Origin of the sequence: Ectobacillus panaciterrae DSM 19096, assembly GCF_000430785.1 — a bacterium.
Taxonomy (GTDB): Bacteria; Bacillota; Bacilli; order Bacillales; family Bacillaceae_G; genus Ectobacillus; species Ectobacillus panaciterrae.
Window position 1 is genome coordinate 1 of sequence record NZ_AUMR01000032.1, and the last position, 57,505, is coordinate 57,505.

Annotated in this window: 65 protein-coding genes (1 of these 65 cut by a window edge); 48 read left to right on the plus strand and 17 right to left on the minus strand. The window is 41.7% G+C overall.

The window, feature by feature from the left end:
* Both H540_RS29355 and H540_RS29360 read left to right on the plus strand, forming a co-directional pair.
* Positions 1-119: transposase (locus H540_RS29355; RefSeq protein ID WP_034670696.1), on the plus strand; the 119-nt coding region annotated here is incomplete at its 5' end.
* Positions 120-277: 158 nt separating this feature from the next.
* A complete protein-coding gene (locus H540_RS29360) occupies positions 278-556 on the plus strand; it encodes a hypothetical protein (RefSeq protein ID WP_051317049.1) in 279 nt (92 codons plus the stop codon).
* Between the two features lie 110 nt (positions 557-666).
* On the opposite strand, the gene H540_RS0109380 is transcribed toward H540_RS29360, so the two are convergent.
* Entirely contained in the window at positions 667-873 is a 207-nt protein-coding gene (locus H540_RS0109380) for a hypothetical protein (RefSeq protein WP_028400416.1), read from the minus strand.
* Positions 874-1,150: 277 nt separating this feature from the next.
* Between H540_RS0109380 and H540_RS0109385 the strand changes: the two genes are divergently transcribed.
* Complete coding sequence (locus H540_RS0109385) at positions 1,151-1,678, plus strand: hypothetical protein (protein ID WP_028400417.1); 528 nt, start codon at positions 1,151-1,153, stop codon at positions 1,676-1,678.
* A gap of 263 nt (positions 1,679-1,941) precedes the next feature.
* A complete protein-coding gene (gene hmpA / locus H540_RS0109390; protein ID WP_028400418.1) occupies positions 1,942-3,141 on the plus strand; it encodes an NO-inducible flavohemoprotein in 1,200 nt (399 codons plus the stop codon).
* 20 nt (positions 3,142-3,161) lie between these two features.
* Here the strand turns inward: hmpA and H540_RS0109395 are convergent, their stop codons facing one another.
* Entirely contained in the window at positions 3,162-3,674 is a 513-nt protein-coding gene (locus H540_RS0109395) for a Crp/Fnr family transcriptional regulator (protein WP_028400419.1), read from the minus strand.
* A gap of 220 nt (positions 3,675-3,894) precedes the next feature.
* On the opposite strand from H540_RS0109395, the gene H540_RS0109400 reads away from it, so the two are divergent.
* Positions 3,895-4,119 carry a hypothetical protein gene (locus H540_RS0109400; RefSeq protein ID WP_028400420.1) on the plus strand — a complete coding sequence of 75 codons (225 nt, stop codon included), beginning with the start codon at positions 3,895-3,897 and terminating at the stop codon, positions 4,117-4,119.
* 507 nt (positions 4,120-4,626) lie between these two features.
* On the opposite strand, the gene H540_RS0109405 is transcribed toward H540_RS0109400, so the two are convergent.
* The 6 genes from H540_RS0109405 to H540_RS0109430 all read right to left on the minus strand — a co-directional run bounded on the left by H540_RS0109405 (position 4,627) and on the right by H540_RS0109430 (position 9,838).
* On the minus strand, positions 4,627-5,442 hold the full coding sequence (locus tag H540_RS0109405) for a sulfite exporter TauE/SafE family protein (protein ID WP_028400421.1): 816 nt from the start codon (positions 5,440-5,442) through the stop codon (positions 4,627-4,629).
* A gap of 109 nt (positions 5,443-5,551) precedes the next feature.
* Positions 5,552-6,550 (minus strand): inorganic phosphate transporter, encoded by a 999-nt coding sequence (locus tag H540_RS0109410; protein WP_028400422.1) that lies wholly within the window; start codon positions 6,548-6,550, stop codon positions 5,552-5,554.
* Positions 6,551-6,570: 20 nt separating this feature from the next.
* Positions 6,571-7,191 carry a DUF47 domain-containing protein gene (locus H540_RS0109415; RefSeq protein WP_028400423.1) on the minus strand — a complete coding sequence of 207 codons (621 nt, stop codon included), beginning with the start codon at positions 7,189-7,191 and terminating at the stop codon, positions 6,571-6,573.
* 442 nt (positions 7,192-7,633) lie between these two features.
* On the minus strand, positions 7,634-8,323 hold the full coding sequence (locus tag H540_RS0109420; RefSeq protein ID WP_028400424.1) for a hypothetical protein: 690 nt from the start codon (positions 8,321-8,323) through the stop codon (positions 7,634-7,636).
* 91 nt (positions 8,324-8,414) lie between these two features.
* Positions 8,415-9,239 (minus strand): hypothetical protein, encoded by an 825-nt coding sequence (locus H540_RS31360; protein ID WP_155890992.1) that lies wholly within the window; start codon positions 9,237-9,239, stop codon positions 8,415-8,417.
* A 140-nt stretch (positions 9,240-9,379) separates the two neighbouring features.
* The gene (locus H540_RS0109430) at positions 9,380-9,838 is read right to left on the minus strand and encodes a hypothetical protein (protein WP_028400426.1); all 459 of its coding nucleotides are present in this window, start codon (positions 9,836-9,838) and stop codon (positions 9,380-9,382) included.
* 279 nt (positions 9,839-10,117) lie between these two features.
* On the opposite strand from H540_RS0109430, the gene H540_RS0109435 reads away from it, so the two are divergent.
* Positions 10,118-10,963, plus strand: a complete 846-nt coding sequence (locus tag H540_RS0109435) for a DUF72 domain-containing protein (protein ID WP_028400427.1) — start codon at positions 10,118-10,120, stop codon at positions 10,961-10,963.
* Positions 10,964-11,140: 177 nt separating this feature from the next.
* Positions 11,141-11,359, plus strand: a complete 219-nt coding sequence (locus H540_RS0109440; protein WP_028400428.1) for a hypothetical protein — start codon at positions 11,141-11,143, stop codon at positions 11,357-11,359.
* Here H540_RS0109440 and H540_RS0109445 read toward each other — a convergent pair.
* From H540_RS0109445 to deoD, 4 genes are all read right to left on the minus strand, one after another.
* The gene (locus H540_RS0109445; RefSeq protein ID WP_245592205.1) at positions 11,356-11,556 is read right to left on the minus strand and encodes a DUF3924 family protein; all 201 of its coding nucleotides are present in this window, start codon (positions 11,554-11,556) and stop codon (positions 11,356-11,358) included. The two genes, H540_RS0109440 and H540_RS0109445, sit on opposite strands and share 4 nt — an antisense overlap.
* A gap of 86 nt (positions 11,557-11,642) precedes the next feature.
* Positions 11,643-12,173, minus strand: coding sequence for a tyrosine-type recombinase/integrase (locus H540_RS0109450; RefSeq protein WP_028400430.1), 531 nt, complete (start codon positions 12,171-12,173; stop codon positions 11,643-11,645).
* A gap of 107 nt (positions 12,174-12,280) precedes the next feature.
* Positions 12,281-14,092: a sensor histidine kinase gene (locus tag H540_RS0109455; protein ID WP_028400431.1), complete on the minus strand. Its 1,812-nt coding sequence runs from the start codon at positions 14,090-14,092 to the stop codon at positions 12,281-12,283.
* Positions 14,093-14,269: 177 nt separating this feature from the next.
* Positions 14,270-14,974 (minus strand): purine-nucleoside phosphorylase, encoded by a 705-nt coding sequence (gene deoD, locus H540_RS0109460; protein ID WP_028400432.1) that lies wholly within the window; start codon positions 14,972-14,974, stop codon positions 14,270-14,272.
* A gap of 955 nt (positions 14,975-15,929) precedes the next feature.
* Between deoD and H540_RS0109475 the strand changes: the two genes are divergently transcribed.
* From H540_RS0109475 to H540_RS0109510, 8 genes are all read left to right on the plus strand, one after another.
* Positions 15,930-16,178: a hypothetical protein gene (locus H540_RS0109475; protein ID WP_028400434.1), complete on the plus strand. Its 249-nt coding sequence runs from the start codon at positions 15,930-15,932 to the stop codon at positions 16,176-16,178.
* Between the two features lie 19 nt (positions 16,179-16,197).
* Positions 16,198-16,335, plus strand: a complete 138-nt coding sequence (locus H540_RS33780; protein ID WP_162144529.1) for a hypothetical protein — start codon at positions 16,198-16,200, stop codon at positions 16,333-16,335.
* Positions 16,336-16,531: 196 nt separating this feature from the next.
* Positions 16,532-17,203: a response regulator transcription factor gene (locus H540_RS0109485; RefSeq protein ID WP_028400435.1), complete on the plus strand. Its 672-nt coding sequence runs from the start codon at positions 16,532-16,534 to the stop codon at positions 17,201-17,203.
* 2 nt (positions 17,204-17,205) lie between these two features.
* Positions 17,206-18,585 carry a sensor histidine kinase gene (locus tag H540_RS0109490; RefSeq protein ID WP_028400436.1) on the plus strand — a complete coding sequence of 460 codons (1,380 nt, stop codon included), beginning with the start codon at positions 17,206-17,208 and terminating at the stop codon, positions 18,583-18,585.
* A 118-nt stretch (positions 18,586-18,703) separates the two neighbouring features.
* Positions 18,704-19,804 carry an ABC transporter permease gene (locus H540_RS0109495; RefSeq protein WP_028400437.1) on the plus strand — a complete coding sequence of 367 codons (1,101 nt, stop codon included), beginning with the start codon at positions 18,704-18,706 and terminating at the stop codon, positions 19,802-19,804.
* Complete coding sequence (locus H540_RS0109500; RefSeq protein WP_028400438.1) at positions 19,801-20,505, plus strand: ABC transporter ATP-binding protein; 705 nt, start codon at positions 19,801-19,803, stop codon at positions 20,503-20,505. Before H540_RS0109495 ends, H540_RS0109500 begins: the two co-directional genes overlap by 4 nt.
* Before the next feature lie 159 nt (positions 20,506-20,664).
* Positions 20,665-21,402: an IucA/IucC family C-terminal-domain containing protein gene (locus H540_RS0109505; RefSeq protein ID WP_028400439.1), complete on the plus strand. Its 738-nt coding sequence runs from the start codon at positions 20,665-20,667 to the stop codon at positions 21,400-21,402.
* Positions 21,403-21,541: 139 nt separating this feature from the next.
* Positions 21,542-22,330, plus strand: coding sequence for a hypothetical protein (locus H540_RS0109510; RefSeq protein WP_028400440.1), 789 nt, complete (start codon positions 21,542-21,544; stop codon positions 22,328-22,330).
* A gap of 11 nt (positions 22,331-22,341) precedes the next feature.
* Here H540_RS0109510 and mprF read toward each other — a convergent pair whose 3' ends face one another.
* A complete protein-coding gene (mprF, locus tag H540_RS0109515; protein WP_028400441.1) occupies positions 22,342-24,909 on the minus strand; it encodes a bifunctional lysylphosphatidylglycerol flippase/synthetase MprF in 2,568 nt (855 codons plus the stop codon).
* A 193-nt stretch (positions 24,910-25,102) separates the two neighbouring features.
* Here mprF and H540_RS0109520 point away from each other — a divergent pair, with 193 nt between their 5' ends.
* From H540_RS0109520 to H540_RS0109585, 14 genes are all read left to right on the plus strand, one after another.
* Entirely contained in the window at positions 25,103-25,495 is a 393-nt protein-coding gene (locus tag H540_RS0109520) for a hypothetical protein (RefSeq protein WP_028400442.1), read from the plus strand.
* A gap of 36 nt (positions 25,496-25,531) precedes the next feature.
* Entirely contained in the window at positions 25,532-26,023 is a 492-nt protein-coding gene (locus H540_RS0109525) for a DUF3907 family protein (protein WP_028400443.1), read from the plus strand.
* A 198-nt stretch (positions 26,024-26,221) separates the two neighbouring features.
* On the plus strand, positions 26,222-27,139 hold the full coding sequence (locus tag H540_RS0109530; protein ID WP_028400444.1) for a superoxide dismutase: 918 nt from the start codon (positions 26,222-26,224) through the stop codon (positions 27,137-27,139).
* A 279-nt stretch (positions 27,140-27,418) separates the two neighbouring features.
* Positions 27,419-28,546: a D-alanyl-D-alanine carboxypeptidase family protein gene (locus tag H540_RS0109535; protein ID WP_425388095.1), complete on the plus strand. Its 1,128-nt coding sequence runs from the start codon at positions 27,419-27,421 to the stop codon at positions 28,544-28,546.
* Complete coding sequence (locus tag H540_RS0109540; RefSeq protein ID WP_028400446.1) at positions 28,539-29,138, plus strand: nucleoside recognition domain-containing protein; 600 nt, start codon at positions 28,539-28,541, stop codon at positions 29,136-29,138. The genes H540_RS0109535 and H540_RS0109540 overlap by 8 nt, the downstream gene beginning before the upstream one ends.
* Positions 29,135-29,665, plus strand: a complete 531-nt coding sequence (locus H540_RS0109545) for a spore maturation protein (protein WP_028400447.1) — start codon at positions 29,135-29,137, stop codon at positions 29,663-29,665. Before H540_RS0109540 ends, H540_RS0109545 begins: the two co-directional genes overlap by 4 nt.
* 203 nt (positions 29,666-29,868) lie before the next feature.
* A complete protein-coding gene (rluB, locus tag H540_RS0109550; protein ID WP_028400448.1) occupies positions 29,869-30,597 on the plus strand; it encodes a 23S rRNA pseudouridine(2605) synthase RluB in 729 nt (242 codons plus the stop codon).
* Between the two features lie 45 nt (positions 30,598-30,642).
* Positions 30,643-31,164, plus strand: coding sequence for a thiol-disulfide oxidoreductase ResA (gene resA, locus H540_RS0109555; protein ID WP_028400449.1), 522 nt, complete (start codon positions 30,643-30,645; stop codon positions 31,162-31,164).
* Between the two features lie 26 nt (positions 31,165-31,190).
* Positions 31,191-32,801, plus strand: a complete 1,611-nt coding sequence (resB, locus tag H540_RS0109560) for a cytochrome c biogenesis ResB family protein (protein WP_028400450.1) — start codon at positions 31,191-31,193, stop codon at positions 32,799-32,801.
* A 17-nt stretch (positions 32,802-32,818) separates the two neighbouring features.
* Positions 32,819-33,976 carry a c-type cytochrome biogenesis protein CcsB gene (ccsB, locus tag H540_RS0109565; RefSeq protein WP_028400451.1) on the plus strand — a complete coding sequence of 386 codons (1,158 nt, stop codon included), beginning with the start codon at positions 32,819-32,821 and terminating at the stop codon, positions 33,974-33,976.
* Positions 33,977-34,242: 266 nt separating this feature from the next.
* A complete protein-coding gene (locus H540_RS0109570; RefSeq protein ID WP_028400452.1) occupies positions 34,243-34,959 on the plus strand; it encodes a response regulator transcription factor in 717 nt (238 codons plus the stop codon).
* Complete coding sequence (locus H540_RS0109575; RefSeq protein WP_028400453.1) at positions 34,959-36,716, plus strand: ATP-binding protein; 1,758 nt, start codon at positions 34,959-34,961, stop codon at positions 36,714-36,716. The genes H540_RS0109570 and H540_RS0109575 overlap by 1 nt, the downstream gene beginning before the upstream one ends.
* 255 nt (positions 36,717-36,971) lie before the next feature.
* Positions 36,972-37,550 carry a cob(I)yrinic acid a,c-diamide adenosyltransferase gene (locus H540_RS0109580; protein WP_028400454.1) on the plus strand — a complete coding sequence of 193 codons (579 nt, stop codon included), beginning with the start codon at positions 36,972-36,974 and terminating at the stop codon, positions 37,548-37,550.
* A 339-nt stretch (positions 37,551-37,889) separates the two neighbouring features.
* The gene (locus H540_RS0109585; RefSeq protein ID WP_028400455.1) at positions 37,890-38,507 is read left to right on the plus strand and encodes a peptidoglycan DD-metalloendopeptidase family protein; all 618 of its coding nucleotides are present in this window, start codon (positions 37,890-37,892) and stop codon (positions 38,505-38,507) included.
* 79 nt (positions 38,508-38,586) lie between these two features.
* Here the strand turns inward: H540_RS0109585 and H540_RS0109590 are convergent, their stop codons facing one another.
* Together H540_RS0109590 and H540_RS0109595 are read right to left on the minus strand one after the other, a co-directional pair.
* Positions 38,587-39,270 carry a hypothetical protein gene (locus H540_RS0109590; RefSeq protein WP_028400456.1) on the minus strand — a complete coding sequence of 228 codons (684 nt, stop codon included), beginning with the start codon at positions 39,268-39,270 and terminating at the stop codon, positions 38,587-38,589.
* A 262-nt stretch (positions 39,271-39,532) separates the two neighbouring features.
* Entirely contained in the window at positions 39,533-39,781 is a 249-nt protein-coding gene (locus H540_RS0109595) for a ferredoxin (RefSeq protein ID WP_028400457.1), read from the minus strand.
* Positions 39,782-40,019: 238 nt separating this feature from the next.
* Between H540_RS0109595 and H540_RS0109600 the strand changes: the two genes are divergently transcribed.
* The 11 genes from H540_RS0109600 (at position 40,020) to H540_RS0109650 (ending at position 50,017) form a co-directional block, all read left to right on the plus strand.
* Positions 40,020-41,063 carry a YpbB family protein gene (locus tag H540_RS0109600; protein WP_028400458.1) on the plus strand — a complete coding sequence of 348 codons (1,044 nt, stop codon included), beginning with the start codon at positions 40,020-40,022 and terminating at the stop codon, positions 41,061-41,063.
* Positions 41,053-42,585: a RecQ family ATP-dependent DNA helicase gene (locus H540_RS0109605; protein WP_028400459.1), complete on the plus strand. Its 1,533-nt coding sequence runs from the start codon at positions 41,053-41,055 to the stop codon at positions 42,583-42,585. Before H540_RS0109600 ends, H540_RS0109605 begins: the two co-directional genes overlap by 11 nt.
* Positions 42,578-43,162 (plus strand): CPBP family intramembrane glutamic endopeptidase, encoded by a 585-nt coding sequence (locus H540_RS0109610; RefSeq protein WP_028400460.1) that lies wholly within the window; start codon positions 42,578-42,580, stop codon positions 43,160-43,162. The genes H540_RS0109605 and H540_RS0109610 overlap by 8 nt, the downstream gene beginning before the upstream one ends.
* Positions 43,149-43,625 carry a LysM peptidoglycan-binding domain-containing protein gene (locus H540_RS0109615; RefSeq protein ID WP_028400461.1) on the plus strand — a complete coding sequence of 159 codons (477 nt, stop codon included), beginning with the start codon at positions 43,149-43,151 and terminating at the stop codon, positions 43,623-43,625. Before H540_RS0109610 ends, H540_RS0109615 begins: the two co-directional genes overlap by 14 nt.
* Positions 43,626-44,081: 456 nt before the next feature.
* Positions 44,082-44,858 carry a metallophosphoesterase gene (locus H540_RS0109620; protein ID WP_028400462.1) on the plus strand — a complete coding sequence of 259 codons (777 nt, stop codon included), beginning with the start codon at positions 44,082-44,084 and terminating at the stop codon, positions 44,856-44,858.
* A 26-nt stretch (positions 44,859-44,884) separates the two neighbouring features.
* On the plus strand, positions 44,885-45,778 hold the full coding sequence (locus H540_RS0109625) for a MerR family transcriptional regulator (RefSeq protein ID WP_028400463.1): 894 nt from the start codon (positions 44,885-44,887) through the stop codon (positions 45,776-45,778).
* 70 nt (positions 45,779-45,848) lie between these two features.
* Positions 45,849-46,454: a genetic competence negative regulator gene (locus H540_RS0109630; protein ID WP_028400464.1), complete on the plus strand. Its 606-nt coding sequence runs from the start codon at positions 45,849-45,851 to the stop codon at positions 46,452-46,454.
* Between the two features lie 207 nt (positions 46,455-46,661).
* Positions 46,662-47,939 (plus strand): NAD-specific glutamate dehydrogenase, encoded by a 1,278-nt coding sequence (gudB, locus tag H540_RS0109635; RefSeq protein ID WP_028400465.1) that lies wholly within the window; start codon positions 46,662-46,664, stop codon positions 47,937-47,939.
* A 143-nt stretch (positions 47,940-48,082) separates the two neighbouring features.
* Positions 48,083-48,304: a DUF3961 domain-containing protein gene (locus H540_RS29370; protein ID WP_034670701.1), complete on the plus strand. Its 222-nt coding sequence runs from the start codon at positions 48,083-48,085 to the stop codon at positions 48,302-48,304.
* Between the two features lie 70 nt (positions 48,305-48,374).
* Positions 48,375-48,905, plus strand: coding sequence for a peptidoglycan recognition protein family protein (locus H540_RS0109645; protein ID WP_028400466.1), 531 nt, complete (start codon positions 48,375-48,377; stop codon positions 48,903-48,905).
* 128 nt (positions 48,906-49,033) lie between these two features.
* Entirely contained in the window at positions 49,034-50,017 is a 984-nt protein-coding gene (locus H540_RS0109650; RefSeq protein ID WP_028400467.1) for a YpdA family putative bacillithiol disulfide reductase, read from the plus strand.
* 23 nt (positions 50,018-50,040) lie between these two features.
* On the opposite strand, the gene H540_RS0109655 is transcribed toward H540_RS0109650, so the two are convergent.
* Positions 50,041-51,009 (minus strand): asparaginase, encoded by a 969-nt coding sequence (locus tag H540_RS0109655; protein ID WP_155890993.1) that lies wholly within the window; start codon positions 51,007-51,009, stop codon positions 50,041-50,043.
* Positions 51,010-51,142: 133 nt separating this feature from the next.
* Between H540_RS0109655 and H540_RS33785 the strand changes: the two genes are divergently transcribed.
* The 4 genes from H540_RS33785 to fni all read left to right on the plus strand — a co-directional run bounded on the left by H540_RS33785 (position 51,143) and on the right by fni (position 54,587).
* Positions 51,143-51,316, plus strand: coding sequence for a DUF5359 family protein (locus H540_RS33785; protein ID WP_162144530.1), 174 nt, complete (start codon positions 51,143-51,145; stop codon positions 51,314-51,316).
* Positions 51,317-51,447: 131 nt separating this feature from the next.
* Positions 51,448-52,119 (plus strand): (d)CMP kinase, encoded by a 672-nt coding sequence (gene cmk, locus H540_RS0109665; RefSeq protein ID WP_034670706.1) that lies wholly within the window; start codon positions 51,448-51,450, stop codon positions 52,117-52,119.
* Between the two features lie 254 nt (positions 52,120-52,373).
* A complete protein-coding gene (rpsA, locus tag H540_RS0109670; protein WP_028400470.1) occupies positions 52,374-53,516 on the plus strand; it encodes a 30S ribosomal protein S1 in 1,143 nt (380 codons plus the stop codon).
* A gap of 12 nt (positions 53,517-53,528) precedes the next feature.
* A complete protein-coding gene (fni, locus tag H540_RS0109675; RefSeq protein WP_028400471.1) occupies positions 53,529-54,587 on the plus strand; it encodes a type 2 isopentenyl-diphosphate Delta-isomerase in 1,059 nt (352 codons plus the stop codon).
* A 203-nt stretch (positions 54,588-54,790) separates the two neighbouring features.
* Here the strand turns inward: fni and H540_RS31990 are convergent, their stop codons facing one another.
* Positions 54,791-54,925, minus strand: coding sequence for a YpzI family protein (locus H540_RS31990; RefSeq protein ID WP_081415082.1), 135 nt, complete (start codon positions 54,923-54,925; stop codon positions 54,791-54,793).
* A gap of 114 nt (positions 54,926-55,039) precedes the next feature.
* Between H540_RS31990 and H540_RS0109685 the strand changes: the two genes are divergently transcribed.
* From H540_RS0109685 to der, 4 genes are all read left to right on the plus strand, one after another.
* Positions 55,040-55,633 (plus strand): YphA family membrane protein, encoded by a 594-nt coding sequence (locus tag H540_RS0109685; protein ID WP_081415083.1) that lies wholly within the window; start codon positions 55,040-55,042, stop codon positions 55,631-55,633.
* 6 nt (positions 55,634-55,639) lie between these two features.
* Positions 55,640-56,530, plus strand: a complete 891-nt coding sequence (locus tag H540_RS0109690) for a YIEGIA family protein (protein WP_028400473.1) — start codon at positions 55,640-55,642, stop codon at positions 56,528-56,530.
* Positions 56,527-56,715, plus strand: coding sequence for a capping complex subunit for YIEGIA (locus H540_RS0109695; RefSeq protein WP_028400474.1), 189 nt, complete (start codon positions 56,527-56,529; stop codon positions 56,713-56,715). Before H540_RS0109690 ends, H540_RS0109695 begins: the two co-directional genes overlap by 4 nt.
* Before the next feature lie 117 nt (positions 56,716-56,832).
* A protein-coding gene (der, locus tag H540_RS0109700) for a ribosome biogenesis GTPase Der (protein ID WP_028400475.1) crosses the window boundary here: on the plus strand, positions 56,833-57,505 show its 5' portion. It continues 635 nt past the right edge of the window; the window shows 673 of its 1,308 coding nt (coding positions 1-673); the start codon lies at positions 56,833-56,835; its stop codon lies beyond the right edge, outside the window.

Sequence of the window (57,505 nt, forward strand, 5' to 3'; positions counted from 1 at the left end):
CGTATCTTTCCAAACATTTTTGGAAGGAACGAACCTTTTGGAGTGACGGATGTTTCGCTTGTTCCATTGGAAATGTCAGCAAAGAAACGATTCAAACATACATGCAAGAACAAGGATGAAAACCGTAGGATTACATCCACGAACCTAAAGGTATCGTAGTTTTACGCCCACAAATATAAAGAGTGTTACAGACATATTTGAAAAAGCGAAGCCGTATGAAGCGGATCTGCAATTAAAAGAGGCCGAATATACGGTAACCATAAAGAAAGCGGAAAATATGAAGCTTTCCTTCCCGCCAAAAATCCAAAATGCCCTAGGTATGAAGGAGAGTGTCGCCGTAAAGGGAGAATCTGTCAAGAACGATTATAAAGAATATGAAATTCACTTTAAAGTACCTATGAATCATCTGTCTACCTCTGAGCTACAGGCTATTGAAATGTACTATGAAGGATATGATTTATTGATTTTGGGTGATGCGCAGCATCCGGCCGGAACTTTCCATAATATTATTCAAATAGTAAAAGAGCACGGCGCCAAAATGGATTTGGAAAGATAAAGTCAAACTTCCATTGGGTTTTTATGGCTTTCCCCGCTTAAACTTCTTTGAATACGCTGAGTTTTGAAGTAGGGTCTTACGCGGGATAAACAGAAATCAAGACTTGGTATCTAACCAAGTCTTGATTTGTATTTCCGGACAATTAACGATCCAATGACAAAAGCCAATCCAAGAGAAAGCCAAAAGCCGGCAGAAGAAAGCGAGCGCTCTGTATCATATTGCAGCCACTCAATTGATAATACATGACCGATGGAATACAAAATAATAATAGCGGCACAAAAAGAAAGTAGTCCTATAATAAAAGAATGTATTTTCATGATATCACCTCCAGACTTATTCTTTATTATTGGTTAATGCTGGATAAAAAATAGGCGGATTAGAAAATTTTTTTCATAATATCTTATCTGTATGTTCTACTTTCATGCAGTTCATAAGAAATATGCCGAAATATGAAGAAAAAAGCTGTCGAAATTACAAGGGCGATTGTTAAAGGGAATCCCTCCTGATTATAGAATGTTACATGTATGAAACGTGGTGGAAATAAATGTAACAATCATCATGTGCAAAATCGCATATAAGAGAGGGAGATTTACGGTGAAAAAGGCAGGGATTGTTCTAGCGGTTTTAGCAGCAATGGCAGCATCTTTTTTTCTAATGACAAAATTATTTCTCTACTATGCAAATCGGCCATTAGGCGGGGCAGCTGTGTTCAAAACGGAAAAGGTAAAGGAAACAAAAGAAGTACTACAATTCATACATAAGTCGCATGAAAGCTTTAACAGCTTTTTAAACTATGGAAAAGCGGAAAAGTATACAGAAGGGGATTGGAAGCAATTAAGGAAATGGTTTGGGGAACAGGAACAAGGTTTAAAGACAATTGATCAAAAAGCAGTGAATGCAAAAATCAAGAAGGATTTAAAGAGAAGCTACGAAATCACAAAGCTTGGCATAGATACAGGGAATATCCAGTATGTGATACTCGGTCATCGCGTGTACCATGACCTGGATATACTTACGAACGGATATAGCGAAGAAACGAATATATGGGGCTGCACTGAATTCGGAAACGGACAGCATGTAAAGGAGCTGGAGGAAGAAATAAAAAAGAATAAGAAGGGATAGGGCATACAAAAATGTATGTCTTTTTTTACTGGATAGGAAAAGTCCGCAACAGTACTTCCCGTTACTTTCCTTCTTTTGAAAGCCATAATGCTCGCAGTATATGACAAATAAAAGAGCAGATCTGTTTATATAAGTCTAATGAGATTTTTCACAAATCCATCATGTTTATAGTGATTACAATCACAATAAAGAAATTTCGTATCTTTTATAATAAAGCATGTAAAGAACAAACAGGGGTGGAGATAGAAATGACACAAAGTACAGTGTTAAGTAAAAAAACAATTGAAATCGTAAAAGCGACTATTCCCTTGCTTCAAGAACGCGGTACGGATATTACAAAACGTTTTTATCAAATTATGTTTACAGAGCATCCGGAGCTATTAAATATTTTCAACCATGCCAATCAAAAGCAAGGCAGACAGCAGCAGGCATTGGCGAGCGCTGTTTATGCAGCTGCCGTTCATATTGAGAATTTGGAAGCGATTGTGCCCGTTGTAAAGCAGATTGGACATAAGCATCGCAGCTTAGGTATTAAAGGAGAGCATTATCCAATCGTAGGGAAATGCTTGCTGCAAGCTATCAAAGAAGTTGCAAATGCACCGCAGGAAGTGCTGGATGCATGGGCGGAAGCATACGGCATAATTGCGGATGTATTTATCCAAGTAGAGGCTGACATGTATAAAGAGGCGGAAGAAAAAGACTGGAAGGATTTCCGCAGATTTACTGTTGTGAAGAAAGTGATAGAAAGCAGCGTCATTACTTCGTTCTACTTAAAGCCGGAAGACGGCAAGGAGCTTTCCACTTTCGAACCTGGTCAATATGTAACTGTTAAAGTGAATATTGAGGGAGAGCAGTATACTCACAATCGTCAGTACAGCTTATCAGATGCACCAGGAAAGGATTATTACCGCATCAGCGTAAAACGCGAGAGCGGTATGAATGAAACGCCGGCAGGCATCGTTTCTAATTATCTTCATAATTACGTAGAAGAAGGAAGTGTTCTGGAGCTTAGCGCGCCTGCAGGAGATTTCGTGCTGAACCAGGAGTCGAAATTGCCGGTTGTATTAATAAGCGGCGGTGTAGGCATCACGCCGATGATGAGTATGCTCCGTACATTAGAGTATAATTCGAACCGAGAAGTGTATTTCATTCACGGAGCGCTTAATAGCGAAGTGCATGCCTTAAAAGCAGAAGCACAAGAGATTGCAGAGAAAGCAGAACACGTACAAGTGTATACATGTTATTCACAGCCGACAGAGGAAGACCGCCAAAATAAAAATTATGATAAGGAAGGCTTTATTGATTTAGCGTGGCTACAGTCTATTACTTCCAATGAAGCGGAGTTTTACTTCTGCGGACCTATTCCGTTCATGAAACATATGAATGGTATGCTGAAAGAATGGGGCGTTGCGCCAGAACGCATTCACTTTGAATTCTTTGGTCCTGCAGCGTCGATAGAATAAATAAAAAAGCAGGAAAGAGGCTAAATCTTTCCTGCTTTTTTTTGTTCGCGGAGAATGCGATTTACTGTTTCGCGCCGTAATCCAATTAGCTGGGCGATCTCGGTTTGCGTTAATATATCGTATATAGGCATATCGCCTGCATAAGCAGTAAACCATTGCTGCAGACGTTCGACTCGTTCTTTTGGCGAAACGGCGGTAAGCTGATCGATTCTTTGCTGCATCATGCGCAGCTTTGTCTGCAGCTGCAAGGCCACTTCCGCATACGCTTCAGGATTGACGCGAAGACGCTCGTACCAAACGGAAGACGGGATTGTCTCCGCTTCTGTTTTTATAAGCGCAATTGCTGTTCCGTGATATTCTTTCGGAGAAATTAATGAATGATGCGGAATGGTTTCCCCTGGAACGATGATATTAAACAAAAAAGGAGTGCCGTCCTCCTGAAGGCGTACGACCTTTAATAAACCGCTCTTAATGAAATATAGAGGACCTTCCTCGCCTTGCCGAAATAAAATTTCCCCTTTATGTAAAATCAATATAAGCACCTCAGATGAAGTTTCACTTTACCGCGCTTAACCGTCCGTAGCATAGAAGTATGTACAGGAAGAGGAACGGACGGTAAGAGCCCGATTGGTTCAACTAACTTCTGTCGGGAAAAGCATCCGCCAGAAGAAGTTTCACTTTATTTTTTTTGTCCTCTTTGCTAGTATACTGTTTAGTGTGCATTACTGCAATTGCAGAATTAGGGGGATCGCTATGTTTGAGAGAAGTTTGGTAGAAGCGAAAATTCCGGCTGGTGCTGTCATTCGTGTAGAGGAGATGAAGGGCGGCGTTGTCTTGTCTGTGGAGATAGAAGGACAAGTTATTTACACGATGGCATATGATGAGGAAACCGACAGCTACGGTGAGCTGTATGATCGAAACGATAAGCGGGCGCAGCAGGTTCACGATGATTTAATGGGCTGGAAGTTGCTGCATTAGAAGGTGCCGGATAGCGGCATCTTTTTTTTGCATGAGAAACTTTAAGCGCGGCAATGCTTCCAATTCTTTTCCTTCTTTTGAAATCCATGATGCTCGCAATACACGATACACAAAAGACAACCTGCATGCTTAGTCAAAAGACATAGTCGAGGGCGGCTTAAAGGCTTTGACGTTACGATACTTGTGCGCTCTATGCCCGCCTGACGCAGCGCGGGTTTTATCGTGCTAAGCTTTTCATATTTGACTCTGCACCAATTGCCAATTGCGCGTTTCTTAAATGTATTTTTATTGTAAGAACGTTGTAATCTTTCTTTAACCTATTTTCTGCTTCTTTCGTATATCATATAGGAAGAGCTACAAGAATGGGGGAAAATGATGATACGCAGATGGTGTGCTTCTAATGTGGTGTTAATGTGTATTTTTCTCATGGTTCTGACGATGTTTGGGTCATTTTTATATAGATGTGTACACTAAAAAGCGCATTCTCGCATAGAACGCGCTTTTTTGTTAAAAGGATTTGATAATCATCCGAAAGCCTGCGATGATTAATGTAAGACGAAGAATTGTAACGACCGCACTGCCGCTCAGCTTTGTATTAATGAAAGCACCTAATCTTCCCCCGAACCATGCGCCTGGGATTAATATGAGAGCATACAGCCAATCCACATTCCCGAGAGAAATATGGGTAACGGAGCTTACTGCAGCTGATAAAAATACGAGAAACATGGAGGTAGCCACTGCGATATGCGGTGGAAAGGCAAACAGCAAAATCATGGCGGGAACGAGCAAAGAACCGCCGCCAATGCCGAACAGACCTGAAATAAAGCCGACTGCGAATGATATAAGAATAGCAGGAAGAGGCTGAAAGCCGTACGTGAATGATTCGCCTTCCGGGGTAATGAATGTATTTCTTATCCTCGCTTTTTCTGAAAGAGGGAGAGGTTTCAGTTTGTTTTTTACCATAAGCAATATGGCAACTGAAATCATAAATAATCCGAAATACAGAGAAAAGGAATCCGGATTTAAAAATTTATTGGCCCATGATCCGATGATGCTGCCAGGACCGCTGCCTGCAAATAGAATAAGACCGACTTTGTAATCCACTCGCTTATGCTTCACATACGTCAGAGTAGAAGACAGACCGGTGAATACGACGGTTACCATAGAGGTTCCTACCGCCAGTTGCGGAGAAATGCTTTGCAATGTTGAAACCGCGCCCAGTCCTATTAAGAGAGGGACGATAATAATTCCTCCTCCGAGGCCGACAAGGCTGCCGATTGTGCCGGCCAACAATCCGACAAACAGTAATAATAGGTATTCCAAGTGTAAACATCTCCTCGCATAGCTCATACACGTATTATACACCTTTTTAGTTAAGGGGGATATAAATTCAGAAAAATGAAAAAACCACCCTCTGCACGGGTGGTTTTTATTAGAAGATTAAGTTCAATACAAAGTATATCAAACTTGCTAAGGTTGCTGAAATCGGCAAAGTAATAAACCACGTTATTATCATGCGTTTAGCTGTTCCCCATTTTACTCCCTTTACTCGGTGGGCTGAGCCTACACCAAGAATAGCGGAGGAAATGACGTGTGTTGTACTTACCGGCAAATGAATGTAGGAAGCACCGAAAATGATGGCTGCGCCTGTTAAGTCTGCCGCTACCCCGTTAACGGGACGAATTTTCATGATTTGGCCGCCCACGGTTTTAATGATTTTCCAGCCTCCCACAGAAGTACCGATCCCCATTGAGATTGCACAGGATACCTGTACCCAGAACGGGATGTCGGTAGTTGTGAGATAGTTATTGGCAATGAGCGCCATAGTAATGATCCCCATAGCTTTTTGAGCGTCATTTGTACCGTGCGTATAAGATTGTAAAGCTGCAGTTGCAATTTGTAAATAACGAAATCGTTTATTTGTTTTTGTTAGATTTAAATCTTTCAAAAAGACTTTAAAAATGCTGTATATAATGTATCCTACTACAAATGCAAGGACAGGAGAGATAATGAGAGCTTCAAAAATCTTAATAAAACCTTTATAATTTAATGCTCCAAACCCAGCAGCCGCAATGCCTGCTCCAGCAATTGCGCCGATAATAGCGTGAGAGGAGCTGCTTGGAATACCGTAATACCAAGTAACTAAGTTCCATACAATTGCGGCAATTAATGCTGCTAAAATAACGAGAGCACCGTTTTCAAGTTTAAACGGATCTATGATATCTTTTGTAATAGTTTTGGCAACACCAGTGAACGTCATCGCACCGACAAAGTTCATAATAGCTGCCAAAATAATAGCTTGACGAGGCTTTAAAGCCTTTGTAGAAACGGATGTTGCGATAGCATTTGCCGTGTCATGAAAGCCGTTGATAAAGTCGAAGGCTAAAGCGCCGATAACAACTAAAACTGTTAAAAGTAGCATTGTGTCCATCGTTCTGTAATTGCTCCTTATTATGCATTTTTCATGATAATTGTTTCTAGAACGTTTGCCACACCTTGACAGCTATCGGCAATTTCTTCTAAGTTTTCATAAATTTCTTTGTACTGAATAATTTTAATCGGATCTTTCTCCGTGGAGAATAGATGTTTAATAGAATGTCTTCGAATCTCGTCACAAGTGGATTCATGATCCTTAATTTTAATTGCGTTTGTTCGAATATCGAGAAGCTTTTTATTAGACATAAGCTCTATAGATTCCGCGATTTCAATTGCGCAAGCATGGAGTTCATCCACAAACTTAATCATGTACTCATCTGCCTTTGTAACAGAGTACATTTCAAATAAAGCAGCACAGTGCTCAAGGCCGTCCAATACATCATCCATGCTCATTGCAAGCTGGAGAATGTCTTCACGCTCAATCGGCGTGATGAATGCTTTGTTAAGCTCCATGATAATTTCATGGATGTACGTGTCGCCTTTTGTTTCGTATTCCTTCATGCGCATGGAAAACTCTTTTAAATCACTTGCATTTTTGATCTTATAATCCGCGAAAAATTGAGCACTTTCTTTTAAGTTCACTGATACATGAGAAAGCATTTCAGAAAACTTATCTTTTTTACTTTTGAAAACCATATTTTTTTTACCTCCACCAAAAAGTAATTATGTAAAGTACGTTGGCTTATTAATATTATCAAAAACTTGTCGAAAATTAAAATATTTTATCGTAATCTTTACAAAAACTTAACATTTTAAATGTTGTTAAATTATAAAGTTAACCAATAATTTACACTTAATTTTCTTTTTATATAAATGCAACTAAAAAAATCGACATAAAAACTTTTCTTTTAGGGGAGAGAGCGCATCTGACTAAGCGTAGAAGCGGTCAAACCCTTTTCGTGGCCCATGCAGGGAGAGAGAGGGAGCGAGCGCAGTTTCCCTTTTGTTCTACGTGGCAAACGATAGATCTGTCGGAATAACAAAGTGGACTTATATAGTATATACATGCTTAAGATGATTATGAACTGCTGGAAGGCAAACGAGAAAAAAAAGAGCTATCCCTAGAGGTAGCTCAACTTCATGGGCAGTGCACTGTTTTAATGTGAGAAAGGTGAACGTGTATTGTTTCGTTGCGTGCTACGACCAGCTCTACAAAATTGTTTTGAATGCTGACCAGTTTTCCGATTTTCATGTGCTGGTGTCCTAAATCAAACACGACAATTTTATCTATAAACTTTTTCAGCTGCTCTTCAAAGGTACGGGCGAGAGGTACGTTTGAAGGCTGAAGAGGCAGCTCTTGCTTCGTTAAATGGTATGGTGTTTGCTGCTCCGGATAAGGAATAATCCATTTTACGTGCTGAAAAGGAATATATATTGTTTTATAAACCGGAGAGTAAAACACAAAATAATTGTTCATGATATGAATCACATAGCCGTGCATGGTTTGATTGCTTACTGCAAAAATCTCAGTAAATAGCCCTTTAGAATTTTGTAAAATTTTTCTAAAAGAGAGAGAAGACGAGTCTGAGGCGATCGGGTGATCCTCTGAAGTGATCGGGTGATCCTCTGAAGTGATCTTTATAAGATTTACTACATCCTCCGGAATTGTCGGGGCAATGCGCTGAATATGGAGAAGAGGAAGGTACACATAGTCTTTTCCATTATATAAAACCAGTAGATCGGACCCTATCTCCAGCAATATGCCGTAAATAGCAATCTCGCCTGATAAAGTGACAGTGATTGGGTTTCTAAGATATGATTTATTCATAACATCTCCCTTCTTTTACGAAAGACGTTTGCAGTTGCAAGGTTTTAACAGCCATACGCTATTTAGATCATTAGATGAGGATAGAGGCAGATTAGTAGCCTTTGTAGTAGTTACGGCGCTTTTCGCTTGTTCTACGGCCGTAATCTTTTTCACATTTGTCACGCTTGTAGTAATAGTCTTTTTCATGGCTGTAGTCCTTTTCATATTTGTCATGCTCATAGCCGTTGTATCCATGCCCATTGTCTTTTCCTTGTTTATTGCCAGAATCTTTGCTGTTGTCTTTTTCGTTTGTATTTTTATTTTCGTTTTGAGAATTGGATGCATCATTTCCGTTTTCATTATTATTATTATCATTTTGGTTGCTATAATCCCAGGAAAAGCATTTAACATGGAATAGAGGGATATAGGTTTCTTTGTCATCTACTATAAGAATGATATGGTCCTTAATGCGTCCGCCTACAATACCCTTGACTTTGTGAGGCCCCTTACGGTTGATTTGAATTTCTTTTCCTTTTAAACGGTCAATCAGAGCTGTAAACCGTTGTCCGGGAACAAGAATTACTTTCTCCTCGTTCTTATTATTGTTGTTATTCTTGTTATTGTTATTATTCTTGTTATTGTTATTATTCTTATTATTGGCATTGTTATTGTTCTTATTACCGTTTCCTTGATTGCCCTCCTTATTTTCACCGTTTTCTTGATTACCTTCTTCTTCATCTTCATCTGCCTGCGCATAGCTTTTAATATGATGCATTTGGTAATAGAAGATGCCATCATCAGTCTGCAGGGCACAAAAATCTGTACCTACCTTTAACAGTGTTCCTTCTCCATCCTCTATCTCCATTTCTGAACCAACTAGTGACTTCATGTTTTTTATCAAGCCTTTTGCTTGATTGTTAGGATGATAATACAACACAAATTCCTCCTTAAGGTGATCTTTTAAATTAGTGTCCCTATATGGTATTCACCATCACAGGACAAGATATAGGATACTTGACTAAATTTTAAAAAATGGACGCAAAAAAAGCACTCTCACGTAAGGGAGTGCGGAGCATATCAGTTATTGAATTGGATGATGAAATCTTGTTTCTTAGGCATGTGCAATTCTTTCTGACCCAGAGACGTGTACGCTATCGAAATTGTTCCTTTGCTAATTGGTTCATATGGCATCGCTTCTTCTTCTTCATATAATCCGCTGTTTGGATTATGAACAGTCAGTTCTATGGAATCAATGTTTTTAAGAGCGTATTGTTTTTTAATATGATCAGCAATTTGAGAAAGCGCGTCATATGAGGAGGCTTCTGTGACAACCATTCCTTTTATAATGCGCTTTTCCTTAGTATTGGACGAAGAAAGCGGCACAAGCAAGGGTTCCGTGCCGATTAACTGATACGAAACAGAGGAAGGGAGCGTTTGAGCAGATGCTTTCGGCTTATTATAATCTCCTATAATTGCTATAAAGCTGGCGAAAAGTGCAAATGCAATGAATAGACGAACAGAGGATACTCGTTTCATTCTGCAAAATCCCTCTTTTCATGTATGATATTTATATGATGTATCATACATGAAAAGAGTTAACGCAAAATGAAGATAAGGTAAAGAATCGTAAAATGTACCTTATAGAGTAGACACTTAAAAAAGTCTACCTATAGGGCACTTTTTTGTATAATTAAGAAAAACACAGGGATTGGGGAAGATTATGAGTAAAAAGGAAACGTCTGTAAATGCAGCGGTTTCGACAAATATGAGTCTGTTTGGTAAAATAAAGAAAAAATGATAAAGGAATGTGCTGGTATGATTTTAATTGGTTTAACAGGCTGGGGAGACCACGATTCTCTTTACCCTGATAAGCAAGCAAGTAAGAATAAGCTGCAAACATACAGCCGCCACTTTCCCATTGTAGAAATTGATAGTTCTTTTTATGCAATGCAGCCTGCACGTAATTATGCAAAATGGATAGAGGAAACCCCTGAGGATTTTTCCTTTGTTGTCAAGGCTTATCAGGGGATGACAGGACATATGCGGGGAGAAATTCCGTTTGAAAGCCCGGATGAAATGTTTGCAGCATTTAAGCAGTCCATTGTGCTCTTGTTAGAAGCCGGAAAGCTTAAAACGGTTTTATTTCAATACCCTCCTTGGTTTAATTGTCAAAAAAAGAATGTGGATATGCTTTTATATACGAAGGAAAAGATGGGAGACATTCCGTGTGCGATAGAGTTTCGAAATCAAACATGGTTTGAACCGCATATGCAAGAAAAAACGCTATCGTTCATGAGGAGGGCGAACTGGATCCATACGATTTGCGATGAACCGCAAGCGGGAATCGGATCTGTGCCGGCTGTATTGCAGCCGACTCATCCTGAACTTACGCTCGTTCGATTGCATGGAAGAAATGTACACGGGTGGATAAATAACGGGCAATCCCATTGGCGGGCTGTCCGTTGTTTATACCGTTATAATGAAGCTGAATTAAAAGAATGGGCAAATCGCATACAAGAACTGCATAAGAGCACGAAAGAGGTTTGTGTGCTGTTCAACAACAACTCCGGCGGTGATGCGGCTGATAATGCAAAGCAGCTTATGGATATATTGCATATTGATTACGGAGAGGAAGGGCCGGAGCAAATGCAGTTATTTTAGTAAACAAAAGAAAAAGGCTGTACAAACAGGGGGAATGTACAGCCTTGTTTCTTGTATAAAGATAGAGGGGTAAAACTTTAGTTACTTGTTGTATTGTTGGCTTCATAATAAATGATAATGGTTATCATTATCATTGTCAATGGTTTTTCACAAAAAAATTGAAATCGGGGGAGAGGGATGAAAGAGAAGGTCATTCGGGATGTCATGACAGAGATGCTGAAAACAAAAAAGTGCACCTTTGTACAACTGTTTGGGCACCTCATTGATAAAGGATTGGCAGAAGATACGCGAGAGGATCGAAAGTTGGTCGTTTCAATTATGAGAGATATTGAAATAAACGGACAAAAAGGTGCGCTTTTTGTTTGTCCGTTACAACAAAACAAGGAACAGCATTAATGCTGTTCCTTGTTTGCATAGTAATCGTTTAAATCAAAAGGTGTAATTTCGCGAATGAATTCTCGGGAAATCAAAACTTGGATTAACGTACTTTCCGTAATAGAAACCCCTTGTTTCTTTTTATAGCTTTGTTGAAGAAGCTCTAGTTTTTCTGCTATATCCTTCGGTAATTCAATTGTTACTGCCGTCTTATTCAATTTCATCCCCTCCGTCCATAGCGTACCATTAAATGATGTAAAATGGTATCAGAATATGACGGAAAGAGAGAAATAGTATGTGTTTTTTAAGCAATTCCGATATACTTTAACGTCTTAGACGGCGTACTGTGATCAAAGAAGTGCTGTAAAAAGGCAATATCAACACCGGACTTATAAGCGCAGTAGCCCCAAGTCTTGCGGAGCGTGTGAGAACTTACTCCGTCTAAACCGGCTTCCTTAGCCGCTTTATTTAAGATAAACCAAGCGTGCTGCCGTGTGATTGATCCTGTTCCTTTTTGAGACCTCAATAAATACTCGTTGCATCGATACGATTTTCGTTCATTCATATACTCTGTAATGGCTGTTTTAAGCTCGCGATTTACAGCAAACCATTTATGTTTTTTTGTTTTTTCATTGCAGAATAAAATAGAATGCCGCACTTGTCCTTCTTCGTCAAGCACATCCCCTACCTTCAGTTGAAGGATTTCACTCACTTTTAAACCTGAATTTACAGCTAAGGCAAATAATAAAGCATCACGCTTAGACGATTGCAGAAGCAGATGTTTCATTTGTTGTAATTGCGTTTGATTTTGGATGGGTTGTCCTACTGGTTTCATTCCTCTTCACTCTCCTCTTATTCAAATCTATAAGGAAAGAAATAACACTTACAAATATAGCGAGGAGGTGTGTATTTCATGTGAAGTTCCCGTGAAGTTATAATAAACTATTCCATTTCATTTGCTTTTGGCAGGAAGAAACAAAAGACAACGCCGTCTTCCTCATTTCGTACGCCGTACGAAGCACCGTGCAAATCTAAAATGTTTTTAACAATGGATAAACCTAAACCAGTGCCCCCCGTATGGCGGCTTCTTGAAGCATCCAGTCTGTAGAACCTGTCCCAAATCTTATCCAGGCTTTCTTCAGGGATAGGTTCTCCCGTATTTCTGATGGACACTTTTATTTGTTCATTTTCTTCGGATGCCGTGATGATAATATGTTTTTCTGCAGGCGTATACCGGATAGCGTTGCTTAATAAATTGACAACGACTTGTTCAATTCGATTGCGGTTTGCTTCGACGATCAAATTCGATTCTGTCTGTATGTGAACCTGCAGCTGCTTTTCTTCAATGCTGAACAACAGCTTTGTGTATACTTGATGAATCAATGTATCTATAGCAAAAGGACTCATCTGAAGCTTGTAGGTGCCGGATTCTAGCTTCGCAAGCTCAAGCATTTCTACAATCAGGGTATTCATCTTGTCCGCTTCTTCCAAAATGACGTCCGTATAATAATCGGTATTTTTGCTTACTCCGTCCTTGATTCCTTCCGCAAAGCTGCGAATTACGCTCAGAGGCGTTTTCAATTCATGGGAAACGCCGGAAATAAAATCTTTTCGAGTACGCTCCAATTGCCGTTCCCGCTCTACATCTTCCTGCAGCTTTTGGTTTGCGATATGAAGCTGCTCGATGCGATCCTTTAAATTGACAGACAACGTGTTGATGCTTTCTGATAAACTGCCGATTTCATCGTTGGAAGAAAAGGAGAGCTTCTCCGAAAAATCAAAATTTGCCATTCGTTTCGTAACTTGGTTCACTTTAATAAGAGGCTTAGCAATGATTTTCGAATAGTAGAATGATAATAAAATAATAACAACAAATACAATCATGAGCGCATAGACATAATAGTCTTTTAAAACGAGCATGGCTTCATTGACCGGCTGAAGCGATGTCATGGCAAACACAAACTCCGTCTCGCCTTTTTGTACAACGGGTTTTACAAAAAGTTGATTTAATCCCTTTTTCTCGTCACCGAACGTAAACGTTGTTAAAGCTTTGGGGTCTATATCACCGAGAAGCACAGACAGCTCCCAGCGCTGCACGCCTTGGATTAAGGTATCCATATTATTTACAACTTGTAAATCAGCTTGAGAAGGCAGGGTCTGTTTCGTTACTTGTCCATTCAAGCGCATGACAAAATTGCCAGAGGCAGAATCATCTTTTAAATCCTCCCAGTGAATGCCGGATTCCTTTAAATCATCCATAATGTTATCATTTGTCCATACGTCGCCGTGAGAGTTTTTAATTAAAATCGGAATGATCGTATCCTTTTTTCGAATGCCTTCTACATATATTTGCTCGTTATCTTGAATACCAAGCTTCATAAAAGAGGAATATTCCTCGCCTTTTAAGATATTGTTTAAAGGAATATTAAATGTTTTATTCCCATTAGTTTGCTGTATTTCCATATAATAGTTATTGGCGTCCTTAATGACGCCATTCCGATCAAGCAGAATGAGCTGCGCATTCGTTTGATCAAAAAAGCGCTGCTTGAGCTTTTTTACAGAATCAAAGCTTTGATCGCTCTTTGAATAATCATTTACGAATGTTTCAAATGCTTGCTGGACATTGTGAACTTTTTTGTTGATGTAGAATTTTTCTAAAAACAGCGACTGACCTAAGAAAAACAAGAGAAAGGTAATAGTAAATAGGCCGGTTGTCAGTAAAAATAACTTCATTACAATGCTGCGTGTTTTCACAAATGCACCTCTGTATATAAATCATATTTTCTTTATTATAACAAATAGAAAAGACAATACATAAATAAAGGATACATTGCAGGATGAGAAAACATGTCTTATGAAGGAGAAAATAAAGGGAGGAAAGTCGTAAAAAAAGGAACTTGACAGACGTATGACAAGTTCCTGTTCAAAAAATTATTGAATTGCTGTATCCAGTGCAATTTGAATCATATCATTAAATGTAGTTTGGCGTTCTTCCGCAGTTGTTTCTTCGCCTGTAAAGATATGATCGCTCACTGTAAGAACAGAAAGAGCATTTACGCCGTGCTTCGCTGCGATTGTATAAAGAGCAGTTGTTTCCATCTCCACTGCTAATACGCCGTATTCGCCTAATTTTTTAACCATATCCATGCTTTCGCGATAGAACACATCTGCAGTCAAGACGTTTCCTACACGAAGGCTTAAGCCTTTTTCCACTCCTGCATCATAGGCTTTTTTCAGTAAATTAAAGTTTGCGCACGGCGCAAAATCAAAGCCTGGGAATGCAAGACGGTTGACGTTGGAATCTGTACAAGCAGTCATGGCAAGAATCACATCGCGCACTTTTACATCCTTTTGAATTGCTCCGCATGTTCCTACGCGAATTAAATTTTTAACGCCATAGCTTTGAATGAGCTCGTTTACGTAGATGGATATGGAAGGAACCCCCATTCCTGTTCCTTGTACAGATACGCGTTTTCCTTTATATGTTCCAGTAAAACCGAGCATTCCGCGTACGTTGTTATAGCATTCTGCTCCTTCAAGAAACGTTTCTGCAATATATTTAGCGCGTAAAGGATCACCTGGAAGCAGAATTGTCTCGGCAATATCGCCTTGCTTAGCTCCGATATGAATACTCATACTATACCTCCTAATTTTCGTTCGTATGTATTGCATCCTCATGGTGCAATAAGAATTATATAACAGTACGCCTGAAAAAGAATAGCAAAACCTTCAATTTCTGAATCTGTTTTAGTATAGGCAAATGCAGAGCAATCTATTTTCTTGGCGTTTATTTCTTTTTTACTTTAGATTACACATATTCTTCCATTTTTGAACATTTGGCAAAAAACGTGCTCCTCTGGTTTCGCTGCGGTTTAGTATAGTTTGATACGATTTTATTAACCAGGAGATGAGATAATTGATGGCAAAAATAGGACAGGGGAGCGTTGAGGTTCAGCTTCTGTTACATGCATCCAATGCCGGGGAAGAAATCAAAGGAGATATTTACTTATATAAATGCAACTAAAAAAATCGACATAAAAACGTTTCTTTTAGGGGGAGAGATCATCCGACTAAGCATAGAAGCGGTCAAACCCTTTTCGTGGCCCATGCAGGGAGAGAGAGGGAGCCCACTTTCCCTTTTGTTCTACCTGGCAAACGATAGCTATGTCGGAATAACAAAGTGGACTTATATAGAAGACGGAACTGCAGGCCAAACGATTCAAGACGGTATTGTCGAATGAATGGCAAGGCAAAGGGAACACTATTTCCTATAGAGGGCCGTATTGCAGTCATACCTGCTGCAAGCAGTTTTTTATTAGAGGCAAATACAATTGTTTCAACAGGGAATGGAGCAGACGCAATTATATACGAGTGAATAAAAAAACCGTCTTTTTATAGTGAGGAGAGATCATCCGGCGACGTGCAGAAGCGGTCAAACCTTTGTAGTGGTTCGTGCAAGGGTAAACCAGAGAGAAGAAGCATACAATACTCCCTTTTGGTTGCACATCGCACATGTGTCGAAATTATAATTCACTCATATATAGATGTTTACAAAAAATAAAATCATTCCATACTAGAGAAGGAGAATGAGATGAAGGCGCAAGCAAATGAAAGGGATAATATTTTACAGACACAGGCTGCCATTGAAGATGCGAAGAAAAGCTATAAAAAAGAAGTGATTCATGAAGAAACAGTAGATGTCAGCCCTGTAACGACAGTGAGCAGAACAGGAGAGGTAGCTCCGGGGGCGCTGGGCGGGTTATCATTTGACGAGTTAACAGGCCGAGATTTAGTAGGAGAAGAAAGTCCTGTTCGCCGCTGGCCAGATAAGGAAAAGTAAAGAAGGGAGCATAGTGGAAATGGACAAACAATCATTTATTGTAGCGCACATTACAGATGATCTGCATGTGAAACTTAAACAGGTAGAAGAAGAGTTTGAACAAAAACTCGGGAAACGTGTTGCTCTTGTTGCATACGAAGCTGAGGAGCAGAGATAAAAGGCGAGGAAGCTAATAGAGGATAGTCAGTTCAATTCAAGAACTGACTATCCTCTATTTTTATATGTGTTGGCATGATAAACTTGTGATGATTTTGACTAATAACAAATTATAGTCTTAAGTTAATCTTAGTGAACAAAGTGTTGTAAACTAATTTAAATATGCTGCACTTAGTTTTTTTGGGGAGGGAAACATTATGATACATATACTTGTTGCTGAGGACGACGCTCATATTCGAGAGCTCTTGCGATATTATTTGCAAAAAGAAGGGTACGTGCTGTTTGAAGCGGAAGATGGACAGATGGCATCAAATATTCTAGAGCGGGAGCATATTCATTTGGCTGTTGTAGATATTATGATGCCGAATAAAAATGGGTACGAATTATGCGAAGAAATTCGTAAGTATTATGATTTGCCTGTAATTATTTTGACTGCAAAAGATCAACTCTTAGATAAAGAAAGAGGTTTTTCTGCAGGAACAGATGATTATTTAGTAAAGCCGTTCGAGCCAAAGGAATTGTTGTTTCGCATCAAAGCTTTACTGCGCCGTTATCAAATCGTCAGCTCAGAAAATATTGTGCTAAAACATACAATTATTGACCGAAAAAGCTATGAGGTAAGGTGTAATGAGAAGACTGTTATGCTACCTTTAAAGGAATTTGAGCTATTGGCTCAGCTCGCCAGTTATCCCGGACGAACGTTTACCCGCGAACAACTCATTGAACTGATATGGGGTCCGAGCTTTGAAGGGGATGCCAGAACTATAGATGTACACATCAAAAGGTTAAGAGAACGCTTTTCTAAACGTACAGATGATTTTGTTATTACAACAGTTCGAGGAATGGGATACAAATTAGAGGTGAAGTGAGTATGCGGACTTTGTATTTGCAATTTGTTGTTACGAGTATTTGTATCATGATTATGAGCAGTATCATTGCGTTTGGAGTTTCAAATGCCTATTATCAAATATATTTAAAGCCGTTTAACGATCAAAAAATTACAAAGATGGCGAAGGAGACCGCTTCATTTTATGAAAAATCGCCCCAAAATATTGATGAATACATGAAGCATGCGGCGAGCTTGGGATACCAAATTTATTTGGCGGACGGATACAAGAAAGGAACATTTTACGGGAGTCCATTTCATGATACAAAATTGAATGATAAGGTTATTTCCTCCGTATTGAACGGTCATGAGTACCATGGAATTTTACAGTTCCCCAAGAAATGGTTTATTACGGGATTTTTTGATGACGTATTGGCGAATACGATTGGTGTGCCAATTCAGGCAGGAAAAACGCGATATGCAATGTTTATAAGGCCTGACATTGAACAACAATTTGGGGAAATGCGTATTTTCTTCGCGCAACTATTAATGTTTACTATATGTTTTAGTATAATTTTGATTTTTATTGGAACAAGGTATGTTGTAAAGCCGATTCGTATGTTGACGAAAGCCACGAAAAAGATTGCAGAAGGCAATTATAATATTAGATTAGATGTAGATAGAAGAGACGAGATTGGAACACTTTCAAAAAACTTTTCTAGGATGGCCGAAAGTTTAGAAAGATTGGAAGAAATGAGACAAGAATTTGTTTCTAATGTATCTCATGAAATTCAATCTCCTTTAGCATCAATTCAAGGATTTTCGCAGGCATTACGGTCAAAGCAGGTAACAGAACAACAATATGATCATTATTTATCTATTATCGAAGAAGAAAGCCGAAGACTGTCTCTCCTTAGCAAGCAATTGTTGATGTTGGCCTCATTGGATAAAGAGAAGGACATATGGGAGAAAACAAAATTTGATCTTGCTGATCAAATGAAACAAGTGCTGTCTGCTACGGAATGGCATTGGCGTGAAAAAGATTTAGCAATGGATATCAATTTGCCTTCGACGGAGATTCAGGGTGATAAACGATTGCTGCATCAAGTATGGATGAATCTAATTTATAACAGTATTAAGTTTACGGAAGCGGGAGGAACTATTTTTATTTCCTTGCATAATGAAGATCAAAAACACGTTCATGTTATTGTAGCAGATACTGGAGTTGGAATTTCAGAAGAAGATTTGCCTCATATTTTTGACCGATATTATAAAGCAGATAAATCGCGGAAGCGGGAAGAGAGCGGAAGCGGTTTAGGACTTTCCATTGTGAAAAAAATTATAGAACTGCATCAGGGGACTATGACAGTGGAAAGCGAAGAAGGAAAAGGAACGCGTTTTGAAGTTATCTTGCCTTATATGTAACCTGTTGTTCATCTGTTGTTCATGTTTCTTTTTTATTATATAAACCAGGCAAGAGAGAAATGTTGAAAGATACGTCACTCTCTTTGCAAGAAAAAAGAAGGAACGGGGATGATTCAACATGTTTCTGGCTTTACGCGAGTTGAAATATGCCAAAGGCCGCTACTTGTTAATTGGTTTAATTATGGTTCTTGTAGCGTGGTTAACTTTTATAGTGTCCGGATTAGCTAACGGACTTTCGTTAGATAATGCATCTGTTTTGAAGAGTATGAATGCTGATTACTTTGTATTTCAAGCGGATGCGGAACATAAGCTTACACGGTCTGTTTTGTCTACAGAGAAACTCGATGAGGTTCAAAAACTAGATGGAGTAACGAAAGCAGAACCTCTTTCTCAAACGATGATGTCTGTGTCGCGGAATCATTCAGAAAAGAAGCTGGACATTACTATTTTTGCTATTGAACAAGATAGTATGCTTATGCCAAAAGTTATTAAAGGAAAGGCTATGAACAATGCCCATAAGAATGAAGTGGTAGTTGATGCTTCTCTTAAGGAAAAAGGGATTGAAGTAGGCGATCTCTTAAAAAATAATGAAACCGGAACAGAAATGAAAGTTGTCGGGTTTACAAAAGGGCAGATGTTCAGCCATACGCCAGTTGTATATATGGACATGGAAAATTGGAAAGAAATGATGAAATCATTCGGGAAACAATCCCCCTTTTACAATGCGATTGTTTTACAAACAAAGGGTGATGTAAAAGACTCCTTGCAAAAGAATGTTTCTGATATAGAAGTTGTTACGAAAGAACAGGCTGTTCAAGGTATACCCGGATACAAAGAGGAACAAGGATCACTGACGATGATGATTGCTTTCTTAGTCGTGATTGCAGCATTTGTTCAAGCTGTATTCTTTTATGTCATCACTTTGCAAAAAATAAACCAGTTCGGCGTTTTGAAAGCTATCGGAGCAAACACTTCCTATCTCGCCTGGAATTTAATTGCGCAGGTGCTTCTCTTAGCTGTCGCAGCTGTTGCCATAAGCATAGGACTCACCTACGGCGTAAGTGCTATGCTCCCTGCTAGCATGCCGTTCCAATTAGGTGCAAATGTATTGGCACAATATGCAGGTCTGCTCGTTATGGTTTCGGTAATCGGCTCGTTATTATCCTTGAACCGTATAGCAAAAGTAGATGCTATTGAAGCTATTGGGAGGGTCGAATGATGGTTGAAAAGTTAGTTCTTGAAAATGTAAACAAAGTCTATGGAGAAGGAGAGGCAGCCGTTGTGGCATTAAACAATGCTTCGTTGCGTGTGAAAGAAGGAGAGTTTGTAGCAGTCGTCGGTCCATCCGGTTCCGGAAAAAGCACATTTCTATCCATTGCGGGCGCTTTGCTCTCTCCCTCTAGCGGACGTATCTTGATCAACAACAGAGACATAACGAATCTTTCTGCGCGCGAAATGGGCTATGTGCGGCTTGAAAATTTGGGATTCATATTCCAAGCATCCAATCTCGTTCCGTATTTGACAGTCTTGGAGCAACTGTTATTGGTTTCTAAATTAGGCGCGCATAGCGGGAAGAAAGCTGAACAAAAGGCAAAAGAATTGCTAGAACAAGTAGGTTTGCTTCATCGGCTCAACCATTATCCGGAAAAGCTTTCTGGCGGCGAGCGTCAAAGAGCTGCAATTGCCCGGGCTTTCATGAACAATCCAGAAGTTATTCTGGCTGATGAACCGACCGCAAGCCTAGACTCTAAGCGAGGCAGAGCTATAGTAGAGATGATAGCTGATGAAGTCAAGTCGAGAGGAAAAGCTGCTGTAATGGTTACACATGACGAACGTGTATTAGATTTATGCGATCGAATTGTAACAATAAAAGATGGCGCACTTTATGAAAAGCAGGAGAATTGTGCGTTTCGGAGCTGAAGAGTCTGCTGCGTATTGGATAGCGGTAAAGTAGTACAATTGTTACTCATGATAAGAAAAGCATGGTTTTCCATGCTTTTCTTATCATCTTTAATTGACAATGATTCTCATTATTGCTAAAGTGAAAGAAGAGATAAAACGAAAGCGGGGACGAGTGACGTGTGGAATCAGTATCGAGTATATGAAGAAGCCGGGCGAACAGGCATTCATTTATCGGGAAAAGCATTTATGACACGTACATTTTCCGATGTAGGACTGCTGGCAATACGCGATGTATTCCAAGCGCCTGATTTGAAGGTGACGGCTTCTTTATTTATAAAACGCTACTGCGCATACATAGGAATCCTTGAAGGCATGAGCAGACGAAATATCGGATTATCATTATCTTTGTCCGATTTGTCATTTGTTTGTTCAGAAACAACTGTTGCAGTATACACACCCGTTTTCCCCGTAAAAGAATGTCCAAGAGAAGAACGCGGGATATGGAGAGAGCGCTTTCTAACAGGGCTTTTTCGAGATCATGTAGCGATAATGATCGATGCGCTTGCCAGAGAAACGAAATTGTCCGCGTCTATCATGTGGGGGCATGTTGCATTTTATGTGCATGTGATGTACCGCAAATGGATTCAAGAAGAAAAAAATGAAGCGGTGCGGGAAAGGCTCGTTGCGGATTTTCAATACTTGCTTGCAGCTCCTCCCGAGCTGTTTGGGTCCCAGATAAACAACCCGTTGCAAATGTCTTTTTGTAAAATGAAAACGGCAGACAAGGAAATTTTGCTTCGAAGAACGTGCTGCTTAAATTACAAGGCAGGTACAAAAGGGGCATGCTATACGTGTCCTCGTTTAACGGAACAAGAACGAATACAGCAGCTGCAGAAGTATGCGGCAAAAGCATAGACGCGCGTTTATGCTTTTTTTGTTATGAGAGTTTATAAATTGGGGGGTGGCTAACTCCGCCTGAGCAAGCCGGCTCCGTTTTTCTTTGTATTTGTCAGAATTGTGATACAATTGTAGTAAAAATTTCGGAGGAATGCTGATGAAGAAGAGTACGATTGGAATTATTATCGTATTTCTAGTTTTTCTGGCGGGATTTTATTTACAAAAGCACGGGTCTTTTTCGTTTGGGGCAAAAACAGCAAGCGTTGTGGACGATGCTCAAGTTTCTTGGGATGTAGAGACGGGAAAAACGAAAGGGGAGCAGAAGGTGACTTTTACGCTGCTGGATGAAAAAGGAGATCAGCTTCGCGGATTAAATGATCAGATACAAAATCAGATTCACGCGCTTGTAGTTGATGATACACTGGTACACTATGAAGATATTCAACCTACTTTTCTAGGGAAGGGGACATTTACCTTCTCGCACAAACTTGAAAAACCTCATACCATTTTTTTATTTTTAGAGGATGATCAAACGCGGGAACAGATTGCCAGAAAAGAAATAGCCGTAAAAGAAGAATCCAAAACAGACAAAAACAAACGAAAGCTTGCGTTGGACGCGCTTCTTACTACAAAAATAGGCCCATACGAAGCTTCGCTTATATTCAATGCACTGAAGCCTAAACGTCAAGAAAAGCTCACCTTCCAATTTCAAACGAAAGATGTCGTTCGCTTTCAATCTCCTTCAGGACAGCCATCCCGCTTATTGATTGTAGATGATCAAAAAAAGCATTTTCTGACGGCTGTGCCTGCACAGGGGAATTCATCCAATCAGCTTCAGTTCTCTCTTACATTTCCGGAAGAAGGCCACTATAAGCTGTGGGGAACGTTTTACATAAACGGAAAAGCATATGAAAAATCTTTTGTCGTTCAAGTTGTAAAGCAGTAAAGGCTCGGCCTTTACTGCTTTTTTTGTGTTCCGATTAAACGTGTCACAATCAGCATTGTAAATGGCAGGGAATTCGTTTTTCGGTATGCCAAGTATTTTCCGCTCCATATCGGTTTATATTTTTCTTTAAACTTTCGTAAACCGCTAAAGCTGTACATATAGCGAACGTTATTGAAAATAACTGCCGCGGCGCGCTCAGACCAAAACGCATGAGGGGAAATACCGACATTGGATAAGGGCGCCATCCCGATGTTGAAACATTCATAGCCTTCTTGTTTTGCCCACTCAAATAGGTGAAGCAGCATTGCATCCATAATGCCGCCCGGTCCATCTGGATGATACCGCATTAAGTCAATGGAAATGAGACCGGGCTGATAAACGGGCATGAGCGTAGTAAATGCGGTAATTTGCCCTTCTTTGTTTGTCAGCACGGCGACAGGTGCACGATTGATGTAATCATAATCGAAAAAGCCGAGTGAAAACCCTTTTTCTTTTTTTCCATTCAGCCAAGCATCAGATACGGTTTTCAGCTTTTCGTACAGATCTTCTGAAATAGGATTGGGATGAATTGAGAACACATAGCCTTCCCGCTCAAATCTGTGCATGGTCGCCCGGAGACCTGCACGTTTCTTTCCGGAAAGAGTAAACGTATTCAAATTCACAATAGCTTCTTCCCCCAATTTGAAGAAGTTATAGCCGAAGTCATGATACAATCCCATCCATTTGCTTTCAATTTGATAAAAAATGCAAAAGTAGCCGTATTGATCCGCCTCATGAAGAAATTCTGTAATAACTTTTGGAAAGGAAGCTGGATTTCCGCTCGGGTCGCCTAATACAACGAGCCGGTTGCCTGAACGAGCAAACTGAATAAGTGCTTCTCCGTCGCTGCTGAAGAAAAAGCGCTTATCTCCGAGAAAGCCGAGGTGGCTCAGTGCATGTCCTCCATGCTTCTCCAAAAAGTGCTGTAGTCCGGCTTTTGCCGCGGGCTGTCCCGGGAGGTTTGTTCGAGAGCGGTTAAGCAGCATCGCTCCCGCAAGGAAAAAGAGGGGCACAAAGCATGCGGTAAAAAGGGTGCTTCTTTGTACCTGCACTGCAGTCCGCACTACATAATACGGCTTCAGAATATTTTTCGTTTCCGATAACCATGTACCGAATGAATGATACATATATAACAGAATAAACAAAACGACAGCGGTCTTTCCTATATTTGCAAGGGTGAGCTCCATCCTTTCTCGTACAAAATGGTTACGCAGCGTATAAAAAATAGCAAGAATCCCTAATAAAAGAAAGCTTTCCTCTAAATCAATGCCTTTTAATGCATTAAATATCACGCCCCCTGCAAGAGCAAATAAAGTCATGTAAAAAGCTCGTTTTGTTCGATAATACACGCCCCTTGCCAATAAAATAAGAAGAATGCCGAATGACAGGGACAGACTGAATGAAAGCTGCACGAGCTGCTTCGGAACGAGTATGCGCAGCGCGTGAGCCCGTTCAAATGCTGTCGGAAATAAAACAGAGAGAACAATGATGCCGCCTGTTAAAGCCGTAAGTGCAGCTAAAGCCCACGAGCTAAGTCTGTTAAAGAAATTCCGCTGCAATGCCCAAATAACGCCGGTTGTTTCCAATGCAGGTGTAAAAATAGGCTTATCTTCCATTTTCTTCAAGGCGGCGCCCGTCATTTCAAATGCGGCAAATGCAAGGCCGAGCCCAAACGGAAAGATATAATAGACGAGACGATACAACAGAAGAGCAGATAAAGCAGTTTCTGTGCTTACTCCATACTCTTTCATGCCCATTAAAAAAATGAGATCAAAGGAACCGAGTCCGCCGGGAACGAGGCTGATCGTTCCGGCGATAGCCGATATGACATATACGCCCAGCGCTTGTCTGAAGCTTATTTCTACGCCTAATAAGGAAAGAATGATGTAAATTACGATACCCGCAGACAGCCACTCTCCAAGTGAAACGAGAGAATACAGAACAGCGGGTCCTGTTTTTTCTTCACTTTCATGTCTTTTTTTTCGTTTCAGCTTCGATGCCCCGATGTATAAAGGAACAAGTAAAGCAAAAGCGATTAAAGCAGGCCAAAGCCAAGGCTTCTCCTTCAATACGAAGCTCGTGTCTAAAATGCCAATCAAACCGAAAAAAGAAAGAAAAGACAGACCTGTAATAAAGGCTGTGGTCATCCAGGCGATATTTTGCATAAGAAAGCTGTTGTCTTTTGTATAAGGACGGTACAGCATAGCGCGTATACCGGCTCCCACAAGGCCGCCAAAGCCGAATATGCCGTTAAAGGAGTTGGCAATCCAAGATACACGAAATATCTTTTGGACGGGAATATCTGCTTTCATGAAACGAAGCATGAGAAAATCATAAAAAAACATAGTGGAAACCGCTAAAGCTCCCGCCAGGAGTGCAAGAAAAAATCCGCCCGTAGGAATATGCTTAATGACTTGCATGGCATCACGAAAAGACAGGGAGGCCAGTTCCTTACGAGCCTGAATTGCTACAATGACAAGTACAAAAATGGGAAGTGCGATTTTTCCGACACGCAGTATCCGTTTCCAAGCAAAAGGCATATCAATCATCTACTTTCAATCAATTCTGGAATATAATTCTTATTATGACAAACTGACGCGAAAATAAAAAGAAAAGCGACTTTTTGGGTATAAAAAAGCAGCAATTTGCAAGATTTTTAATACTTGTAAATTTTTTAGAAAATTAGAAATTATTTATGATAAGATACAAGTAAAGAAAAATAGGGGTGAAAACATGGAAATTAAAGAAATCAAAGGGTATGAACTCGTTAAGGCACAAGCGAATACATCGGAAGATTTCTTCAATCGTTCTGAAGTAACGTATATGCATGAAGGGACAGAACGCACCTTGCATGTTTTGTATATTCGCTATTTTGAAGAGCAGCTCCAGCAATTTACACCGTTTTCAGGAAATCCTGTTTTTATAGTTGGAGAACGTGGGATAGAATTTAAAGAAATTGCGGCGCTCGCTTGCTTATTGCAAGATCCGCAGCTTATCAATCGAAAACGAATGTACATAAATACGCTGGAAGAATTTCGGACATACTTTGATGCAGCGAACATGAACCGCCTGCAGCAAATAGTAATGCAATTGTATAAAGGACTGAAGCCCGGCGTAGCGAATTAAATATACTAGAAATGAAAAGAGAGAGGAGCATTCGGAATGTCAAATTCCATTGTGGAAAATCAAACAAAGCAAGTGGAAGTCTTTTTGCAAGAGGTTGTCGCGATTATGACAGAGTATGCAAATCATCACACGATTACATCCTTGCTTACAGAAGAGCGAGAAGGGGATAAATTGTACTTCGAAGAGCTATTGGCTACTGTACGCCGCTTGCTTGTATTTTGTGAAGAAGGTCTGGACGCATGCCGCGTTCTGTTAAAAAGCAGTCCATTCCGCAAAAATGCCGCAGAGCACACGCTTTATAAGATTTATCATCAAGTGGTTGCAGAGTTTTTCTCACCGAAAAACGACTGCTGGTTTGAAAACAGCCGTTCTGCTTATACAGGAAAGAATGCAATTGCTTTTCCAGCGCTATCGCCTTCTTCTATCCAAGATTTAATGAAGATATTGGAAGGGAAGTTTCAAGCCATGCGCGAAGAGCTGGAATATTATGAAACAGACTATCAAACAAAAATAATCCAATCCAAGTAAAACAGTTGGTTCTTCCAACTGTTTTTTTTTATGATAAGGGACTATAAAATTGTGGGATCTGTCCAGACCCGCCGGCTAGGCGCTACCACCAGAGGTTCTCCGCCTGAACAAGCCGGCTCCGCTTTTAGTGGTGAAACGGTCATAGCTTTGCTTTTGGCAGAATACATATAAATAGTACAGCATAAGGAGGTGTCCATTATGAGTCAAAGGGAGTTGTTTGACCACTATTTTTACGAAGTGGAACATTGGTGCGAAAGCGTTTTGCATGTACTGGACAGCCGCGCAGCGGAAATTTATGATGTTCACATGCTTGAATATAGAATACAGGTGCTTCTGGACCGAATTAAGGCAAATGAACCGGATTATAATGTCGAGTTTGTATATCAAATAAGCGATGATGTGGAAAATATTCAAGGCCATCTCCAAGATGTGCTGACGACCGGACACTATGAAGAATATGCAATGTATGAAAGGAATCACGAAAGCCGCGCTGTTCCGATCGGGGGACATGTCCTTCCCCCGCTTCCTTATCCATACAACGCATTAGAGCCGTATATTGCCAAGGAAATTATGCGTCTGCATCATGATAAGCACCATCGCAGCTATGTGGAAGGTTTAAATAAGGCTGAAAAAATGATGCAAATGGCGCGGGATACAAACAATTACGATTTGTTGAAGCATTGGGAGAGAGAAGCCGCATTCCATGGGTCTGGTCATTATTTGCATACGATCTTTTGGAACAATATGAAACGGGGCGGCGGCGGAAAACCGAGCGGAAAGCTGCTGCGTCAAATCGAAACGGATTTTGGAAGCTTTGAGAAATTCAAAAAGCACTTCACAGAGGCGGCAAATAAAGTGGAGGGCTCAGGCTGGGCTATTCTTGTTTGGGCGCCGCGCGCAGGCAGGCTCGAAATTTTGCAAAGCACGCTGCATCAATTGTTTACACAGTGGGACACAATCCCGCTTCTTGTTCTGGATGTGTGGGAACATGCTTACTATTTGCAATATCAAAACAAAAAAGAAGAATACGTGAGCAATTGGTGGAATGTCGTGAACTGGGAAAATGTGGCGGAACGGTTCCAAAAGGCGGAAAAACTAGAATGGCAGCCGTATTAGAGAGACGCTTAGAGCGTCTCTTTAATACGGCTGCAAAAGTAGACATTTTTTGTTTTTGTCGGGACGAGCCGTCTCCGCTTTTCGATGATGTCTAGTTCCACCGGCTAGGCGCTGCCGCCTAAGAACCTCCGCCACAAAAAGGCAAAAAGCGCCTTTTAGGGCGGAGAACCTTAGGCTCTGCGCCTGAACGAGCCGGTTCCGCTTTTCTTATCATATTTCTATGGACAAAGCATACACTTGTACAAAACCTGATTGAAAAAGGACGTGAAGCCGGTGCATATTTTGTTCAAGACATCTCTCTCCGTTCTTTGCATAGCTTGCTTATGCTTTTGTCTATTCCCGCTTGATACATACGCAGGATTTCAAAATGTAAGTGCTCGTAACGCTGTGCTGATGGAACAAAAATCCGGACGGGTTCTGTATGAAAAGCTCCCGCATGAATCGGAAAAAATCGCGAGTATTACAAAGATCATGACGGCTCTTCTTGCAGTGGAGTCTGGAAAAATGCAAGAGAAGGTGACAATCAGCAACACGGCGGTAAGATCGGAAGGATCATCTATTTATTTAAAGCCTGGGGATAAAGTGAAGCTCGAGGACCTGGTGTACGGGCTCATGCTGCGTTCAGGCAATGACGCGGCGCAAGCTATTGCCGAACATGTGGGCGGCAGCATAGAAGGGTTTGTGTATTTAATGAATGAAAAGGCAGCCGCTATCGGCATGAAGGACACGCATTTTTCGAATCCGAGCGGGCTGGATGGAGACGGCAAGCATTATTCTTCTGCCTACGATATGGCCCTTCTCACTCGTTATGCGATGAATAATGAAGCATTCAGAAAGGTGTTTGGGACAAAAAAATACCAATCGGAGTCGTGGGATTACCCATGGAAAAATAAACACAAACTTCTTACATTCATGTATGAGAATACGACCGGAGGAAAAACAGGATTTACAAAAAAAGCAGGACGTACACTTGTGACGACCGCATCAAAGGACGGTCTTGATTTAATTGTGGTTACGCTTGACGCTTCAAGCGATTGGGACGATCATATGTACCTCTTTGACCAAGGATTTAAACAATATGATTTGACAAAAGTGATGGATAAGGGAGCGCTTGCCGCTGCAGAAGATAAGACATATAAAGGCCACGTTTATATAAAAAATGAATTGTCGTATCCGCTAAAGGATGAAGAAAAGAAGGATGTGAAAATAGATATAGAGCTGTTTAAGAAAAAACAGCCGCATGATGGAGAAATCGTCGGAAAAGCCACCATGAAGCTGGACGGAGAATCTGTCGGGAGCCGAAATATATTTTACAGCAAGAAAAAGCTGTTCGTAACGACAGGCATTTTATGGCACGATTTTAAAGAAGTACTTGCTTCCATGATAGGTGTGACATACAATGGTTAATCTTGTTTGGGTATTCATGACGATTATCGGTGTTGTGTTTGCGATGATGAACGGTACGATGGAAGAAGTGAATAAAGCGGTGTTTGAAGGTGCGAAGAGCGCTGTTACGATTTGTATCGGTCTTGTCAGCGTACTGATTTTTTGGCTTGGACTCATGCGCATTGCTGAAGAAGCTGGTCTTTTGAAAAAACTTGTTGCTGTTTTTATGCCTCTTGTGAAAAAGCTGTTTCCTGATGTGCCGAAAGATCACCCGGCGATGGGGTTCATTCTTTCCAACATGATGGCGAATTTATTTGGTCTTGGAAATGCGGCAACGCCGCTTGGTATTAAAGCGATGGAGCGCTTGAAAGAACTGAACGGCGGCAAAGATTCCGCCAGCCGCTCCATGGTCACCTTTTTGGCGCTGAATACGTCAGCTATCACACTCATTCCGACGACCGTTATTTCTATTAGGATGACATATAACTCGGCAAATCCGACAGAGATTGTTGGCGTCACCTTTATTGCACAGGTGCTGTCAATGATAGGCGCCATTTGGATCGATCGTTACTTTTATAAGAAACGAATGAAAAAAGGAGGAGGAAAGAAGTGAGTATTGTTAACACCATTTCTCTCTGGCTCATTCCTTGCATGATTGGTTTTATTTTGCTGTACGGAACATTTAAGAACGTACCAACCTATGAATCTTTCGTGGAAGGAGGAAAGGAAGGGATTCAAATTGCCGTCTCTATTCTTCCTTTTATGGTAGGGATGCTCGTTTCCATTGCCATTTTTCGCGCTTCAGGCGCCCTCGATGCAATGGTTGGGATGATCAAGCCGTTTTTAGATACAATCGGCGTACCGGCCGAAATTGTGCCGCTTGCCTTAATTCGCCCCATATCCGGTTCAGCGGGACTCAGTATTACAACGGACTTAATTGCGACATACGGACCAGATTCCTTTATCGGCAGATTGGCTGCTACGATGCAGGGAAGTACGGATACGACGTTTTATGTACTGACCGTATATTTCGGGGCGGTAGGGATTCGGAAAATGGGAGATGCCCTAAAGGTCGGGCTGATTGCTGACTTAATTGGAATTATTTGTTCTATTGTATTTGTATCACTCATGTTTAAATAACCATCATATATGATGGTTATTTTCTTTTTATATAAAATTTTAGTATAATGATGAAACATCCGCTATTAAGAAAATGGCTTAATAGTGGACTTTTTGTGTGATGTCTTTTTGACAAAATGTTGCGAAAATACTTAATAATGAGAAGCGGCAACTTGTATTCGCTTTCTTATGAAGGTAAGATGAACTTGAGGTGAAGAATCGGAATGGAAAGATTACAAAAGGTGATTGCCCAAGCGGGAATCGCGTCAAGACGAAAGGCTGAAGAATTGATTCAGCAAGGAAAGGTAAAAGTCAACGGTAAAGTGGTGACAGAATTAGGAACAAAGGTAAGCAGGCATGATCGGATTGAAGTAGAAGGAATTCAAATTGAGAAAGAAGAGCCGGTTTATTTTATGCTGTATAAACCAACGGGCGTAATTTCAAGCGTAAAGGATGAGAAAGGCCGCAAAGCGGTGACAGACTTCTTTGCGCAAATTAAGCAGCGTATTTTCCCGGTCGGCCGCCTCGATTATGATACGTCTGGGTTGCTGCTTATGACGAATGACGGCGAATTTGCCAATTTGCTGATGCATCCGAAAAACGAAATAGAGAAGGTATACATTGCTAAGATTAAAGGATCTTTAGACGCAGCGAAAATTCGCATGCTCGAGAGAGGCGTTATGCTTGAGGATGGGAAAACTGCTCCGGCAAAGGTTAAGCTTTTAGGCGGCGACCGCCGCAAGGAAACAGCACTTGTGGAAATTACGATTCACGAAGGGCGAAACCGCCAAGTAAGAAGAATGTTTGAAGCAGTCGGCTGCAAGGTTACAAAACTAAAACGCGAGCGCTATGCCTTTTTAGGACTCGGCTCTTTGCGCCCTGGGGACGCAAGAGCGTTATCTCCCCATGAAGTCAAGCAGCTTCGCGCGCTTGCTGCGGCACAAACGAAATAAAAAAGCTCGGTGCATGCCGAGCTCAGCTTAGAGGAGGAACAAGCTATGAAGAAAAACAGACTGCTATTTCGCTCTGCCATTCTTCTCGTTCTTGTTGGCGCTTTAGCATTCACGCTCTATCAAAATTTCTTTGCGGACAAAGAAAAGGTGAGCGTAGGAAAAGAAGCGCCGAATTTTGCTGTAACTGATATGAACGGCAAGGAGCTGACGCTTGAGAACATGCGCGGCAAGGGCGTATTTCTGAATTTCTGGGGTACATGGTGCGAGCCATGCGAAAAGGAAATGCCTTACATGAATGAGCTGTACGATACATACAAAAAGAAGGGTGTAGAAATTGTAGCGTTAAATGCAGACGAAACGGAAATCGCTGTGAAAAACTTTGCCGGGCAGTATGGGTTGAAATTTCCTATAGCGATTGACAAGGGACAGGAAATTTTAAATACTTACGGCGTCAGTCCGCTGCCGACTTCGTTTTTAATTGATAAAGATGGAAAAGTAATTAAAAAGATTACAGGTACACAAACGAAAGAACAAATAGAAGAGCACTTAAAAGAAATTACTCCTTAATGAGCAAGAGAGATCGGGGTGAGGGAATGGAACACGTAAAATGTGAATGCGGACACGTAAACCCTATCGGAACCATGTTTTGCGAAAGCTGCGGCAAACCGTTTCACAACGAAGATGGTTTGCTCGATATGCGCTATGAAGGAAGCGCAAGACGCTCGATTACGAATAGGAAAACATTTGTTGATAAAATTTGGAGCTTCTTTTCGTCCGTTAGGGTCGGTGTTTGGCTTATTTTCACTACGCTTGTCGCTTCAGCGATCGGGACAATTTTTCCCCAGCAAATGTATTTGCCGCCAAATGTAACGCCTGGGGAGTACTATGCAGATAAGTACGGAACACTCGGTTCTTTGTATTATGATCTCGGCTTTAACAATTTGTACAGCTCTTGGTGGTATATGATACTTATTGCTTCCATCGGGATTTCGCTTGTGATTGCCAGCTTAGATCGTGTTGTTCCGCTATATAAAGCTTTAAAAAAGCAAGGGGTGACTCGGCATGCCGGCTTTTTGAAGCGGCAAAGAATATTCGGATCAGCAGAAGCGGCAAATGAAGAGATTGAGATAGTGAAAGAGCAGCTGAAGAAAAAAAGATACAATGTCCGTACGGAAAACGGAAATATTTTGGCTGAAAAGGGACGATTTTCTCGCTGGGGTCCATACGTGAATCATCTCGGTCTTATCATCTTTTTATTCGGTACGATGCTTCGCTTTGTACCCGGCATGTATGTTGATGAATCCCTTTGGCTGCGCGAAGGCGAAACAAAGGAAATTCCGGGAACGGACGGAAAGTACTATATTAAGAATGAGAAGTTTATAAAAGAAGTGTATGACAAGAAAAAAGAAGATCAAGTCTATAACGAAGCTATCAGCCGTGTGGGCGATAAATTGATTCCGAAAAACTATCAGACAAACGCAGTTTTATATAAGGCAAAGGGCAAGTCTGTACCCGGCCAAAAACCAGAGCTTGAAAAGGTGGAAGATTACAAGATTCGTGTGAACGAACCGCTCAAAATCGATAACTATGCACTATACCAAGTGGATTATAAAGAGGGAGAGCTAAGCAAAATGTTTCTCCATCTCGAAAAAAAGGACAGCGGTCAAAAGTGGGGCCCTATTGATATTGATTTGGCAAACCCAAAAGAAAAATATGATTTGGGAGAAGGCAAGTCCATCGAACTATTAAGCTACTTCCCAGATTTTTATTTTGATGAAAACGGCAAACCGAATACGAAAACAAAGCTGCCGAACAACCCGGCATTCGTATTTAAAATGTATACGCCGGAAACGCCTAAAGGAGAAGTAAGCTTTGTCGCCATCCGTCAAAACATTGAACCGGAGGGCAAGAATAAGTATAAAATGACCTTTGCCGGCATTGAAACAAGAAACGCTACGGCACTGACTGTCCGGAAAGATTTAACGCTTTGGATTATCGGGCTTGGCGGCGCCATTTTCATGATCGGCGTAATGCAAGGAATGTATTGGAATCATCGACGCCTATGGATTCAGCGCGTGAACGGACAGTGGTGGATTGCCGGACATACGAATAAAAACTGGTACGGCTTCCGAAACGAAATCGGCAAAATCTTGCAGGGCACTTCCATTCCAGCGCCGCAAGATAAAGTAACGGAGAAAAAATAGGTAAGGGTGGGGGAAACATGGCGCAAATTAGCAGTAACTTTTTATTTGCTGCTTTCATTTTATACTTAATTGCAACTCTCTTTTTCGGAGGCGCAATTCGTGAAAAGGGGAAGAAGTGGGCAAATATCGGGATTGCGGTTACCGTTATCGGATTTGCTGCACAACTGGTATATTTCATCACGCGCTGGATCGCAGCTAAGCACGCACCAGTAAGCAACTTGTTTGAGTTTACGACATTTTTTGGCATGATGCTTGTATTTTCATTTATCATGATTTATTTCATCTATCGTGCAAGTGTACTCGGATTGTTTGCACTGCCGATTGCGATTCTTGTTATCGCTTATGCAAGTATGTTCCCGCGTGAAATTACGCCGCTCATTCCTTCCTTAAAAAGCTATTGGCTGTATATTCACGTTACAACGGCCGCAACAGGCGAATCTATTCTTGCCATCAGCTTCGTTGCCGGGTTGATTTACTTAATTAAAAATGTGGATCAAACCGTGAGAAGCAAGCGGACGTTTTGGCTGGAATTCATTATGTTCAGCTTGATCGTTACGCTTGGGTTTGTCGCGGCGACAACATCGTTTTCAGCAACGAAATATGAAGCGAAATTCGAGTGGGTAAACAAAGAAGGACAGAAGGCCGAAATGGTGTATAATCTGCCGGCTCTTGTCGCTCCTCACGAAGGTAAACTGCTTACCGAGGGCAAGCTGGATTCAGCACTGCAAATGCCTGCTATCATCAATGCGAAAAAGATGAATACAGTTATTTGGGCATTGCTATTTGGCACAGGTATTTATGCGGTGCTGCGCTTAGTGCTTCGTAAAAGAGTGGCAGCTTCCCTGCAGCCGCTTGTTCAAAAAGTAAACGATGACCTGCTTGATGAAGTTGGCTACCGGTCCGTTGCAATCGGCTTCCCTGTTTTCACGCTGGGGGCTTTGATTTTTGCGATGATTTGGGCGCAAGTGGCGTGGACGCGCTTCTGGGGCTGGGATCCAAAAGAAGTGTGGGCGCTTATTACATGGCTGTTTTATGCGGCATTTTTGCACCTTCGTCTCTCAAAGGGCTGGCACGGCGAAAAGTCTGCATGGCTTGCGGTAGTCGGATTTGCCATTATCATGTTTAACCTTGTAGCTGTAAACCTCGTAATTGCCGGATTACATTCATATGCGTAAGAAAATGGGGGGGCTTTGTCACCTCCCGTTTTTAAATTTGTCAACTTTTCTTCAATTTCAAGAAAATCATGACAAAGCCTCCTTTCTTTTTGTAAACTATTGTCGAGGGAATCAAAAGTATTCATGAAAAAGCCGCTTTTATATAGAAAGCTTGGCAAATATTTGAGGGGATTATGAAGCATAAAACACAAAGGAATGGTAAAATTTAGAGTAGCAGGATAAGAAAGGCAGGTGTAAACCGCTTCAGCTTTCGAAGCGGAATTGCGATGCAAAATGAGGCGAAAATTTTAATTGTAGATGATGAGGAAAGAATTCGTCGTCTGCTGAAGATGTATTTAGAACGCGAGAACTATGTCATTGACGAAGCAGACAACGGAGAAACCGCTGTATTAAAAGCGCTGCAATACGATTATGATTTAATTGTTTTAGATATTATGATGCCCGGCAAAGACGGAATTGAAGCTTGTAAAGAAATTCGCGAAAAGAAAGCGACCCCGATCATTATGCTTACGGCAAAAGGCGAAGAAGTAAACCGCGTACAAGGATTTGAAGTAGGAACAGATGATTATATAGTAAAGCCGTTCAGCCCGCGGGAAGTAGTGCTCCGCGTAAAAGCGCTGCTGCGCCGGTCTGCCCCGACAACGTTCTTTACAAAAGAGACGTCAACAAAAGATATTATCGTATTCCCGCACCTTACCATTGATAACGATGCGCATCGTGTTATGGCAGACAGCAAAGAGGTGAACTTAACACCGAAGGAATACGAATTGCTTTTATTTTTAGCAAAAGCGCCGGATAAGGTATTTGACCGAGAGCAGTTACTGAAGGAAGTATGGCAATATGAATTTTTCGGGGATTTGCGTACAGTAGATACGCATGTAAAGCGCCTCCGCGAGAAGCTGAACAAACAGTCTGTAAGCGCTGCGAAGATGATAGTAACAGTATGGGGAGTCGGATATAAATTTGAGGTTGTGAACGATTGATGCTTTGGAGAAGCGTAGTAGGGAAGCTATGGATTACCATTTTGCTGCTCGTTTCATTTGTACTCGGATTTGTTGCTATTTTGCTGCACCAGTTTTTTCAAAATTATTATGTTACATTAAGTGAAACGAGGCTTACGAACCAAGCGACCCGTATTTCGCAAATGATTGAAAACGGCGTTGATGAAAAGACGGTGGAAATGGCTGCCTATCCATTTGTCGATGCGTTATCCCGAATTGTCGTTGTAAAAAACAAGGAAGACCTTTCTTATTCACCCGGACAAGACGATTTAGTTATCTTATCGTTAGACGATTTGAAGAGGGACAAGGATTTAGAGAGAGTCTTTACAGAACAAAAATCGGTGAAAAAAAAGCTGTACGTTCCAAAAAACAGCACAACCATTAACAATGAAATTATGATTGTCGGCGTGCCGATTAAAAAGGAGAACGGGGCAGCTGTGTTTGTGTACCAGTCGCTCCAGGTTCCGAAGCAGGCTATGGAGAAAGCAACAGATTTTATTTTTCTGTCGGCCGGAATTGCTATTATTTTAACGACGTTCTTTGCATTTTTCTTGTCTACCCGCATTACAGCGCCGCTTCGGAAAATGAGAGAAGTTGCATTTGAAGTGGCACGCGGAAAATTTGATACAAAAGCTACCGCTGTGTCGCAGGATGAAATCGGTGAGCTTGCTGCAGCGCTCAACCAAATGGGAAAGCAATTGAAGTTTAACATTAATGCCTTACAACAGGAAAAAGAGCAGCTTTCCAGCATCCTCAGCAGTATGGCTGACGGTGTAATTACCTTAAATCAAGAGGGAGAGGTCGTCGTTGTGAATCCTCCCGCAGAACGGTTCTTGAAGCTCTGGCATGCAGATTATGATGTGCAGCAGGCGCTTCCTTCTGAGCTCGTCCGTTTGTTTCATAAAGTGGTAGAAACCGAGCAGCAGCAGGTAGTGGAAATCAATTTGCTGATCGGGAACTATGTTGTACTTATGACGCCGCTCTACAACCAAACCAAGATTCGCGGAGCTGTAGCCGTGCTTCGGGATATGACAGAAGAACGCCGTCTGGAAAAGATGCGAAAGGACTTCATCGCCAACGTGTCACATGAATTGCGCACGCCTATGGTAATGCTTCAAGGGTACAGCGAGGCAATACTGGACGATCTTGTAACGACAAAAGAAGAGGTTCATGAATTTGTGCGGATCATTTACGATGAATCTGTTCGTCTCGGCCGTCTCGTCAATGAGCTGCTGGATTTGGCGCGAATGGAGAGCGGGCGTGTGGAACTGCATTTGGATGAGGTTGAGATTGAGCCTTTTGTAGAGAAGATCGTTCGGAAGTTTCAAGGAATCGCCAAAGAAAAAGAGGTGCAGCTGCAGGCACAGTTTCTGTCCGATGCGGACAAGCATATATTTGATGCTGACCGGATGGAGCAGGTATTCACGAATCTCATCGATAATGCAGTTCGGCATACGAATGCCGGAGGGGATGTTTCCTTTACTATTAAACAGGAGCAGAATGGTCTTTTCTTTGAGGTAAAGGACTCAGGCATCGGAATCCCTGAGGAGGACGTTCCGTTTGTATTTGAACGTTTCTATAAGGGGGACAAAGCGCGGACACGTGGAAAAGCAGGAGGCACCGGCCTTGGCCTTGCCATTGCTAAAAATATTGTAGAAGCGCACGGCGGCAAAATCTCTGTGACGAGCATTGAAAATAAAGGAACTACTTTTTCGGTATTTTTGCCTGCGAAGCTATGATTCACTAAATGGCTCTCCTATTCTTCTTTGTATGATGCGTTTCATCATGAAAGAAGAATGGGAGAGTTTTTGTATGCTAAAAGCTTAAAACGGCTGTAAAATACATACGTAAACAAGGAATATGAAAAGTATTTGAAGAAACATACACAGTGGAAGTCTGTTTTATTAGGCTGGTGTTCTTAGGAATCCCCCACTTCAAGGAGCGTTAGCGAGTAAGTGGTGGGTAGTTCAAAAAATACATATGGGGGAATACATATGAAGCTGTATACGAAAACGGGAGACGCAGGGAAAACAAGCCTTGTCGGGGGACGCGTAGATAAAGATAACCTTCGCGTGGAAGCTTACGGTACGATTGATGAGGCGAATTCATTTTTAGGACAGGCAATGACGTTGTTAAAAGGGGAAGTGTTTCAAGATATATACCGTGAGCTTGAGAAAATTCAGCATGAGCTGTTTGACTGCGGAGGAGACCTGGCAGTTGTAAATAACAAAATTCCTTACAAGGTAACGGAAGAGATGATTACATTTTTAGAAGAGCGGATTGATGACTATATCGTGCAAGCACCACCGCTTGAGCGCTTCATTTTACCGGGGGGAACACCAGCAGCAGCGGCCATTCACGTCGTTCGCACTGTAACGAGACGGGCAGAACGATGTATCGTTGCGTTAAAGAAGCAGGAGGAAATAAACGATCATGTATTAAAGTATGTGAACCGTTTGTCCGATTACTTCTTTGCAGTTGCACGTGTAGTCAATGCAAGATTAAGTGTGAAAGACGTAGAGTATGAGCGCAGTGCGATTGTGTTCCGAAGCAAAGAGGATAAAAAAAACTAAGGAAAGGGGGATAGCCTCTTTCTTTTTTTGATAAGGAAGTATAAAAATTGGAGGGATATCTATATATAAATGATTTATAATTTCGACGTTTTCATTTGCTATTTCGAACAAAACGGCATGGGCACTTACTTCCTCTCTCTGGTTTACCTTTGCATGGGCCACTACAAGGGTTTGACCGCTTCTGCACGCCGCCGGATGCTCTCGCCCCACTATAAAAAAACGATTTTTTTATTCAGTTATATATAGAACTTGAACGAGCCGGCTGCACTTTTCTTATGCATATTTTTTAAATCTCCGTTTCACAATAACAAGGTGTTAATTTTTAAGGAGGTTTAATGAATGAAATGGTTTAAATTTGTGTTCATGCTTCTTCTGCTGATTCCTTTTGGCAAAGAGCATCTTGCGAAAGCGGAGGAGCAATGGACATGGCCTGTATCCGGTGTCATCAGCGACTATTTCGGGACGCGGGGCGGCCGGCATTACGGTATTGATATTGCAGCAGCAATCGGGACGCCTGTTGCGGCAGTAAGCGGAGGAAAGGTTACGAGATCGTATTATTCAGAGAGCTACGGAAATGTAGTGTTTATCCGGCACAATAACGGTTATGAGGCAGTATATGCGCATCTCAATAAGCGATTGGTTCGGGAAGGACAAATCGTCAAAGGCGGCCAGACGATTGGAGAAGCAGGAAATACGGGGCATTCCCGAGGTGCGCATCTTCATTTTGAAGTACATAAAGAATCTTGGAATTTCGCGAAAACAAATGCGGTCAATCCGCTTCTTGTGCTGGGAGAGCCTCCTGCACAAACAGTATCCGCTTCTTCCTATACAGTACAAAAGGGAGATACGTTATTAGGGATTGCTAGAAGATTCGGACTGACGGTATATGAGCTGAAAGAGAAAAATCATTTGAACAGCGACCGTATTTATCCGAATCAGCAGCTTGTAATTAACTAACTTTAAAAGTTGTAAGTTTGCATGGCTATACATACATCACATATGTTTTAAAAAAGCGTGCTCTTTGCACGCTTTTTTCTTACCAAAATATAAAAATAGAAATAAAACCGCAAATTGCTAAATAGCTGTAGTAATATAAAACCCTTTGACGCGTTTTTTCCTTCGCCTTCGGAAGAACAATGGAAGGTTCAATCAGCCCGATTGCAAGGCAAAGTAAACCGATAAGCATGAACAGGATAGATAAGGAAAACAGCGCAATCTCCGCTCTGTAAGGCAGGAGAAGCTTCAGCAAGAATGCAGCGAGAACCGTATAAAAAAGAGAAGCTGCGTACATGCTTAGCGGTGTGATTGAGCGATAGCCGGGAAGCTTTCGCCACAAAGGTCTCGCGGCTTCTGTTACTTCTATGGAAGTATATTCTTGTACAATGCGCTGCACTTCTTTTCCGCTTTTTAAAAAGTGAAAAATGCAATTGGGCTGCCCCTGAAACACAAACTCGGATTTTTGCAAAAAATGATCGACTTTTACATGCTGCCAGCTCTTCCAAGGGTGCCGCTCTAACAAGCGGATGCGGTTATCTGCTTGCTTATCATATTGATAGATGCTCATGCCGTCTTTATCAAGTGCTGCATAGTATGCATTCGCAGAAAATTTGCCGAAATCAACAGGACAGTACAAGAGCAGCTCTCGCTTTAAATAAAAGTATTCTTTACGGAGACTTTTCTTCATGAATTGATATACAGTTTGCTTTTGTCTTTTCTTCATAACATTTCCCCCAAGAAAGAAAATGCAGTTTCTTCACAATACATCATATTAGCACTTTCATTTCAGAAAGACTAGAGAAATATTGAAAAAGAATAAGAACAGCTCCAGCACGGACTGTTCTTATTTTGCTTATTGTCTTTGTCCCTATTATAGTCGAATTTCGAAGAGGCTTCAATCATACGGTATGTATATATCTTTCTTATTCACAGTAAATATCGCACTAAAAAACGTTATTCCCCTTGGGAATAACGTTTTTTATATACTATTCGAATTTTAATGCGTCGCCGTCGAATGCTTCGTCAGCTACTTTGATGGAATCAGTAGGGCAGCCTTCAAATGCATCCATCATATCGTCGATTAATACATCTGGAACTTCTACGATACCTTGGTTATCGTCAAGTGTTACGAATGCAATGCCTTCATCATCATAATCATAAATGTCTGGTGCAGCAGCTCCGCACGCACCGCACGCGATGCAAGTATCTTTGTCAACAATTGTGTACTTTGGCATAACTATATACCTCCCAATAAATATGTATATCCATTAGATTAAATTACCTAATGAAAGAAAATTCTAACCTTATTGTAAAACGGTTTCTCCAACTTTTCAATATAAAAGTATAATGATAATACTTATCAATTAGATATGTCAATCATTTTCGCACAATGTCCTCACGATTTTCAAAATGACCATATTCCTATTCTTTTGGTACAATAGAATAAGCTAAAAGAGAGGAGTGAGATTGGCTTTGCGTCTGCTGCATGTTATCCTGTACGGTTTAAAACAGATAAATGGTGAGCGAACATCAGCTTCTGTGTATCATTTATTAAAAGGGAAGCGTTCTTCGCAAACACTACAAGATGGAACGATTTATCATTTATCCTTTCTGTTTGGCGTTTATAAAAAACTGGATCGACAAATATATGATGAGCAAATTAACGTATTATTAACCGAAAATTGGATTAAGCAAATACAGGAAAATACATATATTCTCACAAATGCAGGAGAAGAGGAATTGAAGCATCACCAGTTTCCTAAGCATTTGCACGGTTTGCAATATGGAGAGCTGGGAGAATGGATTTGGAAGCGGCTGGCGCTTCTTGTACAAACAGTGTCACATTTGCAAGAGCGTTCTTCATTCCTCCCCGTCCAGCAAGAGCTGGAGGTTACAGCTTGGGTAAAGCGATTTCTATTAGCTTTTCCCTATTCGCGTGAGCAACTCAGGGACATGCTGTATAGAGAATCCGAAGGAATCCTGCTGCAAGTGACAGAACAGGAAGCGACTGTGTTCGTGCTTCGCCTTACCGGGGCCGAACGAATCGGCTATACAAAGATGCAGTTGGCACAGTTCTTAAGGATAGATGCCTTTCATGTTCACCTTCTTTTTTTAGGAGCTGTACATTTTATCGTAAAAGAAATTACAAAACAGCAAGGGACATACCCGCTGTTAGAGATGATTCTGCCTGCTGCCGATATAAGAAATGTACTCAGTATATCTACACAAAAAACGTATATGCATTGGAAGCAAGGGAAGAGCATGGATGAAATTGCCGCCATTCGCGGTTTAAAACGAAATACCATTGAAGACCATATTGTTGAAATCGCTATGAACGAGCCGGATTTTCCAATCGATTCCTTTTTACCTCAAGAAACAATTGAAACAGTAAAAGAAGCAATTTCGCGTATGCAAACGAGAAAGCTGCGCGTTCTCAAGCAGCATCTTGGAGAAGAAATCAATTATTTTGCGATTCGGCTTGTGCTGGCAGCGTTAGGAGGAGCGTATGAAGCTTGAGAACCTTTTGTATGAGAAGTTTGGATATGCTGCGTTTCGCGCTGGTCAAAAAGAAATTATACAAGATTTATTAAGCGGCAAAAACGTAGTAGCGATGCTGCCGACCGGCGGAGGAAAATCCGTATGCTATCAAATTCCCGGATACATAATGGACGGGTTGGTTATCGTCGTTTCTCCGCTGCTGTCTTTAATGGAAGACCAAGTGAATCAGCTGCGGTTGATCGGGGAAAAGCGCGTCGCTGCCTTCAATAGCTTCCGGACAATGGAAGAGAAGAAAGAAGTGCTGCGAAATATAGAAGCCTATAAATTTATATTTGCTTCGCCCGAAATGCTGCAATCTCCATTCTTTTTACAAGCGCTTAAGCGGGTAAAGGTATCTTTATTTGTAGTAGACGAGGCGCATTGCATTTCGCAGTGGGGATTTGATTTTCGTCCTGATTATCAAAAGCTGCAGCATGCCGTCCGGCAATTGGGCAATCCAGCTGTGCTTGCTTTAACAGCTACTGCGACGAAGAAGATTTTGCAGGATATTATTGACAGTCTAGGTCTTTCTGATACTGCGTTGCATTTTCATTCCATTGATCGTCCTAATATTGCGATACAAGTAGAGGGAATAGATACGTTAGAGGAAAAGAAAATGCGTCTTCTTTCTTACGTAAAAGAGCTGCAAGGACCCGGCATTATTTATTGTTCGAGCCGTTTTTGGTCAGAAGCGCTGGCGGAGGGTTTGCGCGCAGAAGGTGTAGAAGGCGTTTCGCATTATCACGGGGGAATGGAGCAGGAGGAACGCATGCTGATACAACAGCAATTTATTAACAATCAGCTGCGCGTTATCTCTTGTACGAGTGCATTCGGCATGGGAATTAATAAATCAAACGTCAGATATGTCATTCATTTTCACTATCCTGCTAATATAGAATCCTATTTGCAGGAAATCGGCAGGGCAGGGCGGGACGGCAAGGACAGCATTGCTGTTCTGTTGCTGAGCGGAGCGGACCATGATTTGCCTGTTTCTATTATTCAAGATGAATTGCCAGATCAAAAACGCGTTGCTTATTTTTTCTCTTTATTAAAAAAGAGCCTTCTGCAGCGTGATACAATATCGTTCGCTGATGCAGAATATATCGGTATAGCGGCAGGACTTCATGAGCAGCATTGGCGCTTTATACGATATCAATTGGAAGAGCTGGGCGCCGTGCAAGATGGCTGCATACTCGTATCTGCCTTAAGTTCCGAAATACAACAAATTATAAACGATAAAGTGCTGGATCGGCTGAACAATAAGTATGAAAAACTTCAGGCGATGCGCAATTGGCTGCAAACACTAACCTGCCGGCGCGAAGCTTTTTTACGCTTGTTTCATGACAAGAAGCAAAAGCAGCCGAAAAATTGCTGTGATATTTGCGGAATTGATGTTACTGATTATAAGCAAATACAAAAAGAGAAAAGCATGCCTGTATATGAATGGAAGACAGAGCTGCAGCTGCTGCTCGGGATGAAAAGACGGTGGGACTATGAGTAATCAGCAAGAAAAATTGAACGCTATGACAGACCGCGAGCTTCGGCTGAATTTGTATATTACACAAGGAATTATATTGTTTGTCAGCGGCGTGCTGTCCTATTGGCTGTTTGGCCGCTTTTCTGCTATGGTATCTTTATTTCAGTGGGAGCCCGCTGTCATCGTGGGACTCGGCGGAGCGGCCGCGTTCTTAATTGTATTTATAGATTATATAGCGATAAAGATGCTGCCGGAAAGCTGGTTTGATGACGGAGGGGTAAATGACCGTATCTTCAGAGGAATCAGTATTTCTCATTTGGCTGCAATTACGCTGCTCATAGGTTTTGCGGAAGAATTGTTATTTCGCGGCATTATACAAACGCATTTTGGGCTGGGATATGCAAGCATCTTATTTGCGGTCTTGCATATCCGTTATATTAAAAAACCCTTCTTATTTGTATTTGTACTCTTAATCAGTATTTCCTTCGGCTATTTATTTGCTTGGACCGGAAATTTACTGGTTACTATATTCGCGCATTTTTTAGTGGATTTCATCATGGGATTGCATTTACGGGGAGAGACGAAAGATGAAGATGTCTAGCATACAGACTGAGATTGAGGAGGAAGAGCAGCTTGAGCTGCCTCCAAGAAGCGAAACGCATAAAGAACGGGAGCGCAAAGAATCTAAAATTAAAATCAAGCATTGGTTTGTCCGTTTGCTTGTCGTTTTATTTATTTTGCTTCCTGTAGCCGTTTATTTTGTTACGGACCGTTACTTGGAAGAAAAAAAGCGAGCGGAACAGCACCGCCGATTTGAATCGAAGCAGTTTGAAGAGATTATTTTTGCGGCAAAGCGAAAGCTGGCAAAAGGACAGAAACAGCAAACGGATGCATATGTATCCCATGAGGTACAGGACGGGGAAACTCTGAGAAAGATTGCGGATATATACTCGTTGGGCAGCGGTGGTGAAGAGCTTCTTCGTAAATATAATAAAATGGGGGATAAGGATATCACCCCGGGACAAATTCTTAAAATTCCAGCGACTTCTTCCATAAAAAAGTAACAGATGAACATGCATTATGACGTATTGTAAAAGCTGATATAACAGCTTCGGGAATATGAGAGTGCCGCTCGCATGTTTTAAAGCCCTCAAACAACGGTTTGAAGGGCTTTTTGCTTATGGAAAGCTAAGAACGAGCCGCCTGCGCTTTTTGTGAATGATAATTTCGACACATGTGCAACCAAAAGGGAGCGTGGTATGCCTCTGGTTTACCCTTGCAGGAACCACTACAAAGGTTTGACCGCTTCTGTACGTCTTTTGATCTCTCCCCACTATAAACGGTTTTTTATTCACTTGTATATAGACTTCGCAGGCGCACTATGCCCGCCGAAAGCAGTACAGATTTCTCCCGTGCCCAGTTTTCCTTAACCTTTGTTTTTATCTTTTTTTCTATAATGTGTTATTATTTGTATAGGTTATGTAATAAGTAATGTATAACAATATTATAAGGGGTATAGTATGATTTGGTTATTAGCAGTATGTATAGTACTGGTATTTATCGGCTTATTTATTTTCTATATGTATACAGAAGCGACAAGAAATACGATTGTTGAGCATGAGATTGCGTTTCCGCATTTTCCGAAAGGGTTTGGAGAGGTTCGGATTTTTTTTATTTCCGATATTCATAAGAGAGCTGTTGCCGAATCATTGGTGGAACAGGCAAAGGGAAAGGCGGATATTGTAATCATCGGAGGGGACTTAGCAGAGCGTGGTGTGCCTTTAAAAAGGATCGCTCGCAATATTCAATTGCTGCGCGAAATCGGACCTCTGTATTTTGTATGGGGAAATAATGATTACGAAATAGATTATCATGAATTGGATGCGCTGCTTTTGGATCATAAAGTCATAATTTTAGATAATACAAGAGCGGTATTTGAATCGGAAGAAGGAGAAAAGCTCATTCTTCTCGGGGTGGATGATGTAGGGCTGGGGCGGGACCGGCTGGATTTAGCTCTTAGCGATTGCGAGGAGGAAGGGTTTCGAATTTTAGTAAGCCATAGTCCGAGCATTACTCGTAAATTTACAGATGAGGAGCGCATTTCTCTTGTGCTGAGCGGTCATACCCACGGCGGACAAATCCGCATGTTTCATCATACGCGGTTTTTAAAAGGCGGTGTGTACCGCCGTGAGCATACAACATTGTTTGTGAGCAACGGATATGGCACAACTGTGGTGCCGCTTCGTTTTCGTGCACCGGCACAGACTCATATCATTACTTTAAAAAATCATTTATAACGATACTCGTAAGGTGGGAAAAGGGTATGGGAACATCAAAAGGCAAGTATAACATTAAGGCAGTCTCCAACATGCTTAGCATTCAGCCGGGAACGCTGCGGGCTTGGGAGAGGCGCTATCAAATTATTGCCCCAAAAAGAAATGAAGCAGGACATCGCCTTTATACAGAAGAACATGTTAAAATATTAAGGTGGCTTCTGTCTAAAGTGAACGAGGGCTTTACAATTGGTCAAGCTGTGAGTTTGCTTGAAAGCAGTCAATTAAATACACAGCTGATAGAACGAGAAGATAATCGAACTGAAATGCTGATTGCAGCAATTTTAGATTCATTGCTGCAATTTGATGAGATAAAAGCACATGAATATTTAAACGAGGCCTTCAGCATTTTCTCTATAGACAAAGTTACAATGGACATTATGGCAAAGGTGGTCATTAAAATCGGGGATCTTTGGATGGAACATAAAATTACGAGCGCTCATGAGCGTTATGCAACATCCTTCTTGCGTTCCCGCATCGGGATGATTTATCATAATCTGCCTGTTAATACCGTTCTCCCAAAGGTAATAGCCGTTTGCGGCCCGGGAGAGTCGCATGAACTCGGCCTATTGATTTTTACTATATATTTACGGCGTAAAGGATATCAGGTTATTTATCTCGGGACCAGCATTGATGAAAAGGATCTTGATATCGTGATAGATGAGATGAGACCAAAATTTGTCTTTCTTGCCAGCACGCTCCAAAAAAATGTTGTCCCGACCATAAAACTTGCAAATCGTCTCCATGAGCAATATGATTATCTTTCAGTAGGGCTTGGAGGAACGGCATTTCAGTTTTTGCCGGAACAGGAAAAAGAGGCTCTGCAGGAGTATTTATTAGGTGATACGAAAGAACAATGGGAGCGCTGGGTTGCAAAAGGGTAACGAAGAACCTTCCATTTTATCTTTCATATAATAACCACAGATGCAACGGTTGAGGTAAGGAGGTTAAGAGATGAGGCTAGAACGTTTGAATTATAACAAAATCAAAATCTTTTTAACGTTCGACGACTTGCTGGAACGTGGGCTTACAAAAGAGGACTTGTGGCAGAATGCTCCAAAAGTGCAGCAGCTGTTTCGCGATATGATGTACGAGGCGAACAAGGAGCTTGGCTTTGAAGCAGACGGCCCGATTGCAGTGGAAGTTTTTTCGCTGCAGGCTCAAGGAATGATTGTAATCGTAACAAAAGAGCTTCATGATGCTGAAACCGATGAGGACTTCAGCGATGAGTTTATTGAGATGCAAGTAACGCTTGATGAAAGCGATGATATACTGTATGAATTTGCGTCTTTTGAAGATGTAATTTCGCTTGCAAAACGGCTGTATCCTTTAGGAGTTACCGGAGGAAAGTTATATTCGTTTGAGAACCGTTTCTATTTGCTGCTTGAAGAAGAAGCGGCCGTCTCTAACGAGCTGCTGATCGCAATGCTTGCGGAGTTTGGAAACAGCGCGACAATTACGATTTATCGTTTGATGGAATACGGAAAAGAGCTTATGAAAGAACGGGCAATCGAACAATTGTATCAATATTTTGCAGCAGGAAAAACCTCAACTGACTGAAGTTGAGGTTTTTCGCTCGATAAAAACTAAAAAGAAATCATATATTTTTCTTTTCTAAAGGGTAGAAACCTACTATAATAATCTTGCAATCGTTTTCAAAAAAGTGGAGAATAATACAACTAACTTTTGTTTTTTGTATTGCATTCCGGTTTTAAGAGTGTATACTAAGCAATGTATAAGACTTAAGAAAATTACAGGGGGTTTATCATGGTAGCCGAAAAGGGAGATCACACACAACAACGGGAAGAACACTTAGATGTACTGAAGCCCACACAGGTTGTCATCAAAGAAGCACTAGAGAAGCTAGGCTATCCTAACGAGGTATACGAACTATTAAAAGAACCGATTCGTATGATGACAGTAAAGATTCCGATTCGCATGGACGATGGAACTGTAAAAATCTTTACTGGCTACCGTGCTCAACATAATGACGCTGTTGGTCCGACAAAAGGCGGAATTCGCTTCCATCCGAATGTAACGGAAAATGAAGTGAAAGCCCTTTCTATCTGGATGAGCTTAAAGTGCGGTATTGTGGATTTGCCATACGGAGGAGGAAAAGGCGGTATCATCTGTGATCCGCGCGAAATGTCCTTCCGTGAATTAGAAAGACTGAGCCGCGGATATGTGCGGGCTATCAGTCAAATTGTAGGGCCGACAAAGGATATTCCGGCACCGGACGTATTTACAAACTCGCAGATTATGGCATGGATGATGGACGAGTACAGCCGTATCGATGAATTTAACTCTCCGGGCTTTATTACAGGAAAGCCTCTTGTGCTGGGCGGATCTCACGGTCGTGAAACTGCAACTGCAAAAGGGGTAACAATTTGTATTCGTGAAGCTGCGAAGAGAAAAGGCATTGACATCAAAGGTGCTCGCGTTGTTGTTCAAGGCTTTGGAAACGCAGGAAGCTTCTTAGCGAAGTTTATGCATGATGCAGGCGCAAAAGTAATCGCTATTTCCGATGCATACGGTGCGCTGCACGATCCGAATGGATTGGACATCGATTACTTGCTGGATCGCCGCGATAGCTTCGGAACAGTTACGAAACTGTTTGAAAATACACTCTCAAATAAAGAACTGCTTGAGCTTGAATGTGACATTCTTGTTCCGGCAGCGATTGAAAACCAAATTACCGAAAAAAATGCAGCAGATATTAAAGCGAAAATTGTTGTAGAGGCTGCGAACGGCCCGACAACATTAGAAGCAACTAAAATCCTGACAGAGCGCGGTATCCTTCTCGTTCCGGATGTTTTGGCAAGTGCTGGAGGCGTTACGGTTTCCTACTTCGAATGGGTGCAGAATAACCAAGGTTATTACTGGACAGAGGAAGAAGTGGAGCAGCGTTTAGAAAAGGTAATGGTAAAATCCTTTGACTCTATTTACGAAACAGCGCAAGTCCGCAAAGTGAATATGCGCTTAGCGGCATATATGGTTGGTGTGCGTAAAATGGCAGAAGCGAGCCGTTTCAGAGGTTGGGTATAAGAAAAATGCGATTTCCTGATTAGGAAATCGCATTTTTTTATAAAAAAAGCTGTAAAAAAATAAAAAAGAACACTTGTTCGGTTTATGTTTTCATGCTATACTTTCTATAGATGAACGATCGAAAGTAAAAGGGGGAAAATAGTATGAAAGCTGCATGGGATGAACCGTTTGCTTTACCTGCACCGCTTGCACAGGAAAATAAAAAGAAGGTTGCGGTCCGTTCGATTTGGCACCGGATAAATGAGTTTTTTGATTTGGAAACAACGGATGATAAAATTTGGTTTTTCGGTTTTTACGGCATTTCATTCAGTATTTTATTTTTTATAATGCTCATATCTAATGTTATGGACTTGCTGTACAAATAATTTATGCTTCTACAGAAGAAGGAGAACGGAATACATATATAGGGAATACGAACAGCGGAGAGGATGCAAAATGGCAAGATTCCCTATAGAGAGAAATTATATTTCGCATGGTAATTCCCGTCCCGGCATTAAGGTGCCGAAAAGAAGATTCATCGTCAGTCACGATACGGGAAATCCCGGAAGCACCGCAATCGGAAACCGTAACTTTTTTCAAACGAATCAGCCTAAATCATCAGCGCATACATTTATTGATGATAAGCGTATCATTGAAATCATTCCGCTCGATGAAGTTGCTTACCACGTTCGGTACAGCGTTCCAAAAGACAATGAAATATACGGTTACAACGCAAACAGCGCTGCGATCGGGGTAGAGCTTTGCTACGGAGGAAACATTAATTTTTGGAATGCTTATACGCGCTTTACTTGGTATCACGCCTATTTATGTCAACTTTACGGGTTAAACCCAAAGAAGGATATTACCTCTCATAAACTATTGGATCCGAAGCGAAAGATCGATCCTCTTCAAGTGTTAAAGCGTCAAGGTATTTCCTTTCAACAGTTTTTGGCCGATGTTTACCGCATGTATGTATCGCTGAGATGACATTCTTACATGAAATGAATACAATACGAATGAATGCCTACTCTAGAAGTAGGTTTTTTCTTTTTGGACAGATTATATATTTCGTGTAATAATAAAATTCGGTGTTAAAGTGTGGGGAGTGAATGAATATGCAAGAAGAACAAGTAATTATTGTAGGCGGAGGTCCATGCGGATTAGCGGCAGCAATTGCTTTGCAAAATGCAGGAATCGACGCACTCGTAATAGAAAAAGGCAATATCGTGAATGCCATTTATCATTATCCGACACATCAAACCTTTTTCTCATCAAGCGAAAAGCTGGAAATCGGCGGTGTGCCGTTCATCACGGAAAATCGCAAGCCGGTACGCAATCAGGCGTTGGCATATTATCGGGAAGTGACGAAGCGAAAGCAGCTGCGCATTCATCCGTTTGAAAAAGTAGACGAAGCAGTAAAAGATAACGGTGCTTTCTTAGTCCGCACAACGAAAAGCGATGGTGTAAAGAAAGAATATAGAGCAAAATACATCGTTTTAGCAACAGGGTATTATGACAGCCCGAACTATATGAACGTACCTGGAGAAGAGCTCTCGAAGGTATCTCACTACTTTAAAGAGGCGCATCCGTATTTTGACCGGGATGTCGCTGTTATCGGCGGCAAAAACTCCAGTGTAGATGCAGCTCTTGAGCTTGTAAAGGCAGGAGCACGCGTAACGGTATTGTATCGCGGAGCAGAGTACTCAAAGAGCGTAAAGCCGTGGATTCTGCCTGAATTTGATGTGTTGGTCCGAAACGGAACCATTGCCATGGTTTTCGAGTCGCATGTGAAGGAAATAACAGAGCATACGCTGACTTATACAGCAGGCGAAAAAGAAACGGCCATTGCAAATGATTTTGTGTTTGCCATGACAGGGTATCATCCCGATCATAGCTTTTTGAAACGCATGGGCGCGGAAATTGACCCGGAAACAGGCCGCCCGCTATACAACGAAGAAACAATGGAAACGAATGCAGAAGGGATTTTCATTGCAGGGGTCATTGCAGCTGGCAATAACGCAAATGAAATTTTTATTGAGAACGGCAGATTTCACGGTGATGCCATTGCTCAGGCTATTGCGGCGCGTGAATGCAAGTAAGGAGAGGGGATTGCCCTCTCCTTTTAATTTTGAAACATATTTTGAATGTGGTTTGTGTTTTGAGAAACCTCTAATGCGACCAGAAGTTTGATTCGTGCTTTTTGTCCGCTTAAGCCGTTTGTAAATATGGCGCCCATTTCTTTTAATTGTTTGCCGCCGCCCTCATAAGAGTATACATCCTGTACAATTCCGTTGAAGCAACGGGAAACGAGAACGACAGGAACGCCTTTGCCAATGAGCCGTTGTATAGCCGGGACCGTTTTCGGAGGCAAGTTGCCTTGACCCAATGCTTCGATTACGAGTCCGTCCACCGGCAAAGCTTCTATAGCTGTTAATAATGTCCCGTCCATACCTGCATATGCTTTTAGAAGCAGTACATTTTTCGTGACGTTTTCGACGCGATAGCTTTCCCGGTGCAGAATAGCTTGATGAAAAACGACCCCGCGTTTTGTTACGAGACCGATCGGACCATATTGAGGGCTTTGGAAGGTAGCAACGTTGCTCGTATGTGTCTTCGTCACGTTCGTAGCACAATGAATTTCATCATTTAACACGACAAGAACTCCCTTGCCCTTTGCTTCAGCGCTGCTTGCCACTTTCACGGCAGAAAGGAAATTATATAAACCGTCTGAACCGAGCTCATTGCTTGAACGCATTGCGCCTGTTACAACGACTGGAATGTTAGAGCGAACAGTTAAATCTAAAAAGTATGCCGTTTCCTCTAGCGTGTCTGTGCCATGTGTAATTACGACTCCATCAATGTTGTCCTGCTGTATTTTCGAATGAATCAACTGCTGCAGCACGAGCATTTCCTTTGGCGTCATATGCGGAGAAGGAAGATGAAATACATCTTCAACTAACAAGTCTATTTCGTTTGAAGGCGGAATGAATTTAAGAAGCGGATTATTGCCTTGCGGTTTTACAAAGCCCGTATCTTGATCTTCTTCCATAGCGATCGTTCCGCCTGTATGCAATATAAGAATTTTTTTCAATGTCTTCCCGCCTTTCCTAGCAATACAATACGACAATATCATGAGGATTAGAGATTCTACAATGAAAAACTATTGGCAGATGAATAAAATCAGCGTTTCTTTTTCAAAATGGAAGATAAAGGAGGCGGAAGCGATGAAAAGAACGGAAGAAATCCTTATTAAGCTTATCGTCATGCAATTTATTTTTCTTTTACTGGCACAGGCTTTACTGACACAAGAGCCTGTCGCGCGCTATTTGTCTAAAGTGGTGTATTATGAAGGTGTTACAAAAGGAGTTCTGACAAACATTTTAGAAACAGGGAAGTAGTTTTAGCTTGCTTCCTCAACCAGTTGTGCTACAATAGTTTCAGACTTTAAGTGAAATAGAAGGCATACAAAAGCAGGGAGCGCACCTGCTTTTCGTTATGTCTCCTTCTATTTTAAAATGAGGTGATCCGCATGAAGAAAATTTCTATCGCTATCGACGGACCGGCTGCTGCTGGAAAGAGTACGGTTGCAAAGCTTATCGCAAAAAAATTGGCATACGTATATATTGATACAGGCGCTATGTACCGCACGCTTACGTATGCGGCGCAAAACGCAGGAATTGATTTAAATAATGAGAATGAAATGGCTGCCGTTTTAAAAGATATCAAAATTGAATTTCAAAATGGAGAAGTACAGCGTGTCTTTTTGAACGGAGAAGATGTGACAGATGTAATCCGTACGCCGGAAGTGACAAACAGCGTTTCCGTTGCGGCAAAGCACCGTCTCGTCCGCGAAGAAATGGTGCGCCGTCAGCAGCTCCTTGGGGAAAGTGGAGGAGTTGTTATGGACGGACGCGACATCGGCACGCATGTTATGCCGAATGCAGAAGTGAAAATATTCCTCCTTGCATCCGTAGAAGAACGTGCGCAAAGAAGACATGCCGAGAACGTTTCAAAAGGATTTTCGTCTAATATAGAGAAGCTGCAGGAAGAAATTGCACAGCGTGACAAATTGGATTCAGAACGCGAAGTCGCTCCCCTGAAAAAAGCAGACGATGCAATTGAGCTTGATACAACATCTCTTTCTATTGAAGAAGTCGTAAAAAAGATTATGGATATTGCAGCAGAAAAATTAACACAATAAGGGAGGAGCAGCGGCTCTTTCCTTATTTTTATACAGAGACAATTTACTTGACAAATGTTGTGATTTGTTAGAAGTTAGTAAAAGAAAGATATTTTTGAAATAGTCTGCCATATTTTAGCCGTCTGTCGCACAGAAGTGAAAAAATGAAGAATAAAGGACGTCAAGAGCAGATGATCCAACATGCAAATGGGAATAAATTCCCATTTCGTATATACATAAAAGATGCTTTGCCATTTTAATAGGGAGGTATTTCCATGGTTGAAAAAATGAATGAAGAAGTTACAGCATTGCAAGTGGGCGATGTCGTAACAGGACAAGTTACAAAAGTGGAAGACAAACAAGTGCTTGTAGACGTTGGCTACAAAACTGAAGGCGTAATTCCTATCAGCGAACTTGCTAACGTTCATATTGAAAAGGCAAGCGATGCAGTACAAGAAGGTCAAACGCTTCAGTTAAAAGTAATTAAGCTTGAGGATGATGATCTTGTGCTTTCTAAACGCGCTGTAGATGCAGAAAAGGCTTGGGAAGATTTATATGCAAAATTCCAGGCTGGAGAAGCTTTCGATGTAACTGTTAAGGACATCGTAAACGGCGGTCTTGTTGTGGACCTTGGCGTGCGCGGCTTCATTCCTGCTTCTCTAGTGGAAACACATTTTGTAGAAGATTTCACTGATTATAAAGGGAAAACATTTCAAGTGAAAATTGTAGAGCTTGAGCGCGAGAAAAACCGCGTGATTCTCTCTCATAAAGCAGTGGTAGAGGAAGAAATGGAAACAAAGAAGAAGGAAGCAATTCTGTCTCTAAAAGCAGGTGACGTAGTGGAAGGCACTGTACAGCGTCTTACTGATTTTGGAGCGTTCGTAAACATTGGCGGAGTGGATGGCTTAGTGCATATCTCTCAAATTTCTCACGAACGCGTGGAAAAACCTTCTGACGTGTTGGCTGAAGGCCAATCTGTTAAAGTAAAGGTTCTTTCTGTCGATGCGGATACAGGACGCATTTCGTTATCCATTAAAGCGGCACAGCCGGGCCCTTGGGACAGTGCAGCGGAAAAGGTAAAAGTTGGAGATATATTAGAAGGAACTGTTAAGCGCCTGGTGACATTCGGTGCATTTGTAGAAATCATTCCTTCTGTGGAAGGATTGGTTCACGTATCTCAAATTGCCAATCGCCATGTGAAAAATCCAAGCGAAGTACTGGAAGTAGGTCAAACGGTTCAAGTGAAGGTGTTGGAAGTGAATGCGAAAGAAAAACGAATTTCTTTGAGCATGAAGGATGCGCTGGAAGAAGAGCCGGAAGTGAAGGAAGACTACAGCAAATATCAGCCGTCTGCTGACAATGCTACATTCCAACTCGGCGATATTATTGGAGAACAGTTGAAAAAGCTTAAAAAATAATGGGGGATAACTGTGACAAGAGCACAACGTAAGATTGATCACATACAATACGCTCTTTCCACCGGTCAGTCCCGATCACACGGATTTGATGATATTGCATTTGTTCATCAAAGTTTACCAAATATAGCGTGCGCGGATGTTTCATTACGCACGAAAATAGGCGAACTTTCCTTAAGTTCGCCTATTTTCATCAACGCGATGACCGGGGGAGGCGGAGACGCCACAGAACGAATTAACGGAGCGCTGGCAGAAGCGGCAAAGCATACTGGTATTGCTATGGCTGTAGGGTCGCAAATGGCAGCTTTAAAGGATGAAACAGAAGAACGTTCTTACCGAATTGTAAGAAAAGTAAATCCGGATGGGGCTGTATTTGCCAATCTTGGCAGCGAGGCAACTGTAGAGCAAGCAAAACGTGCAATTTCGATGCTGGAAGCAAACGCGATCCAAATTCATTTAAATGTCATTCAAGAGCTGACGATGCCGGAAGGAGACCGGGACTTTACAGACGCGCTTCGCCGTATCGAACAAATCGTAAAACAGTGCGGCGTACCTGTTATTGTCAAGGAAGTCGGCTTTGGCATGAGCAAGGAGACAGTTCAAAAACTTCGCGATATCGGAGTTTTCATCATCGATATCGGAGGGTTTGGCGGCACGAACTTCGCGGATATTGAAAATGAGCGGCGTCAGCGTATGCTGACTTATTTCAACAACTGGGGCATTCCAACTGCTGCTTCTTTGGCAGAAGGGATAAGTGCTGCACACAACGTATCCTTTATCGCTTCAGGCGGTATGCAGACTGCGTTAGAAGCTGTGAAGGCACTCGCGCTCGGTGCTTCTGCAGTTGCTTTTGCAGGGCACTTCCTGAAACTTTACATGGAGCATGGCATGGAAAAGCTGCTTCAGGAAATTGAACTGATTCATGAAGACATGCGATTTATGATGACCGCGCTCGGGGCAAAATCTATTTCAGAGCTGCAGCAAACGCCTCTCGTCATAAGCGGCTCAACCTATCATTGGTTGACGCAAAGAGGAATCGACACAACTATATTCAGCTTAAGAAAAACGACGTAACCAAACGGTTACGTCGTTTTTCGATTGAAAGTATAGATTTTTTGAATGTTTGTTTACATATTCGGCTGCGCTGTTCGTGGTGTCCAGCTCCACCGGCTAGCTCCTCCTGTCAGAGAACCTCCCCCCACAAAGGCAAAAAGCGCCTTTTTAGGTGGAGAACCTCTGCCTTCCGGAGCTGAACGAGCCGGTTCCGCTTTTCGTTCTTAATGACGATTTTGTTTGCGCGCCAGCTCTGGCGTATCTAGACCCGTTGCTCCTGGATATTGCAATGATTGGTCACGATTGGACTCTGTGCGGCGAGATTGTTTCATTTTTCGTTCTTGGCGGTCTTTACCCATAGTTCCCACCTCCTTATTACAAGTGTTTCTGTTCCGGGTAAAACTATTCGAATCTCCGGGAAAGATTATTTCTCATAAAATGTACCCATAATGGTAAAGATAGGAGGTAGAAACGTGGAAGGAAGCTATTTTTATTTCTTTTCTTGGTGCGGTTGGATTATTGCGACATTCTGGATGAAAAAAGATCGTATGCGCTTGTTTGCTGCTATGAGCATTTTGCTTATCATCATTGGCTCGCATACATATGTATTCATTGGTATGTTTCAGATTTCTGTAAGCTACTTAACCATTATGGGAGTATGTTTTTTAGGGTTATCGCGAAGCGGTTGGTGGCAAATCGTGTATGGAATTATGAGTGCGGCAATCATTGCTATGCTGTATGCCGTATTTCATATGATAGAGCTGTACGATCCTGTCTGGATTATGATGGACCGTACGTGGCTGTTAAGCGCTGTTTTAGTATATGCTGTGCTCCTTTTAATCAGAAAGCCTGTTAACCGTATTTTTGTCATTTGTATAGGAGCTGTGCAAGGAGAAGCGATGCTGGCCATTGTACTGCAAACTTTCGGATTTCATAACGAGATTGGGGCGCCCGCTTTTTTGGATGTTATAGCTTGTTCCGTTGCAGCGCTTTGCGTACTTCATATTGTCGTAAAAAGACTTTCATATGCCCAGCCGTTTAAACAAAAGCATGTAAGGGAGGGGTGATTACTTATGAATCATTATACATATCCCATTTTGCTCGGCGTAGGGGCTGGGGTGCTGACGCGGCTTATTATGCTGCGCACAGACTCGCGGCAATATCCGACGCGTTTGCACGGAAAAATCGTTCATATCGCCATGGGATTCATTGCAGCCGTTTTAGGGGCCGTTGCCATTCCGTCTATTATGAAAAAGGATTTTTCGGCTATCACCTTCTTAACGCTGGCTGCATCGCAATTTCGCGACGTGCGCAATATGGAGCGAAACACGCTGCAGCAGTTGGACGGCTATGAGCTTGTGCCAAGGGGAAGTACGTATATCGAAGGGATTGCGCTTGTATTTGAAAGCCGCAATTATCTGGTCATTTTTACGTCCTTTGTTACGACCTTCGCGTATTTGGGATTCAATTCCATATATGCCGGTTTGACAGCGGCTTTCGTAAGCTTTCTTATTTCCAAAAAGCTTATGTCAGGGAGCCACTTAAAAGATTTGGTGAATATTGAAAATGTACCGCTTCGCTTTGAAGGAGCCGGCCTCTATATTGATAATATCTATATTATGAACATTGGATTACCTGCACGGCAGAAAGAGATATTAAAGTACGGAATGGGATTTTTGTTAACGCCAAAATCAGCTGATGCCAGAATTACGCTGGCAAATTTGGGGCAGCGGCAAGCTATTTTACATGACGTTTCGGTTGGGCTAGGCGTATTCCGTGACTCAGGAACGCCTGCGCTTGTTCCTCTTGCAAAGCTGGATATAAGCGACGGCAGAGTTGGCGTGTTTGTGCTCCCGCAAGAACAGGACGTACAAAAAGCAATTCAAGTAATTGGTAACGCGCCGACGCTCGAAAATGCCATTCGTATGTCATCAGAAGCCGGCAAAGGGGGCAAAGGCAAATGATACTTGAAAAAGTTATACTTGCTGTGATTACGACAGAAGCTGGCAAGTTTGCCGGAGGCGCCCCGTTATTTACATGTTCATCTGTTGAGGAAATGGAATTTGTCGCAAGCAATTTAGAAGCGATTTTAGATGGAATTGCTCATCGCTTGCAAGACAACGTATATATTATTGTGAAACACTCCTAGAGTATGATATAATGGGAAATGTTTTGAAGCTGGCATACTTTTTCACAATCGCTAATCCCTTCTGAATGAAAGAAGGGTTTTTTTACATACCATGGATGAATAGGAAGGATGAAATAAATGAAACCTGTAGTAGCCATAGTAGGACGTCCGAACGTGGGCAAGTCCACTATTTTTAACCGCATTGTCGGAGAACGCATTTCCATCGTAGAGGATATTCCCGGAGTTACGCGCGATCGGATTTACAGTTCCGGTGAATGGCTGAATCGTGAATTTAACCTTATTGATACGGGCGGAATTGATATTGGCGATGAGCCGTTTTTAACGCAAATCCGCCAACAGGCAGAAGTTGCAATTGATGAAGCTGATGTAATTATTTTCTTAACGAACGGCCGCGACGGCGTAACTGCTGCGGATGAGGAAGTAGCGAAAATTTTATACAAATCAAAAAAGTCGGTTGTCTTGGCAGTCAATAAAATAGATAACCCGGAAATGCGAGAGCAAATTTATGATTTTTATGCACTCGGCTTTGGTGAACCGTTCCCGATTTCCGGCTCGCACGGCTTGGGTCTAGGCGATTTGCTTGATGAAGTGGCAAAGCATTTTCCGAGCGATGCCGAAGAAGATTATGATGAAGAAACGATTAAGTTTTGCCTGATCGGACGTCCGAATGTCGGAAAATCTTCTCTCGTGAACGCCTTGCTTGGCCAGGAACGCGTAATCGTGAGCGATGTTGCCGGTACAACTCGTGACGCAGTTGATACGCCGTATTCAAAAGACGGTCAAGATTATG

Coding starts and splice junctions, on each gene's coding strand:
- H540_RS0109485 (WP_028400435.1), top strand. CDS start 16,532: ATGATACATATACTTGTTGCTGAGGACGACGCTCATATTCGAGAGCTC.
- H540_RS0109610 (WP_028400460.1), top strand. CDS start 42,578: ATGAGTAATCAGCAAGAAAAATTGAACGCTATGACAGACCGCGAGCTT.
- H540_RS0109430 (WP_028400426.1), bottom strand. CDS start 9,838: ATGAAACGAGTATCCTCTGTTCGTCTATTCATTGCATTTGCACTTTTC.
- H540_RS0109695 (WP_028400474.1), top strand. CDS start 56,527: ATGATACTTGAAAAAGTTATACTTGCTGTGATTACGACAGAAGCTGGC.
- H540_RS0109400 (WP_028400420.1), top strand. CDS start 3,895: ATGTTTGAGAGAAGTTTGGTAGAAGCGAAAATTCCGGCTGGTGCTGTC.
- deoD (WP_028400432.1), bottom strand. CDS start 14,974: ATGAGTATTCATATCGGAGCTAAGCAAGGCGATATTGCCGAGACAATT.
- H540_RS0109630 (WP_028400464.1), top strand. CDS start 45,849: ATGAGGCTAGAACGTTTGAATTATAACAAAATCAAAATCTTTTTAACG.
- H540_RS0109540 (WP_028400446.1), top strand. CDS start 28,539: ATGGTTAATCTTGTTTGGGTATTCATGACGATTATCGGTGTTGTGTTT.
- H540_RS0109580 (WP_028400454.1), top strand. CDS start 36,972: ATGAAGCTGTATACGAAAACGGGAGACGCAGGGAAAACAAGCCTTGTC.
- gudB (WP_028400465.1), top strand. CDS start 46,662: ATGGTAGCCGAAAAGGGAGATCACACACAACAACGGGAAGAACACTTA.
- H540_RS0109525 (WP_028400443.1), top strand. CDS start 25,532: ATGTCAAATTCCATTGTGGAAAATCAAACAAAGCAAGTGGAAGTCTTT.
- H540_RS0109520 (WP_028400442.1), top strand. CDS start 25,103: ATGGAAATTAAAGAAATCAAAGGGTATGAACTCGTTAAGGCACAAGCG.
- resA (WP_028400449.1), top strand. CDS start 30,643: ATGAAGAAAAACAGACTGCTATTTCGCTCTGCCATTCTTCTCGTTCTT.
- H540_RS0109575 (WP_028400453.1), top strand. CDS start 34,959: ATGCTTTGGAGAAGCGTAGTAGGGAAGCTATGGATTACCATTTTGCTG.
- H540_RS0109570 (WP_028400452.1), top strand. CDS start 34,243: ATGCAAAATGAGGCGAAAATTTTAATTGTAGATGATGAGGAAAGAATT.
- H540_RS0109530 (WP_028400444.1), top strand. CDS start 26,222: ATGAGTCAAAGGGAGTTGTTTGACCACTATTTTTACGAAGTGGAACAT.
- cmk (WP_034670706.1), top strand. CDS start 51,448: ATGAAGAAAATTTCTATCGCTATCGACGGACCGGCTGCTGCTGGAAAG.
- rluB (WP_028400448.1), top strand. CDS start 29,869: ATGGAAAGATTACAAAAGGTGATTGCCCAAGCGGGAATCGCGTCAAGA.
- H540_RS0109380 (WP_028400416.1), bottom strand. CDS start 873: ATGAAAATACATTCTTTTATTATAGGACTACTTTCTTTTTGTGCCGCT.
- H540_RS0109595 (WP_028400457.1), bottom strand. CDS start 39,781: ATGCCAAAGTACACAATTGTTGACAAAGATACTTGCATCGCGTGCGGT.
- H540_RS0109420 (WP_028400424.1), bottom strand. CDS start 8,323: ATGAATAAATCATATCTTAGAAACCCAATCACTGTCACTTTATCAGGC.
- rpsA (WP_028400470.1), top strand. CDS start 52,374: ATGGTTGAAAAAATGAATGAAGAAGTTACAGCATTGCAAGTGGGCGAT.
- H540_RS0109490 (WP_028400436.1), top strand. CDS start 17,206: ATGCGGACTTTGTATTTGCAATTTGTTGTTACGAGTATTTGTATCATG.
- H540_RS0109435 (WP_028400427.1), top strand. CDS start 10,118: ATGATTTTAATTGGTTTAACAGGCTGGGGAGACCACGATTCTCTTTAC.
- H540_RS0109500 (WP_028400438.1), top strand. CDS start 19,801: ATGATGGTTGAAAAGTTAGTTCTTGAAAATGTAAACAAAGTCTATGGA.
- H540_RS0109645 (WP_028400466.1), top strand. CDS start 48,375: ATGGCAAGATTCCCTATAGAGAGAAATTATATTTCGCATGGTAATTCC.
- H540_RS0109475 (WP_028400434.1), top strand. CDS start 15,930: ATGAAGGCGCAAGCAAATGAAAGGGATAATATTTTACAGACACAGGCT.
- H540_RS0109410 (WP_028400422.1), bottom strand. CDS start 6,550: ATGGACACAATGCTACTTTTAACAGTTTTAGTTGTTATCGGCGCTTTA.
- H540_RS0109625 (WP_028400463.1), top strand. CDS start 44,885: ATGGGAACATCAAAAGGCAAGTATAACATTAAGGCAGTCTCCAACATG.
- H540_RS33780 (WP_162144529.1), top strand. CDS start 16,198: ATGGACAAACAATCATTTATTGTAGCGCACATTACAGATGATCTGCAT.
- H540_RS0109495 (WP_028400437.1), top strand. CDS start 18,704: ATGTTTCTGGCTTTACGCGAGTTGAAATATGCCAAAGGCCGCTACTTG.
- H540_RS0109440 (WP_028400428.1), top strand. CDS start 11,141: ATGAAAGAGAAGGTCATTCGGGATGTCATGACAGAGATGCTGAAAACA.
- ccsB (WP_028400451.1), top strand. CDS start 32,819: ATGGCGCAAATTAGCAGTAACTTTTTATTTGCTGCTTTCATTTTATAC.
- H540_RS0109615 (WP_028400461.1), top strand. CDS start 43,149: ATGAAGATGTCTAGCATACAGACTGAGATTGAGGAGGAAGAGCAGCTT.
- H540_RS29360 (WP_051317049.1), top strand. CDS start 278: ATGAAGCTTTCCTTCCCGCCAAAAATCCAAAATGCCCTAGGTATGAAG.
- H540_RS31990 (WP_081415082.1), bottom strand. CDS start 54,925: ATGGGTAAAGACCGCCAAGAACGAAAAATGAAACAATCTCGCCGCACA.
- H540_RS0109510 (WP_028400440.1), top strand. CDS start 21,542: ATGAAGAAGAGTACGATTGGAATTATTATCGTATTTCTAGTTTTTCTG.
- H540_RS0109585 (WP_028400455.1), top strand. CDS start 37,890: ATGAAATGGTTTAAATTTGTGTTCATGCTTCTTCTGCTGATTCCTTTT.
- H540_RS0109620 (WP_028400462.1), top strand. CDS start 44,082: ATGATTTGGTTATTAGCAGTATGTATAGTACTGGTATTTATCGGCTTA.
- H540_RS33785 (WP_162144530.1), top strand. CDS start 51,143: ATGAAAAGAACGGAAGAAATCCTTATTAAGCTTATCGTCATGCAATTT.
- H540_RS0109690 (WP_028400473.1), top strand. CDS start 55,640: ATGAATCATTATACATATCCCATTTTGCTCGGCGTAGGGGCTGGGGTG.
- H540_RS29370 (WP_034670701.1), top strand. CDS start 48,083: ATGAAAGCTGCATGGGATGAACCGTTTGCTTTACCTGCACCGCTTGCA.
- H540_RS0109450 (WP_028400430.1), bottom strand. CDS start 12,173: ATGAAACCAGTAGGACAACCCATCCAAAATCAAACGCAATTACAACAA.
- H540_RS0109605 (WP_028400459.1), top strand. CDS start 41,053: ATGAAGCTTGAGAACCTTTTGTATGAGAAGTTTGGATATGCTGCGTTT.
- H540_RS0109415 (WP_028400423.1), bottom strand. CDS start 7,191: ATGGTTTTCAAAAGTAAAAAAGATAAGTTTTCTGAAATGCTTTCTCAT.
- resB (WP_028400450.1), top strand. CDS start 31,191: ATGGAACACGTAAAATGTGAATGCGGACACGTAAACCCTATCGGAACC.
- H540_RS0109650 (WP_028400467.1), top strand. CDS start 49,034: ATGCAAGAAGAACAAGTAATTATTGTAGGCGGAGGTCCATGCGGATTA.
- mprF (WP_028400441.1), bottom strand. CDS start 24,909: ATGCCTTTTGCTTGGAAACGGATACTGCGTGTCGGAAAAATCGCACTT.
- H540_RS0109590 (WP_028400456.1), bottom strand. CDS start 39,270: ATGAAGAAAAGACAAAAGCAAACTGTATATCAATTCATGAAGAAAAGT.